At 53.0% G+C, this 43462-nt stretch carries 48 protein-coding genes and 1 tRNA gene; 18 read left to right on the forward strand and 31 right to left on the reverse strand.

The window, feature by feature from the left end; all coding sequences use genetic code 11:
* Positions 1 to 419 precede the first annotated feature (419 nt).
* The 11 genes from MOST_RS07235 to selA all read right to left on the reverse strand — a co-directional run bounded on the left by MOST_RS07235 (position 420) and on the right by selA (position 11088).
* Positions 420 to 713 carry a sulfurtransferase TusA family protein gene (locus tag MOST_RS07235; protein ID WP_054936855.1) on the reverse strand — a complete coding sequence of 98 codons (294 nt, stop codon included), beginning with the start codon at positions 711 to 713 and terminating at the stop codon, positions 420 to 422.
* Complete coding sequence (locus MOST_RS07240) at positions 700 to 1836, reverse strand: YeeE/YedE thiosulfate transporter family protein (protein ID WP_054936856.1); 1137 nt, start codon at positions 1834 to 1836, stop codon at positions 700 to 702. The genes MOST_RS07235 and MOST_RS07240 overlap by 14 nt, the downstream gene beginning before the upstream one ends.
* A gap of 517 nt (positions 1837 to 2353) precedes the next feature.
* Positions 2354 to 2674: an MTH1187 family thiamine-binding protein gene (locus MOST_RS07245; RefSeq protein WP_054936857.1), complete on the reverse strand. Its 321-nt coding sequence runs from the start codon at positions 2672 to 2674 to the stop codon at positions 2354 to 2356.
* Positions 2675 to 2775: 101 nt separating this feature from the next.
* Positions 2776 to 2875, reverse strand: a tRNA-Sec gene (locus MOST_RS17070).
* 55 nt (positions 2876 to 2930) lie between these two features.
* Positions 2931 to 3638 (reverse strand): ABC transporter ATP-binding protein, encoded by a 708-nt coding sequence (locus MOST_RS07250; RefSeq protein ID WP_054936858.1) that lies wholly within the window; start codon positions 3636 to 3638, stop codon positions 2931 to 2933.
* Positions 3613 to 4407: an ABC transporter ATP-binding protein gene (locus MOST_RS07255; RefSeq protein WP_054936859.1), complete on the reverse strand. Its 795-nt coding sequence runs from the start codon at positions 4405 to 4407 to the stop codon at positions 3613 to 3615. Before MOST_RS07255 ends, MOST_RS07250 begins: the two co-directional genes overlap by 26 nt.
* The gene (locus MOST_RS07260; RefSeq protein WP_244267035.1) at positions 4388 to 5350 is read right to left on the reverse strand and encodes a branched-chain amino acid ABC transporter permease; all 963 of its coding nucleotides are present in this window, start codon (positions 5348 to 5350) and stop codon (positions 4388 to 4390) included. Before MOST_RS07260 ends, MOST_RS07255 begins: the two co-directional genes overlap by 20 nt.
* A complete protein-coding gene (locus tag MOST_RS07265) occupies positions 5351 to 6244 on the reverse strand; it encodes a branched-chain amino acid ABC transporter permease (protein ID WP_054936860.1) in 894 nt (297 codons plus the stop codon). It abuts the gene before it with no gap.
* An 81-nt stretch (positions 6245 to 6325) separates the two neighbouring features.
* Complete coding sequence (locus tag MOST_RS07270; RefSeq protein WP_054936861.1) at positions 6326 to 7534, reverse strand: ABC transporter substrate-binding protein; 1209 nt, start codon at positions 7532 to 7534, stop codon at positions 6326 to 6328.
* A 77-nt stretch (positions 7535 to 7611) separates the two neighbouring features.
* Positions 7612 to 9516: a selenocysteine-specific translation elongation factor gene (gene selB, locus MOST_RS07275; RefSeq protein ID WP_054936960.1), complete on the reverse strand. Its 1905-nt coding sequence runs from the start codon at positions 9514 to 9516 to the stop codon at positions 7612 to 7614.
* A gap of 174 nt (positions 9517 to 9690) precedes the next feature.
* Positions 9691 to 11088 carry an L-seryl-tRNA(Sec) selenium transferase gene (gene selA / locus MOST_RS07280; RefSeq protein WP_054936862.1) on the reverse strand — a complete coding sequence of 466 codons (1398 nt, stop codon included), beginning with the start codon at positions 11086 to 11088 and terminating at the stop codon, positions 9691 to 9693.
* A gap of 194 nt (positions 11089 to 11282) precedes the next feature.
* Here selA and MOST_RS07285 point away from each other — a divergent pair, with 194 nt between their 5' ends.
* Entirely contained in the window at positions 11283 to 11699 is a 417-nt protein-coding gene (locus MOST_RS07285; RefSeq protein ID WP_054936863.1) for an Hsp20/alpha crystallin family protein, read from the forward strand.
* Here MOST_RS07285 and MOST_RS07290 read toward each other — a convergent pair.
* Complete coding sequence (locus MOST_RS07290; protein WP_054936864.1) at positions 11696 to 12718, reverse strand: GerMN domain-containing protein; 1023 nt, start codon at positions 12716 to 12718, stop codon at positions 11696 to 11698. The two genes, MOST_RS07285 and MOST_RS07290, sit on opposite strands and share 4 nt — an antisense overlap.
* 73 nt (positions 12719 to 12791) lie before the next feature.
* Positions 12792 to 13817 carry a YkvI family membrane protein gene (locus MOST_RS07295; protein WP_054936865.1) on the reverse strand — a complete coding sequence of 342 codons (1026 nt, stop codon included), beginning with the start codon at positions 13815 to 13817 and terminating at the stop codon, positions 12792 to 12794.
* Positions 13818 to 13923: 106 nt separating this feature from the next.
* Here MOST_RS07295 and yyaC point away from each other — a divergent pair, with 106 nt between their 5' ends.
* The gene (gene yyaC / locus MOST_RS07300) at positions 13924 to 14553 is read left to right on the forward strand and encodes a spore protease YyaC (RefSeq protein ID WP_054936866.1); all 630 of its coding nucleotides are present in this window, start codon (positions 13924 to 13926) and stop codon (positions 14551 to 14553) included.
* 2 nt (positions 14554 to 14555) lie between these two features.
* Here yyaC and MOST_RS07305 read toward each other — a convergent pair whose 3' ends face one another.
* The 4 genes from MOST_RS07305 to MOST_RS07320 form a co-directional block, all read right to left on the reverse strand.
* Entirely contained in the window at positions 14556 to 15197 is a 642-nt protein-coding gene (locus tag MOST_RS07305; RefSeq protein WP_054936867.1) for a phosphoribosyltransferase, read from the reverse strand.
* A 135-nt stretch (positions 15198 to 15332) separates the two neighbouring features.
* Positions 15333 to 15692 carry a bactofilin family protein gene (locus MOST_RS07310; protein ID WP_054936868.1) on the reverse strand — a complete coding sequence of 120 codons (360 nt, stop codon included), beginning with the start codon at positions 15690 to 15692 and terminating at the stop codon, positions 15333 to 15335.
* Complete coding sequence (locus MOST_RS07315) at positions 15673 to 16602, reverse strand: M23 family metallopeptidase (RefSeq protein WP_054936869.1); 930 nt, start codon at positions 16600 to 16602, stop codon at positions 15673 to 15675. Before MOST_RS07315 ends, MOST_RS07310 begins: the two co-directional genes overlap by 20 nt.
* A 12-nt stretch (positions 16603 to 16614) precedes the next feature.
* The gene (locus MOST_RS07320; RefSeq protein ID WP_054936870.1) at positions 16615 to 17133 is read right to left on the reverse strand and encodes a DUF4446 family protein; all 519 of its coding nucleotides are present in this window, start codon (positions 17131 to 17133) and stop codon (positions 16615 to 16617) included.
* 251 nt (positions 17134 to 17384) lie between these two features.
* Here MOST_RS07320 and larE point away from each other — a divergent pair, with 251 nt between their 5' ends.
* Both larE and larC read left to right on the forward strand, forming a co-directional pair.
* Positions 17385 to 18227, forward strand: coding sequence for an ATP-dependent sacrificial sulfur transferase LarE (larE, locus tag MOST_RS07325; RefSeq protein ID WP_054936871.1), 843 nt, complete (start codon positions 17385 to 17387; stop codon positions 18225 to 18227).
* Between the two features lie 22 nt (positions 18228 to 18249).
* A complete protein-coding gene (gene larC, locus MOST_RS07330) occupies positions 18250 to 19440 on the forward strand; it encodes a nickel pincer cofactor biosynthesis protein LarC (protein WP_054936872.1) in 1191 nt (396 codons plus the stop codon).
* A gap of 49 nt (positions 19441 to 19489) precedes the next feature.
* Here the strand turns inward: larC and MOST_RS07335 are convergent, their stop codons facing one another.
* The 12 genes from MOST_RS07335 to rpmH form a co-directional block, all read right to left on the reverse strand.
* Complete coding sequence (locus MOST_RS07335) at positions 19490 to 20179, reverse strand: DUF554 domain-containing protein (RefSeq protein WP_244267037.1); 690 nt, start codon at positions 20177 to 20179, stop codon at positions 19490 to 19492.
* A gap of 34 nt (positions 20180 to 20213) precedes the next feature.
* A complete protein-coding gene (locus tag MOST_RS07340) occupies positions 20214 to 20768 on the reverse strand; it encodes a pyruvate kinase alpha/beta domain-containing protein (protein ID WP_054936874.1) in 555 nt (184 codons plus the stop codon).
* A 404-nt stretch (positions 20769 to 21172) separates the two neighbouring features.
* A complete protein-coding gene (locus MOST_RS07345; RefSeq protein WP_054936875.1) occupies positions 21173 to 22057 on the reverse strand; it encodes a ParB/RepB/Spo0J family partition protein in 885 nt (294 codons plus the stop codon).
* A complete protein-coding gene (locus MOST_RS07350; protein WP_054936876.1) occupies positions 22050 to 22811 on the reverse strand; it encodes a ParA family protein in 762 nt (253 codons plus the stop codon). Before MOST_RS07350 ends, MOST_RS07345 begins: the two co-directional genes overlap by 8 nt.
* Before the next feature lie 79 nt (positions 22812 to 22890).
* The gene (gene rsmG, locus MOST_RS07355) at positions 22891 to 23613 is read right to left on the reverse strand and encodes a 16S rRNA (guanine(527)-N(7))-methyltransferase RsmG (RefSeq protein ID WP_054936877.1); all 723 of its coding nucleotides are present in this window, start codon (positions 23611 to 23613) and stop codon (positions 22891 to 22893) included.
* Positions 23603 to 25495: a tRNA uridine-5-carboxymethylaminomethyl(34) synthesis enzyme MnmG gene (gene mnmG / locus MOST_RS07360; protein ID WP_054936878.1), complete on the reverse strand. Its 1893-nt coding sequence runs from the start codon at positions 25493 to 25495 to the stop codon at positions 23603 to 23605. The genes rsmG and mnmG overlap by 11 nt, the downstream gene beginning before the upstream one ends.
* Before the next feature lie 147 nt (positions 25496 to 25642).
* Positions 25643 to 27019, reverse strand: a complete 1377-nt coding sequence (gene mnmE / locus MOST_RS07365; RefSeq protein ID WP_054936879.1) for a tRNA uridine-5-carboxymethylaminomethyl(34) synthesis GTPase MnmE — start codon at positions 27017 to 27019, stop codon at positions 25643 to 25645.
* A 94-nt stretch (positions 27020 to 27113) separates the two neighbouring features.
* Entirely contained in the window at positions 27114 to 27734 is a 621-nt protein-coding gene (gene jag / locus MOST_RS07370; protein WP_054936880.1) for an RNA-binding cell elongation regulator Jag/EloR, read from the reverse strand.
* On the reverse strand, positions 27731 to 28411 hold the full coding sequence (locus MOST_RS07375; protein WP_054936881.1) for a YidC/Oxa1 family membrane protein insertase: 681 nt from the start codon (positions 28409 to 28411) through the stop codon (positions 27731 to 27733). Before MOST_RS07375 ends, jag begins: the two co-directional genes overlap by 4 nt.
* A gap of 60 nt (positions 28412 to 28471) precedes the next feature.
* On the reverse strand, positions 28472 to 28693 hold the full coding sequence (gene yidD / locus MOST_RS07380) for a membrane protein insertion efficiency factor YidD (RefSeq protein ID WP_181950128.1): 222 nt from the start codon (positions 28691 to 28693) through the stop codon (positions 28472 to 28474).
* Positions 28677 to 29045 carry a ribonuclease P protein component gene (rnpA, locus tag MOST_RS07385; protein ID WP_083476640.1) on the reverse strand — a complete coding sequence of 123 codons (369 nt, stop codon included), beginning with the start codon at positions 29043 to 29045 and terminating at the stop codon, positions 28677 to 28679. The genes yidD and rnpA overlap by 17 nt, the downstream gene beginning before the upstream one ends.
* Positions 29046 to 29078: 33 nt before the next feature.
* Positions 29079 to 29213 carry a 50S ribosomal protein L34 gene (gene rpmH / locus MOST_RS07390; RefSeq protein WP_083476641.1) on the reverse strand — a complete coding sequence of 45 codons (135 nt, stop codon included), beginning with the start codon at positions 29211 to 29213 and terminating at the stop codon, positions 29079 to 29081.
* A 238-nt stretch (positions 29214 to 29451) separates the two neighbouring features.
* Here rpmH and dnaA point away from each other — a divergent pair, with 238 nt between their 5' ends.
* The 10 genes from dnaA to MOST_RS07440 all read left to right on the forward strand — a co-directional run bounded on the left by dnaA (position 29452) and on the right by MOST_RS07440 (position 41111).
* The gene (dnaA, locus tag MOST_RS07395; protein ID WP_054936883.1) at positions 29452 to 30780 is read left to right on the forward strand and encodes a chromosomal replication initiator protein DnaA; all 1329 of its coding nucleotides are present in this window, start codon (positions 29452 to 29454) and stop codon (positions 30778 to 30780) included.
* A gap of 111 nt (positions 30781 to 30891) precedes the next feature.
* Positions 30892 to 32043 carry a DNA polymerase III subunit beta gene (gene dnaN, locus MOST_RS07400; protein ID WP_054936884.1) on the forward strand — a complete coding sequence of 384 codons (1152 nt, stop codon included), beginning with the start codon at positions 30892 to 30894 and terminating at the stop codon, positions 32041 to 32043.
* 11 nt (positions 32044 to 32054) lie between these two features.
* The gene (locus MOST_RS07405) at positions 32055 to 32282 is read left to right on the forward strand and encodes an RNA-binding S4 domain-containing protein (protein WP_054936885.1); all 228 of its coding nucleotides are present in this window, start codon (positions 32055 to 32057) and stop codon (positions 32280 to 32282) included.
* A complete protein-coding gene (gene recF, locus MOST_RS07410) occupies positions 32245 to 33336 on the forward strand; it encodes a DNA replication/repair protein RecF (RefSeq protein WP_054936886.1) in 1092 nt (363 codons plus the stop codon). The genes MOST_RS07405 and recF overlap by 38 nt, the downstream gene beginning before the upstream one ends.
* Positions 33337 to 33457: 121 nt before the next feature.
* Positions 33458 to 33715 (forward strand): extracellular matrix regulator RemB, encoded by a 258-nt coding sequence (gene remB / locus MOST_RS07415; RefSeq protein ID WP_054936887.1) that lies wholly within the window; start codon positions 33458 to 33460, stop codon positions 33713 to 33715.
* 125 nt (positions 33716 to 33840) lie between these two features.
* On the forward strand, positions 33841 to 35745 hold the full coding sequence (gene gyrB / locus MOST_RS07420) for a DNA topoisomerase (ATP-hydrolyzing) subunit B (RefSeq protein ID WP_054936888.1): 1905 nt from the start codon (positions 33841 to 33843) through the stop codon (positions 35743 to 35745).
* A 105-nt stretch (positions 35746 to 35850) separates the two neighbouring features.
* The gene (gene gyrA / locus MOST_RS07425; RefSeq protein WP_083476643.1) at positions 35851 to 38271 is read left to right on the forward strand and encodes a DNA gyrase subunit A; all 2421 of its coding nucleotides are present in this window, start codon (positions 35851 to 35853) and stop codon (positions 38269 to 38271) included.
* A gap of 122 nt (positions 38272 to 38393) precedes the next feature.
* Positions 38394 to 39284, forward strand: a complete 891-nt coding sequence (pdxS, locus tag MOST_RS07430) for a pyridoxal 5'-phosphate synthase lyase subunit PdxS (protein WP_054936889.1) — start codon at positions 38394 to 38396, stop codon at positions 39282 to 39284.
* A gap of 56 nt (positions 39285 to 39340) precedes the next feature.
* The gene (gene pdxT / locus MOST_RS07435) at positions 39341 to 39907 is read left to right on the forward strand and encodes a pyridoxal 5'-phosphate synthase glutaminase subunit PdxT (protein WP_054936890.1); all 567 of its coding nucleotides are present in this window, start codon (positions 39341 to 39343) and stop codon (positions 39905 to 39907) included.
* A 67-nt stretch (positions 39908 to 39974) separates the two neighbouring features.
* Positions 39975 to 41111: a glycoside hydrolase family 15 protein gene (locus tag MOST_RS07440; protein ID WP_054936891.1), complete on the forward strand. Its 1137-nt coding sequence runs from the start codon at positions 39975 to 39977 to the stop codon at positions 41109 to 41111.
* Between the two features lie 190 nt (positions 41112 to 41301).
* Here the strand turns inward: MOST_RS07440 and MOST_RS16965 are convergent, their stop codons facing one another.
* Entirely contained in the window at positions 41302 to 41664 is a 363-nt protein-coding gene (locus MOST_RS16965) for a hypothetical protein (RefSeq protein ID WP_129588674.1), read from the reverse strand.
* Positions 41665 to 41769: 105 nt separating this feature from the next.
* Here MOST_RS16965 and MOST_RS17075 point away from each other — a divergent pair, with 105 nt between their 5' ends.
* The 3 genes from MOST_RS17075 to MOST_RS18505 are packed head-to-tail and all read left to right on the forward strand — an operon-like array spanning position 41770 to position 42602.
* A complete protein-coding gene (locus MOST_RS17075; protein ID WP_153060778.1) occupies positions 41770 to 41970 on the forward strand; it encodes a hypothetical protein in 201 nt (66 codons plus the stop codon).
* 40 nt (positions 41971 to 42010) lie between these two features.
* Entirely contained in the window at positions 42011 to 42283 is a 273-nt protein-coding gene (locus MOST_RS07450; RefSeq protein WP_054936893.1) for an MJ0235 family protein, read from the forward strand.
* The gene (locus tag MOST_RS18505) at positions 42258 to 42602 is read left to right on the forward strand and encodes a toxin-antitoxin system TumE family protein (protein ID WP_083476644.1); all 345 of its coding nucleotides are present in this window, start codon (positions 42258 to 42260) and stop codon (positions 42600 to 42602) included. Before MOST_RS07450 ends, MOST_RS18505 begins: the two co-directional genes overlap by 26 nt.
* Here the strand turns inward: MOST_RS18505 and MOST_RS17230 are convergent.
* On the reverse strand, positions 42575 to 42766 hold the full coding sequence (locus MOST_RS17230) for a hypothetical protein (RefSeq protein ID WP_054936894.1): 192 nt from the start codon (positions 42764 to 42766) through the stop codon (positions 42575 to 42577). The genes MOST_RS18505 and MOST_RS17230 overlap by 28 nt on opposite strands.
* A 176-nt stretch (positions 42767 to 42942) precedes the next feature.
* Between MOST_RS17230 and MOST_RS07460 the strand changes: the two genes are divergently transcribed.
* Positions 42943 to 43230 (forward strand): DeoR/GlpR family DNA-binding transcription regulator, encoded by a 288-nt coding sequence (locus tag MOST_RS07460; protein ID WP_245909663.1) that lies wholly within the window; start codon positions 42943 to 42945, stop codon positions 43228 to 43230.
* Positions 43231 to 43462: the final 232 nt, after the last annotated feature.

Raw genomic sequence — 43462 nt, forward strand, 5'->3', positions numbered from 1 at the left:
ATTTCTTTTGCACCTCATTCATTCGGTTTCTCGCCTCCTGGTTGGTTTGTTTGTTTTGGTCTATTATTTTTTTACCAGGAGGCTTTTTTATTGGCAACACCTACCTTACATCATTACAGGAATGCTCAAAAATAGGTGTGAGACTCCACCATGTTTATCATTATAAACGGTAAGAGGCCCTTTGTAAAGAAAATAGCATAAAGCCAATGGAATCCCGTCTTTTCTTTTTATGTCGTGGTCAATTTTCACTTTTCACTCTATACTATACCCATTCCTTGAAAACAGGTAATAGCAGAAGGGGGGAGGTCCTGCCGCAGCCAGTCCACCTCGAGCCAGAAACCAGTGAAGGTACCTGGATTGCCCAAGACCTCGATTATTTGGACCACGAAGAGGCAACGGTACCAAACATTACCGATTTGTCAATCTTGTTGCCCTCTTCCGGCAGTTTCCTCCTCAGTGCTCATTTTTATTCTAATCTGCCACTCCCCATTATTTATAGAAGTGACTTCCCAAACAGCATAGCCCTTGCTTTTAACCAGCTCAGGTACATCGTTTGTTGCAGCGGGACAGTCTACTATAAGGTCCATAAGGCTTCCTGGCGGTAGTTTTTCCAAAAGAAATTCTACCGCATATTTCGGATACGGGCACATCCATCCTCGCATATCAACTTGGTAATGATTATTATCGATTTTTACTGGCTTAAGCTCTTTCATACTTTCCTGCCTCCACCCAGAGGATAAACAAATAAAATACCAGTAAGAAGGCATAGACAAAAGCCAACGCCCCGCCCCAGCCGATGATATCAGGCAAAAATACCGGCTTCCCGTACAACCAGCCCTGGCCGACCTTCTGGCCATAAATGTGTACCCAGGCTCCAGAAGTTAACATACCACTTAAAATTGCCACCCAGGAACGTGTATAACCTTCACCGCTGCGTACCAAGATCCCCAGACCACAACCACCTGCGAGAACCATCCCCATTCCAAAGAGGAAGCCCCCTACAATGTTATGCCACCCTACCGGTCCGGCGTTGAAGCCCTGCCCTCTATGAAGGGCAAAGCCCAGGGCGCCAACAACCATGCTCAACAAAACCCACTTCATGACCTTCCCGTCACGGCTGATCAAGATTTCCCGAAAAGCAGCAGTAAAACACAGGCGCGAGCGCTGAATGATCACTCCAACAAGTACACCAAACAAAAAGAGGCCTCCGTGCTTAGGCATTCCCAGGAAATAATAAACTAGAAAAACGGCGAATATAAAACCAAACACCATAAGCCCTCGCATTGGTTGCCGGGAAGCTGTTTGCGATATAGTAGGTTTCCCCGTAAACGCTCTGGTAAAATCCACATTTTGCAGGGCTTTACGCATCTGGTACTGTAGAATTTTACCTCCTGCAAAAGCGCCCAACAGAAGACCTATAGCAGCCAGTGGCCCGCGTAATGAAAAAGTCATGGTAGCCACCCAAAATCCACCTAAATTACATGACGGCAACAGGACGGTGCCGAAACCCATCAAGATGCCACCAACAGCTCCCAAAAGGTAACCCTGCCAGTCTTCTTTCCGGATTTTAAATTCACGGGCTAATAGGGCCGTACCCAGCGTGCCGAGGATAATGCCTATATTAAGCAAACTGGGCATGTCTCGGTAAATAGGGTTTAACGGGGCAAATGGGCTTTCAGTCTTGAGCCCTAGCAAATTGTAAATCCAGCTTCCCCACATGGCCATTGTAGGAAAGGTACCCAGTGTGCGGGCGGCATACATAAACATAAAAAAATTGGTAAGGGACAGGGCAAGGGCTCCTACTCCTAAAGGCCAGGGTTCAGTAAATAACCGCAACCAGACCTCCTTTAAAGAATCCCTCATGTACACCTGTCTACCCATAGGCCGGGTAATTGCTCTTCTTTCCAAGAAACTTTTCCCTCCACCAGTTGTGATATTGTACCTGCGTTATATACTTTGTTGTTATTTGATAAAATCCTGCTATATTTTGTATTCCATTTTGTAATGTCGCTGTCCAACGTCAGTGATTTTGTTATGCGGACCGACCGTGGCAACAAAAACTGGTTGCTATAGATACATTAGTACGTGAAAGTTTGAGTCGTTATTTGCGCTCAATGTTTAATTTCACCGGCTAAAGTTTTTTGCCTGGCTAGAATGTCATTTACCACATTTTATAAGACAGGCCAATAGTACAATTCACTTAATGCTGAAGTAAGGTCCCTCAGGTAACAAAACATGCTGCCCAGAAGGGGGGATACTGGGATAAATCTGCTTAATGCACACAGGTTAGCAACAATATAAAACCCCATCGGGGGGTTCCTCGCATTTTTCGCCCACCCGGTGGGGTTTAAGTTCATCGTAGCTGCTTTATGGTTTCCAGTTTTTCCTCTACCGATTTAACTTTTCCTTCCATGGTCAATACCTTATCGCGCCTGTCGTCAATGCGGATAATAGTCATAGACCGCCGGGCGCCCTTTTCAAAAGGTATCTCATGCAGTCGCTGCAGCAGGGGAAATAATACTTCCAGTTCCCCTTCGATAATGGTACCCATAGGTGTTAATTGGTACTTGATTCCCGGTGTTTCCTGGAGTACCCTGTGGGCATCGGCCACATACTGGCTGATGCTGGTGCTCCCTGTTCCCAGAGGGGCAATCACTACTTCCAGGACAGCCATGGCTTGAACCTCCTTTCCTGCTTTTGAGCAAAACCTGGCACAACACATAAAAGGTCGTTCCATTCTCTCGAATGGTACGACCCTGGTCAGCACTATACTTCTGGCGGGAGTGTGTGGGAATCGAACCCACCGCGCCCGGGGCTCACCCACGCGCCGGCTGGATTTGAAGTCCAGGCAGGCCACCAGGCCCGATCCACTCCCATGCCATTATACGACCGCCCGCAGGCCAAGTCAAGACAACGGCCCGGCCTGCAGATTACCCGCCCAGGTAGGCCTTTTTGACGGCTTCGCTGTTGGCCAGATCGGCGGCTCTGCCTGCCAGGGTAATCCGTCCCGTCTCTAAGACATAACCGCGGTGGGCCACGCTCAAGGCCATGTTGGCGTTTTGCTCTACCAGTAAAATCGTCGTCCCCTGTTCGTTGATCTCCCTGATGATATTAAAAATTTCCTGCACCAGGATAGGTGCCAGGCCCATGGACGGCTCGTCCAGCAGCATGAGCTTTGGCCTGGACATCAGCGCCCGGCCGATGGCCAGCATCTGCTGTTCGCCGCCGCTTAAGGTACCGGCCATCTGTTTCTGGCGTTCCTTGAGGCGCGGAAAGCGCCGGAAAACCTCCTGCATACTTTTATTTATTCCTTCCCGGTCCCGGCGCAGGTAGGCACCCAGCTCCAGGTTTTCGCGCACCGTGAGATTGGGGAAAATCCGCCGGCCTTCCGGTACCTGGGAAATGCCCATCTTTACTATGGCCTGGGCTGGCAAGCCGTTAATGTTCTGCCCCTGGTAGGTGATGGTGCCGCTCTGGGGCCGTAAAAGACCAGAAATGGTTTTCAAGGTAGTACTTTTACCGGCCCCGTTGGCCCCGATAAGGGTTACAATTTCGCCTTCATTTACCTCCAGGGAAATACCCTTCAGGGCATGGATGGCGCCGTAATAGACATTAAGATTTTCTACCTTGAGGAGCAACACCGTTCACCTCCCGCCCCAGGTAAGCCTCTATAACCCTTTCGTTGTTGCGAATGGCCTGGGGTGGTCCCTCGGCAATAACCTGGCCGTAATCCAGGACATAAATGCGCTCGCAAATGCCCATTACCAGGGACATGTCGTGCTCGATTAATAAAATCGTCAGGTCAAACTCCTGCCTTACCCAGTTAATCAAGGCCATTAATTCCTTTGTTTCCTGGGGGTTCATCCCGGCTGCCGGCTCGTCCAGCAAGAGGAGTTTAGGTCGGGCCGCCAGGGCACGGGCAATCTCCAGCCGGCGCTGTTCGCCGTAAGGCAAATTTTTGGCTTTTTCATGCTGGTATGTTTCCAGCTTAAATATCCGCAGCAGTTCTTGACTCCGTGCCAGTATCGCCGCCTCGCCCTGGTGAAAGGAGGGCAGGCGTAAAATGGCGTTGAGTATGCCGTAACGGCTGTGCCAGTGGTAGGCAATGCGGACATTATCCAGGACACTCAGATCGCCAAAGAGGCGGATATTCTGAAAGGTCCTGGCAATCCCCCGCTGGGTAATCTGGTAGGGCTTCAGGCCCACCAGGCTCTGGCCGTTAAAAATAATCTCACCCCTGGTGGGACGGTAGACACCGGTCAACAGGTTAAAAATCGTCGTTTTCCCCGCACCGTTGGGACCAATAAGGCCTACCAGTTCTCCCTGCTGTAAACACAGGTCCACATTGGCTACCGCCATCAGGCCGCCAAAGGAAATTGTCAAATCCCTAGTTTCCAGCAGAGCCACTGGCTTCACCTCGTTTCGGCACCCAGCGGTCCAGGGTAAATTCCTTGTTGCCCATTAAACCCTGGGGGCGGAAAACCATAATGACAATCAATAGTACGGCGTAGATAACCATCCTTAAAACGGCCAGGTCCTGGAGGGCGGCATTAATAAGGGTAATGGCCGCCGCGGCAATGATGGATCCGGTGATGCTTCCCAGGCCGCCAAAGACTACCATGACCAGGATGTCAAAGGAGCGGAAAAAGGTAAAAGTGGTCGGCTGGATTAGATAAAAATAATGGGCATAGAGGGCACCGGCAATCCCGGCAAAAAAGGCGCCTATGGCAAAGGCCAGGACTTTATAGTAAGTGGTATTGATACCCATGGTTTCGGCGGCAATCTCATTTTCCCGGATGGCCACACAGGCCCGGCCGTGGGTAGAATTAAGAAAATTGACTATAACCAGGATGGTCAGGACCATCATCAGGTAGAGCCAGGTCCAGCTGGTCAGGCGCGGGATACCAATCATCCCGGCGGCGCCGCCAATGTAGTTGATATTATTGGCCACCCCCTTGATAATTTCACCAAAGCCAAGGGTGGCGATGGCCAGGTAATCGCCCTTCAGGCGTAAAGTTGGCAGGCCTATAATTATCCCCGCTATAGCCGCCGCCAGGGCTCCGGCTATAATGGCCAGCAAAAAAGGCTGGTGCAGCTTCATGGTTAGGATGGCAGCCACATAGGCACCGACGGCCATAAAGCCGGCATGCCCCAGGGCCAGCTGGCCGGTGAAGCCGACGATGAGGTTTAAGCTTACCGCCAGGATGATGTTGATCCCCAGCATCATCAAGTTAATTTCCTGGAACTTGCTGATCATACCCAGGGACTGAAGGCTAAAGAAGAGGAAGTACACCAGTAGCGCACCGGCCAGGGTAAGAAAATTTTTCTTGCTAAACCACACCTCGGTCACCTACACCTTCTCTGTGTTGTTCTTGCCCAGTAGACCGGCTGGCTTGAGCAGCAGGATTAAAATCAAAAGGATAAAGACGATAGGGTCCCTCATTTTACTGCTCCAGTAACCGCTGACCATGGTTTCAAAGACCCCTAAGGCAAAGCCCCCCAGCATGGCGCCGGGGATCAGGCCAATGCCCCCGATAACAGCCGCCACAAAGGCCTTTAAACCCGGCATAATGCCCATTAATGGCTGGATGGTATTGTAATAGAGACCCAGGAGAATACCGGCCACAGCGGCAAAGGCCGAACCCAGGGCAAAGGTGACAGAAATGGTATTATCAACGTTGATGCCCATGAGCCTGGCAGCATCCGGGTCATGAGAAACGGCCCGCATGGCTTTACCGGTCCTCGTATAATGGACAATATACTGCAGGACAACCATCATCACCACAGTAATGGCCAGAATCAACAGCTGGAGGGTAGTGGCCGTTAGCTGCATGCCCAGGATTGATAGGGGTAGCTGCCTATTGGTGATTAAGCCACCGGGATAGGAGCGAAGATCGGTCCCCAGGACCATCAGGCCCCCGTTTTCCAGTAACAGGGACATGCCAATGGCCGTGATTAGGGCCGCCAGGCGGGGGGCGTTGCGGAGCGGCTTATAGGCCACCCGTTCAATAATGACACCGAAGAGGCTTGAGCCGGCCATGGCGATGATAAAGGCCCACCAGATGTTGAGCTTTAAATAGACCACTGCAAAAAAGCCAATATAAGCTCCCACCATCAAAATGTCGCCGTGGGCAAAATTAATCAGTTGAATAATGCCGTAAACCATGGTATAGCCCAGGGCGATCAAGGCATAAATACTACCTAGGGATAAGCCGTTAATTACCTGCTGGAAAAATCCGGCCACAGTTGCCAACTCCTGTCCCAGGCCAAAATAAAGTCCAATGAGGGGGTAATCGCCCCCCCATTGGCTTTGTTTATCCAGGTTTTATTCTTGCGGTTTGATTTTAGCCTTTAAGGTTTGCTTGCCATCCACCAGGGCAATAATGGCGATTTCCTTAACCGGGTTGTGGTTGGCATCAAAACTCAGTTTACCGGTAACGCCCTCAAAGTTCTTGGTATCAGCCAGGGCCTGCCTGATGGCTTCCGGATCGGCTTTGCCGGCCCTGTTGATGGCATCGGCCAGGAGATATGCGGCGTCGTAACCCAGGGCGGCAAAGGCATCAGGCTCGCTACCGTATTTTTCTTTATACGCCTTGACAAAGGCCTGGACCTTGGGGTTGGGGTCGCTGGCCGAGTAATGGTTGGTGAAATAGGTTTCCTTCAAGTTGGCCGCCCCGCCGGCAAATTCAGCCAGTTTGGGGGAATCCCAGCCGTCGGCACCCAGCATGGGTACGGTGATTCCCAGTTCCCGGGCCTGGCTGATAATTTTACCGACCTGTTCATAATAGGCGGGCACGTAGATCAGGTCGGCGCCGGCGCTCTTAAAGCGAGTCAAGGCCGGGCGGAAATCCTGGTCGCCCTGGTTAAAGCTTTCTTCGGCTACCACCTGACCGCCTCTTTTGGTGAATTCCTCTTTAAAGACCTGGTACAACCCCTTGCTGTAGTCGTTGGTATTGTCATAAAGGATGGCTGCCTTTTTAGCCCCTAAATCTTTCGCCGCAAATTCAGCCCCGACAATAGCCTGGGGTGGATCGGTAAAGCAGATGCGGAAGATATAGTCGCGAACCTTTTTGGTTTGGGGGTCAACGGTAACATCAGGGTTAGTTGCCGAAGTGGTAAGTAAAGGTACTTTATTGTCGGTAGCAACCGGTACAGCGGCCAGGGTATTGCCCGTGGTGGCTGGCCCAAGGAGGGCAACTACCTTATTTTCAGTTACCAGCTTGGCAGCGACACTCATGGACTCTTCCTTCTTGCTGCCGTTGTCCAGGACAATGGGGTTAATCTTTTTGCCCCCCAGGACGCCTCCCTTACTGTTGATCTCCTCGAAGGCCAGCAGGATGGCATTCTTGGTGTTGGTACCGTAGGTGGCCACGTCGCCGGACAGTTCGTAGTTGACGCCAATGTTAATCTCGTTGCTACCAGCAGCAGTTTCCTGCTTGCCGCTACCCGACTTGCTCTGGCCGCAACCGGCGATTAAAGCTGCCGCCAGGAGCAAAACCAGGGTAACCAGGGCTACTTTTTTAATCCTCCCCACTTTAAAGGACCTCCTCCGAATTTTTTGCCGTTGACAGGCACACTTGCATTTATTATAAACCTGCCCTTTAAGAGCTGTCAATTGGCAATAACCACCCGCCTGTCCCCCTGGCGGCGGGTCAATTTTATCCGGTCCAGGTACTCTAAAAAGGGCAGGATATATTTGCGGGAACTGCCCAGGGCGTCCCTTACTTCAGCCAGGCCGAAGGGGCCAGCGAGGCCTAATTTTTTCACTACCGCCAGGGCCTCTTCAAAGGCCTCCCGGTGCCAGTAAAATTCATCGTTGATTTTAACAAGCACTCCTTCCCGCGTCAGGTAATGAAGGAGCTCTTCCATCTCTGCCGGGGCCAGGTTGTAAGCAGCTGCTACTTCATTAAAACCCGGCGGCTGCCAGCGGGCCGACCGGTAACGTTCTTCCAGGGCTTGTAAAAGTTCTTTTTGCCGGGAGCTAACCTCAGGCTTAAAATCAGCCAGGGCCACGTTACTTGCCGTCAGCTGAATACGGCCTTCCTGGGACCATCGTTCCAGCAGGACCTGGAAGGCCCGCGCCGGCAGGCGGGAGAAATAACGGGAACGCAATTCTTCCCTCGCCAGGCCGGGGCGCAGGGGATACTGGCGGTGAAAATCAGCCAGGGCCCGGGCTGCCTCCTGCCACCAGGCAACCATGCGTTCATTGCTCACTGCATACAAGTCGTTATCGGCAGCAAGCAAGGTGAGCTGTCCCGCGGCAGCCATATCCTGCAACAATTTCCTGGTTTCTTGCGGCGTTAACGCCGCCCTGGCTGCCGCTTCCTGCCAGTCCAGGCCATCCCGGTGCTCCCGGACAACCTGGGCCAGGATTTCTTGGGGCGAACCTTCCAGGCGCTTCTTTAAAGAAGCCAGGACGGATGGCTCAAAACGGCGGTGCCGGGGTGGCGCCGGGTCAATGACCAGCCCGCCGCCAATGGTTTCCATGGGCGAATAGCTGCGCAAGATAAAACGGTCTGCCCGGGTAGCCACCACCGCCTCCTCCATGAGCAGCTGGACCAGGGCCTTTTCCCCGCCCTTTAATTCGTCACGATCAAGAAGGATAATCCTCCCCAGGGCCTCGGCCGTGCCCAGGTAAAAACGGACGCGGCTGCGGTTGGCCAGGGTACGGGCGCCTGCCAGAAGCTTAAAACTGGCATCCAGGCGATAGGTAGGCCGTAAAAAGCCCGGAGTCAGAAGGGAACTGCCCCGGCTGATGGCTTCCTTTTCTATCCCAGCTAAATTTACGGCTACTCGCTGGCCGGCCAGGGCTTCTTTAACATTCTTACCATGAACCTGGAGGTTGCGAACCTTGGTCTTTATACCTTCCGGCTGGACCTCCAGGTCGTCTCCTACCCGGATGGTTCCTGACCAGAGGGTGCCGGTAACTACCGTGCCAAAACCAGTAATGGAAAAAACCCTGTCGATGGGGAGCCTTACCCCGCCTTTTGCCAGCCGGGGCGGAGTTGTTGCCGCCAGGGCATCCAGCCGGGCCAGGAGCTCGGGTATCCCTTCTCCGGTCAGGGCAGACACAGGTATGATAGGGGCATCTGCCAGCACTGTTCCCCGGACAGCCTGGCGCACCTCTTCCCGGACCAGTTCCAGCCACTCGGCATCCACCAGGTCGATTTTTGTGAGTACGATGATACCCTGCTTAATCTGCAGCAGGTCAATGATGGCCAGGTGTTCCCTGGTCTGGGGCATCACGCCTTCGTCGGCCGCCACCACCAGCATGACCAGGTCCATACCGCCGACACCGGCCAGCATCTGGCGAATAAAGCGTTCATGGCCGGGTACATCCACCAGGCCTAACTGGCGCCCGCTGGGTAAAATCAGGGGAGCAAAGCCCAGCTCAATGGATATGCCGCGTTCCTTTTCTTCTTTGAGCCGGTCTGTATCAACGCCGGTTAAGGCCTTGACCAGCACCGTCTTGCCGTGGTCGACATGACCGGCAGTCCCGACAATAATATAGTCCACCAAACATACGCTCCTCTAAAATACGACTTTGCTGGCTTTGTTCTCGCTCGCTTCTTTGACCCTCGCTGAGCGGCTTACGGCTCAGCCATGGGCTTAAGCGGGGGTTCTCTGGTAGGCCCATTAACCCCCGGAAGGATTGCTCCAAAAATAAAGTTCTGCGCCCTTTGTTTCTCTTTATTTCAGGTCTAAAGCCTCTACCAGGACCCGGGCCAGCTCTTCGCCCTCACCAGGCAGGAGGGTACGGACGTCGAGGATTAAGGTATCATCCTGGACCCGCGCCACTACCGGGGGATCGGTATGGCGCAGGCGCCGGCCCAGCTCTTCTACCGTAATCTGCTCCGGCTTGATGGTTACCCCCCAGGAAGGCAATTCAGTTAACGGTAGGGAACCGCCTCCGGCCTGGGACGTAATCTCTTTTATGCCTACCTGCGCTCCTAAACCTAGCACTCCTGCCAGCAAACCCTGCAGCTGTTCCGCCTGCCGGCGTAAGGCCTCCGGTCCGGCTACCAGGGCTGCCAGGGTGGGGATCTCCTGGACGGCCCGGTCCGGGTTGCGATAAGCCCGCAGGGTTGCCTCGAGGGCGGCCAGGGTCATTTTATCAACCCGCAGGGCCCGGGTTAAAGGGTGGCGGGCAATGGCGGCCACCAGATCCCGTCGGCCGAGGATAATCCCGGCCTGGGGCCCGCCCAGCAGTTTATCCCCGCTGAAGGTTAAGAGGTCTACCCCCTGTTTAATTTCTGCCAGGACAGTTGGTTCCCCGGTAATACCGTAGCTTTCCAGGTCCACCAGAAAACCGCTGCCCAGATCTTCCATGACAGGTACCTGCCGGCGCCGGCCCAGGTCAACCAGTTCAGCTGTGGTCACCTCATGGGTAAAGCCCTGGATGCGATAATTGCTGGGGTGAACTTTAAGGAGCAGGGCTGTATCCGGCCCCATGGCAGCCTCGTAGTCCCGCAGGTAAGTCTTATTAGTAGTACCCACTTCTACCAGCCTGGTGCCACTCTGAGCCATAACCTCAGGTACCCGGAAAGAGCCGCCGATTTCCACCAGCTGGCCCCGGGAAATAATGGTTTCCCTACCGGCGGCCAGGGCAGTCAGGCTTAGGAAGACGGCAGCAGCGTTATTGTTAACCACCAGGGCTGCTTCGGCACCGGTCAGCTCCTGGAGCAGGCCGGCCACATGTTCATAACGGCTACCCCGCTCACCCCTTGCCAGGTCAAACTCCAGGTTGGTATAGCGCCGGGCCGCCATCAGGGCTGCTTCCGTGGCGGCCTGACTTAAAATAGCCCGGCCCAGGTTGGTATGTAAAACAATACCGGTAGCATTAATTACCGCTCGCAAGCTGCTACGGCCGCTAACTTTGTACCTGTTGCTTATTTCCCGCGCCAGTTCTTCCGGATCCGGCGGCTCAATTCCTGCAGCCAGTATTTTCTCCCGCCAGCCAGCCAGGACCTGACGCGTACAGGCTACCACCAGGTTATGATCTTTTTGGGATAATTCCTGGAGCAGGGGGTGCCGTAGTAGCTGGTCTACCGCCGGTAGTTGCCGCAAAAGGTTTTTTGGCTGTTCCATGGTTGCCTCCAAAAATTAAAATAGGAAAACTGCGGTCTTGCAAAAACTAACTACCGTTATTATAACCATGAGCTAAAAAATGTGGAACCGGTACAGGTACCAGTTCCGCGTAAAGTTTTCCCCCGCCGGGTTATAAACTCCGGCTGCTGGTTAGAAAATATAGCTTAAGAAGACTTGCCAAAGGAGGTTTTCCCATGAGTATTGGTCCCTGGCGCCCCTGGCGCGAACTGGCCGATATCCGCGAGGCCATGTTCCGTAACCTCATGACCGGCCTCTGGGAAGTCGGCCCCCGCTTTGACATCTACCAGACCGACAGGGAAGTGGTAGCCACGGCAGAATTACCGGGCCTGACTTCCAAGGACGATGTGGAGATCACCGCCACCGAAGATACCCTTGCCATTCGCGGTGAAATTCGCCGCAGCGAAGAAACAGAGGAACAGAATTACCACCGCGCCGAGCGCTTTTATGGTACCTTTGCCCGGACCGTCAGCCTGCCGGCCAGGGTAGAACCGGAAAAAGCGACGGCTACTTATAAAAACGGTATCCTGGAGGTCCGCATACCCAAGGCAGAAAACCAGCGGCAGCGGCGCATCCCCATTAATCTCCACTAGTGTTTAAGAAAATTTAATTGCTCCGGCCGGGACAGGGGTTTGTCAATAGCTGAGCCCTCGGGTAAATATTCGCGTTTTTGCCCCTCAATCAACAGCTGTACCCTGTTTATCTCCGGGAACTGGGTTAAGGTAAAGAGGAGGGAATTAAGGAGGGCTGTTTCGGCCGCACTACCACCACCATAGCCTGTTACCTCGCGACTGAAATTCACAGTGGCCAGGCCGTGCTCAATTTTTAGATCCAGGAGCCTGGTCCCGGGCCAAATGGTCCGTACCAGCCTGCTGTCCGGCGGCGGCCCGGCCAGCAAGGCCAGGATAGCCGCCCGGGGTAGATCACTTCCCGTGGCTCCGGGCGGCAGCGCCACTGTAACCGGTACCAGAAAGTTGGCGCTGGCGTCATTAAAGTAGACCTGGACACCTTGCTGGTTATCTTTTTTTAAGAGGCTGTTAATTGTGGCCGGCCGGGCAAGGGGTGTATCAAGTTTTACCCCGCCAATCTCCGGTACAGCCTGCCCCTCGACCAAAACTTGCACATAGCGGGCATTATCCAGGCTGGTCAAAGTTAAAACCATGGCTTTAATAGCCCTTTCTGCCTGCCCATTATCCTTCATCTGCAATAATTCTTTTGTTAAATCAACATATACAGTCTGCTGGTTATCTAAAAGATAAACATCCCTCAGCTTAACGCCGTCCGGCATTACTCCCTTTAAACCATCCACCTGGGGACCGGCGAGGAGTTTTTCCACCGCTACTTTAGCTACTTCGCGGGTCGGGTTAAAGGTAACCGTTACCGGTACCAGATAAGCTCCATCCTGGGTCAGGTAATACACTAAAACCTGGCTCAATTCCCTGTCATATAACAACGGGCGTCTCCCTTTGGCAGTTTTGCCGGGCAAATCCTGGGTAGCAGGTTTGGGTTTGCTGAAACAACCGCCGCTAAGCATAACCAGTACCAGTAGCAATAATACCAGTACTACTCGCGACCACCCCCAGCGCCAGTTTCCCGGGTGGTCTGCCTTCATATCCTTCACTCCCTCCCAGGTTTTTAGAGATTTTTTCGACAAACAAGAGCTAAAATCCTGCCTGTTCTGCATCTTAAAGACGGCGTATTAAGGAGAGGATTAACAAGCACAGGCCCAGGTAACCGAAAAGGGGGTAAATCCAGCTTACCAGGTTGATAAAACCACAGGTAGCCACCGGCAAAGCCAGGATGAGAATTACTACCGCTGCCCGCCAGGGTGGAAGGGCGGGAATTTGCCCCAGCCTTGTCGCCAGCCCGTAAAGATCACTTGCCGCCGTCGTCACTATAGCCAGCCAGAGGGCCAGGGCATAAAGGTGAAGAAGCCCGGGTTGCAGGTCGGACACCAGGTACAATAAAGGTAGTTCTGCCCGCAGGCCCGCAGGACTTAAAACCGCCAGGGCCGTCACCAGCAAGTACGCCAGGGCTCCCAGCAAAAGTCCGCCCAGGCCGGCCCCCAGGACCCCCTTGCGGGATGCCGGCAGGGAGGTGAGTAAAACCGCAACACCAGCCATATTATAAGTAACGTAGAGGCAGGCGTTGAGGACCCAGTTGCTGCTGATGAGCCCCCCTGGTGGTGCAGGCGGGGCAGCAGCAAATGGCCCTGGCCGGGACATGATGGCAACTACAGCGGTTACAGTCATAATTACCAGCATAACCGGTACCAGAAGGGCATTTAAAAGCAGCAGGCCGCGGCCCTGGCCCAGGCTGGCCAGGAAAGCCAGAACAACGCAGGCCAGAATTCCGGTAATAGGCGCGAAACCAAAATACTGCCTGGCCACGGCGCCGGACCCGGCCAGCATAATAGCCAGGCCACCAAACAGGAAGGCGCCTGTAGCCAGGTCGGCCGGTTTCTCCCAGCTGCCCAGGAGTACCACCAGGAAATCATGGTAAGAGTTAGTACGCCACTTCAGGGCCAGGTGGCGTACCTGGCTGGTAGCCAGGATTAAAAGGGTCCCCATTAAAATTATGGCCGCCGGGGCCTCCGGCCCCAGGGTCACGAAAAACTGGACCAGTTCCTGGCCGGAAGCAAAGCCAGCCCCGGCCATGGTTCCCACTACAGCTATGGCTACAGCCAGTTCGGCCCTAAGGATCAGGACCACCCTCCCTCAATCTTTGTACATTAATATGCCAGGAGGGCCGTCCAATAGTATAAAAAAGCTGATTCCGGCATATACTCTAGGCACAAGGTTTCTCAGGAGGTAAGGTATGGCACTGTTACCTTTTTTCACCTCTAATCAACCTGAGGCAGCCCTGCCTCCTAAGATTAAATATTACTACCAGGACCCCCTGGCAGTGGAAAAATTAAGCCAGACCCTGGCCGGGCACCTGCAGGAGCTTAACCCTCAGGGTAAACAACCCATTGTAGTAGTATGCATTGGTACTGATCGTTCAACGGGTGACTGCCTGGGACCACTGGTGGGCACCAATCTTTTACACATGCCCAGTTTGCCCTTTGCGGTATATGGTACCCTGGACGAGCCAGTTCACGCCAGCAACCTGACGGAAAAACTGGCCTATATTAAGACCCACCATCCTGATCCCATAATCATCGCCGTTGATGCCTGCCTGGGACAGGCGGAAAATGTCGGCGCCATTACCCTGGCCCCGGGGGCTTTAAGACCCGGCGCCGGGGTGAATAAAAATCTCCCGGCTGTGGGAGACATTCACTTCACTGGCATCGTCAACGTTGGCGGCTATATGGAATATTTTGTCCTCCAGAATACCCGCCTGTCCATTGTCATGCGCATGGCCCAGCAAATTGCCAGCGCCATTTACCAGGGCGTGTGCATAGTTTACAAGCATCGCAGTATTGCCGTTGCCCAGGGCCTGCAGTAGGATCAGGAAGCACGTTTGAACTTCGCTAAAATATTCTCCACCTCGTCATCTGAAACCTGGCTGAAATCTTCATAGAACTGGCCCACGGCGTAAAAGAACGCCGGAGTTGCCAGGCAGATTAAGTCTTCTACTAGAGGCCGCAGGCGTTCCACGGTCTCCGGCGGGGCCACCGGCACGGCCAGGACCAGCCGCCCGGGGTTGGCCTGCTTTACCGACTGCAGGGCCGCCTCTATAGTCAGGCCGGTAGCAATACCGTCATCTACTACAATAACAACCCTTCCTGTGATTTCCGGTTCACTATCATGACCCCGGTAAACCTTCAGCCGCCGTTTGATTTCTGCCACTTCCAGCTCGATGAGGGCTTTAAGATCGGCCGGTACCAGCTTAAAAGATCGCATAACGGGTTCGTTATATAAAACTGTATTATCTGGCGCCACGGCGGCTACAGCCAGTTCCGGATTGCCCGGCAGGCCCACTTTGCGGGGGATAATCAAATCCAGTTCCCCTGCCAGGGCCACGACGATGGGCTCGGCGACTACAACCCCGCCCCTAGGCACGGCCAGCACCAGGGGTTGCTGGCCCCGGTAAACCTGCAGGACCCTGGCCAGCTGGCAACCGGCATCGTGGCGATCTTTAAAGAGCATGTGGGTCTAACCCCCCGGGAAAAGAGAAGTAGTAATAGCTTTTCCCTTATTTACATGGCTATGTATTCTCCCGGCTGGAGGCGCAGCAGGTCCAACGGGCCTGCCCGGCAGAGCCTGGTATAAGCTCATTCCAGGCTAGGAATCGGCCGGTAAGGGCATCTGGCAGTGGCCCTGGAGCAAACCGCCGGGTTCGACAATCAGCCGCACCGTCTGAACATCGCCCTCCACCTTGCCCGTCGGGGCAATTTCCAGTTGACCTGTGGTTACCACATCGCCTTTGATGGCTCCCACCACCAGCAGGTTGCGGGCCCTGACCGTGGCTATCACCTGGCCGCTTTCCCCGACCACCAGGTCACCCTCGGTACTTACCTCGCCTTCAAAATTACCGTCGATGCGGACGGCGCCTTCCGCCACCAGTTTGCCGGTTATTTTAGCTCCCTTACCAATGACCGTATCTATCGTTGCCGCAACGGCGTCATTCTTTTTCCCCAGCACTGCCGGCGACCTCTCCTCCCGTAAGATATTTTAATGGATCCTGTAGCTGGTCATTTAATTTCACTTGAAAGTGCAAATGGGGACCGGTACTGCGGCCGCTGCTGCCCACCCTAGCAATAGGCTGGCCCCGCACCACCTGTTCCCCCGTTTTAACTAAGAGTTCAGAATTATGACCATACATACTTGTTAAACCATAGCCGTGATCAATGATAATGGCACGTCCATAAACCGGCATCCAGCCGGCAAAAACCACCCGTCCGTTGCCAGCAGCCTGGACCTCTGCACCATAGGCAGCGGCAATATCAATGCCTTCATGAAATTCTTCCCGCCGGCCAAAGGGGGAATCCCGGTAGCCAAAGGGGGAAGAAATCGGCCCCCTCACCGGCCAGTGGGAGGGCAGGGCTGCCAGGTAAGCCAGGTGCTGTTCCATTTCCCGGGCCAGTTCTTTGAGTTTGACCTCCTGGCGAGGAGTGTCGCGGGCTACACTGTTGAGGATAGAACGTACCTGGTTTAAAGTTTGTTCCTGTTCCCGTGGTCTTAAACGGCCACCCCGGGAAGCTTCGCTGGGGCGTCCACCGCCCCCCTGGCCCAGGCCCAGCAAGGACCTTACCCGGGCATCCAGTTCGTCGATGCCATGGATTTTTTCCTGCAAAGCCCTGGCCTGTTCCTCCAGTTGCATAATCTGGGCGGCCTGGGTAGCATTGATCTGGTCAATAACTCTAAGCTCGGCAACCCTTTTGTGCAGGTAATATACTGCTCCTGCGGCTGTAATTAAGGCTATAATAAGCAGTATGGCCATTACGACCGCGACCTGGAAAAACCATGCCGGGAGTAAATAGCGATAAACTTCCCGGCGCCCTTCCGGGACAAGCATCAGCGTAAAGTAACGATCACGCCGGCTACCCTTCAAACCCGGATCCCCCTAACTGGCTGCCTTTTCCGGCGTCAGCAAGCCGAGGGCCATGGCCAGGGCCTTTTCTTCCTCTTCGCTCAGGCGGTAAGTCGAACGCCCACCGTGAACGGGTTTAATAAAGACGCGGGTCTCGTCCCGGGCATAAAGGCTGGTGAGGATAAAACCGTGCCCTTCCCTGTTAAGGAGGGCCAGGGCAAAGCTCAAATCGCTACCGGTATCGGGAAAGGCATTAAAGCGGATCAAGCCCATGCGGCTGAAACTTTTTTCCAGGCCCACCTGGAGGTCGGCTGCCTTTTCCTGCACCTGTTCAAGGGCTTTCTTTATCTCCCCGAGGTCATGAAAGCGCGCCAGGACGGCAGTCAGGTCGTGGCCTTCGCCAGTTTCAGCTAAACGCCTGATGCGTCCTTCCAGGCGCCTTACCTCAGCATGGTTATACCAGAGAAAAAGGATGATAAGCAATTGCAAGCCGGCCAGCCCCAGGAGGATAGGGATATAATAAGGTGCCAGTAAAGAAGTAAGTGCCGCCAAGGTAAAATCCTCCCAACTAAATTACAGCAAAGGATTTATTTCCACATGAAATGCCATTTTCCTGTTATTTAAACTTACATTTCACAAAAATAAACTGGTTAACTACCGCTAATATCTTGCTATCCTGAGAGAACCTGTATCTGCAAGTATGCAAATTCTATCATCCCGAAAAAAATAAATCCAGCAGGATTTATTAAGGTAGAAGAAGAAAGTCTATATGCCCATAAATAAATTAAAGCGTGGTGATATTAATGATAACTGCTGATCTAGCTGCCAAGCTGGAACTCCTGCAAAATAATTTAGCAGGCATGGAAGCCATCCTGGTGGCTTATTCCGGTGGTGTTGACAGCAGCCTTTTACTCAAGGTAGCCAGTATGACGCCGGCCAGGGTCCTGGCGGTAACGGCCGCTTCACCCACTTATCCCCAGGTGGAAATAGAAGCCGCTACCCGGCTGGCGCGGGAACTCGGTATCCAACATTTGGTAATAAATACCAACGAAATGGCAGACCCCGCCTTTACTGCCAACCCGCTGGAACGCTGCTACCATTGCAAAAAGGAACTTTTTGCTACATTGCAGGAACTGGCCCGGAAACACGGACTGAAAGTAATAGTCGATGGCGCCAATGCCGATGACAGCGACGATTTCCGCCCTGGCAGCCGGGCGGCCAGAGAGTTCAGCGTCCGCAGCCCCCTGCAGGAAGCAGGTCTGACCAAAGAAGAGATCCGCCAGCTGGCAAGATACTTAAACCTGCCCAACTGGGATAAACCTTCTATGGCCTGCCTTTCCTCCCGCATCCCCTACGGACAGGCCATTACCCCGGAAAAACTGGAGCAAGTGGCTGCTGCCGAAGCTTTCTTACGCCAGCTGGGTCTAAGGGAAATCCGGGTACGCCACCATGGACCCATTGCCCGCCTGGAGGTAAACCCGGCCGCCTTTGGCCTCCTTATTGATACAAATGTCAGGGAAAAGCTGGTTAACCATCTCCATGAGATTGGGTTCACTTATATAACTTTAGATTTAGAAGGCTTCCGCAGTGGCAGCATGAATGCCGTCCTTAGCCCGGAGGAACGGGCAATAAGCAGCAAGATATAGAGTTTAAGGCAGGTGGATAAAGATGAAAGTCGCCTACTTTGACTGCTTTTCCGGTATCAGCGGTGATATGTGCCTGGGGGCCCTGCTGGCCAACGGCCTTTCCCGGGATGAACTAGTGGCAGGCTTAAAAGGTCTGGCCCTGGAGGGATGGGAATTAAAGGTCAGGGAAGTCAAGCAGCAGGGTATTGCGGCCATAGATGTAGAGGTGCAGGTGGCCGGTCACCAGCCCCACCGCCACCTGGAAGATATCCTGGAACTGATCAATAACAGCCCGCTGCCTGCACCGGTACGGGAAAAAGCAACCGCTGTCTTCCAGCACCTGGCCCGGGCTGAGGGCCAGGTGCACGGCATCAGTCCCGAAAAAGTCCACTTCCATGAAGTTGGGGCCGTCGATGCCATTATCGATATTGTGGGCACTGTCCTGGGCCTGCACCTCCTGGGTATTGAGCGGGTTATAGCATCACCCCTGCCCCTGGGATCCGGCTGGGTCGAATGCCATCACGGCAAACTGCCTGTACCGGCACCGGCGACCCTTTACCTGCTCCAGGGTTACCCTGTTTACGGCACTGAAGATAAAGCCGAGCTGGTAACCCCCACCGGCGCGGCCCTCATCACTACCCTGGCTGGTAGTTTCGGCCCTTTCCCGGCCATGAATTTGACCAGCGTTGGCTTTGGCGCCGGGAAAACCCTTCTTACGCATCCCAACCTCCTGCGCCTGGCCCTGGGAGAAATAGCCGGCACGCAGCCAGAAGGAGAAGAGAGCAGCCTGGTCCTGGAGACGACCATTGATGACATGAACCCCGAGTTTTTCCCTGCCCTCATGGAGCAGGTCCTGGCTGCCGGGGCCGTGGATGCCTACTTTACACCGGTGCAAATGAAAAAAGGCCGGCCCGGCGTCCTCTTTACAGCCATCTGCCCGGAAAACCGTCTTGCCGCGGTAGCGGCGGCCATCTTCCGCCATTCCAGCACCCTGGGCCTGCGCTTTCGCCGCGACCGGCGCCTGGTCTGCCAGCGGCGGAGTACTGAAGTGCTGACGCCTTACGGGCCGGTCACCGTCAAATGGGGGCTTTACCATGATCCCGAGGGCCGGGCAATCACCAACGTCGCCCCGGAGTATGAATCCTGTCGCCAGGCCGCCCTGGCCGCCGGCGTGCCCGTGAAGGAAGTCTATGCCGCCGCCCTAGCTGCCGCCCGGGCCGTAAAGGTATGGTAACCTAAGAAAAACCCCTTACCTGCCAGCGACAGGTCAAGGGGTTAGTTTTTTAATGCCACCATAAGGACAGCAGGGCAGCAAAGAAAAGGGCTGGTAAAAGGTTACCGGCGGGAATCTCCTTTATCTTCAGTACTCCAAGGGCAATGGCGATAATGAGCAGGCCCCCGCTGGCAGTAATTTCGGTTACTACTGCCGGCGTCAGGTAGTTCTGCAGCCAGGCGGCCAGGAAGGTCAAGCTACCCTGGTAAACAAGCACCGGAAGGGCCGCCAGGGCCACTCCCCAGCCCAGGGTGGTGCTCATGGTAACAGCCAGGATACCATCCAGCAGAGCCTTGGCATAAAGGGTATCGTAATTGCCACGTAAACCAGCCTCCAGGGAACCCATAATGGCCATAGCGCCGACGCAATAGAGCAGGCTGGCGCTGACAAAGGCCCGGGTAAGCTCTCCGCTGCCGCCCCGGGTAAGAAGTAGCTCCAGGCGCCGCCCCAGGCCTGTCAAACGCCCTTCAATATCCAGGAGTTCCCCGCTAATACCCCCGGCTACCAGGCTGACAATCACCAGCACGATATTTTTGCTCTGGGCGGCCATGGCCAGCCCCACCAGTAATATACCCAGGCCAGTGGCCTGGGTAACTGTTGTCAGCAGGCGCCGTGGCAGGCGCTGGCCAATTAAGGATCCTAAAAGGGAACCGGCCAGGATGGCCAGGACATTAACCCATGTCCCCCACAAGTTCTTCACCCCGATTTCAGGCGCCAGCCGGCGCCTTTTTCCCTTAAAACTCCCTGGGTTTGCAAATTATCTCTTTGATTTTGGTAGCGAAAAAGTCCTGGGAATGGGCCGGGCGTAAAACCAGGGCCGTATCAACACCTTCGTTGCTGCCGCCCAGGGCAATGACATCCACCCCCGCCGGTATGAGCCCAGCGTCCAGGGCCATGCCGGCAACCTCGACGGCCACCTTGGTGCCCTGGCCGAAGAGACGCAGGGTATTGGCGATAATTTCGGCCGGGTAAACGCCCTGGAAGCTGAAACGCAGGGCGCGGTCCAGGCCGGCCAGCAGGTGGGTGGTGGTCAGGACTTTAATCCCCCCGTCCTCCAGGCGCCGGCGTGTGGCGGCATCCATTTCTATTTCCCCCGGATTTTTAAACCCGGCCTGGTGGGTGACGCAAACGATATTTAAGTCGTTATTCCCCAGGCACAGTGAGGCGCTGTAGCCGGTGGCCGAGGCAACGACCACATCCTTTAACCCCAGCTGCCTGGCCCGTTCCAGGGCCAACTTCACCGTCCCTTCTGTATTTATCTTTCCTTTTGCTTGCCAGTATGTTGTCATGTATGGATTCCTCCTTCGAAAATAACTTTATAGCAGGCTGGCATTGTCTCGCTCGCTCCAGGGCCCTTGTGGAGCGCCCAGCACTCACTAAACTCAGGTACCTCCAAAGGTAGTGCGACTGCATAAACCGAAGAACTGGTTACTGTAACTTGGTTACTGTGAGTGCTGGGCGGCCTATTCGGCATCCTTGCCTTTAGAATCCGGCCAAAGGCCTCGCTGTCCTCGGCCCCGCTTATCATCCCTCGGCTACGCCTGAGCCGCTTCGCCACTCGGTAGAAGCTAGCTCGCTTCCGACAAATGCCAGCCAGGCATTTTCATACCCCCGCTGGTGGCGATTCATCGCCATGGGAGGCTCTTAGCAAAATAAATATCTTTCGAGGGCTAACTTTAATTTGAAGCGAACTTTAAAATGTTTCACGTGAAACATTTTCCCTGGTTAATACGGTTATAATCCTTTCTAAATCCTCGGTACCAAAATAATAGATTTCTATTTTACCTTTATTTTTCCCGTAAGTCAGCTTAACCTTTGTGCTTAGAATGTGCTGTAGTCTATCTTCTAGTTGCTTGACTTCTAAATTAACTTTTTCGTTCTTGGTTTCCTTTTTTGAGGGGTGATCAATCGTGGCCAGCATCTTTTTAGCAATTAATTCTGTCTCCCTTACCGCCAGCCCTTCTTCTTTAACTTTTCTTGCCAGCATTAGCTGTTGTTCTCTATCCTTTAAGGCCAGGATTATCCTTGCATGGCCAGGGGATATTTCATTCTTCCGGAGCATCTCCTGGATTTCCTCCGGTAACTGTAACAGGCGCAGGGCATTGGCGATTACTGGCCGGCTTTTACCTACGCGCTGGGCGATTTCTTCCTGGGTAAGATTATGTTCGTTTATTAGTGCCTGGTAAGCTTCAGCTTCCTCGATGGGATTTAGATCTTCCCGTTGCAGGTTCTCTATCAAGGCTATTTCAGCTGTTTCCCTGGCATCCAGGTCCTTGATGATAGCAGGTATTTCCTTTAATCCGGCCAATTTTGAGGCGCGCCAGCGGCGTTCGCCGGCAATCAGTTCGTACCTGTCATCGCCAACGGGTTTAATCACTATCGGCTGGATAACGCCGTGGCTTTTGATTGACCGGGCCAATTCCTCTAATTTCCCGGCATCGAAATCTCGTCTTGGCTGGTGCCGCCCGGCTACAATCCGGTCAATTGCTACGCTGGTTACTTTCCCGGCTATAACTTCTTTTTCGTCATTTGGTGGCAATAAAGCTCCCAGGCCCCGGCCCAGCCCCCTTTTAACCATTGTTCATCACCTCCCTTGCCAGTTCTTGATATGCTTCGGCTCCACGGGAACGAGGGTCATAAAGGCTGATTGGCTGTCCATAGCTTGGTGCTTCACTCAGCCTCACATTACGCGGGATAATGCTTTTAAATACTTTTTCAGGGAAGTGATTTTTCACTTCATCAACTACCTGCATGGATAAATTGGTCCGCGGGTCATACATTGTTAAGACAACCCCTTCTACTTTCAAGCGGGGGTTCAAGTGACGCGTAACCAGCTGGATGGTGTTCATCAACTGGCCCAAACCTTCCAGGGCATAATATTCACACTGGATGGGTATTAAGACGCCATCGGCCGCTGTCAGGGCATTGATGGTGAGCAAACCAAGGGAGGGCGGACAATCGATTATTATGTAGTCATAGTTATCTTTGACTTCTTTCAGGGCTTTCTTTAATTTCTGCTCCCTGGCAATGGCAGTCACCAGTTCAACTTCAGCGCCTGCCAGTTCAATGGTCGCCGGCGCCAGGTCTAGAAGGGGCACTCCTGTGGCGATAATTACACCGGCTATGGGTACGCCGTTAATAATGACATCATAGATACAGTGCTCGATGCGCAGGCGATCAATGCCCAGACCGCTGGTGGCGTTACCCTGGGGATCAATATCTACCAGGAGTACTTGCTTTCCCGCCTGGGCTAAAAAGGCACTCAAATTGACGGCAGTGGTGGTTTTACCAACCCCTCCCTTTTGATTGGCAATGGCCATAACCTTGCCCATGGGATTGACCTCTCCCTTAACTTTTTTTCTTTATTTCGGCATGCTTGTTCGTGTTCCTGCCGGCCTTGATTATTTTCCCTCACTTTAGCGGCCGTTTGGTTGGCACTCCCACCCGGCGCGGGTAAGCTGGCGGTGTAGTCTTTTCCTTTTTGATTATAACCAAAATGCGCTTTTCTTCTCCCTCTGAAAGTTTATGCTGCCATATTTTTGTCTCACCACCTCCCAAAAGGTTTATTGCCTTTTTAGCTGCTGCTAATTCTTGCTCTCCTGCCGGCCCCTTATAGGCTACCATAAAACCTTCTACCTGTACCAGGGGCAGGCTGTATTCCACCAGGGTATTTAAAGGCGCTACAGCCCGGGCTACGGCCAGGTTATATTTTTCCCGGTAATTTTTGTTTTGACCTACCTCCTCGGCCCGGCCCCACAGGCAATCAACCCCGTCTAACCCCAGCCTGGCAACTACCTTTTCCAGGAATTTAACCTTTTTTTGCTGGGCTTCCAGCAGTGTAAGCTGCAGGTCCGGCCGGCATATTTTAAGGATAAAGCCCGGTATCCCTGCGCCGGTACCTACATCGATAACCCTGGCACCTGCCGGGATTGCCAGGGCACAAAAAATGAGGAGGGAATCCAGGACGTGTTTCCGCCAGATTTCCCCCTCCTCAACAATGGCCGTTAAGTTTATTTGCTTATTAGCCTCTATAAGGAGATTGATATATTCGTTTATGGCAGCAATTTGTTCTACCGTTATATCCAGGCCGGCGTTCCGGATCAAGCTGGTAATTATGCTATTATTAACCGGCACAGGCATTAACCCCTTCCCGCCTTTTTTGTTCTAGATAGACCAGCAGGATACTGATATCTGCCGGGGTGACACCTGGTATGCGCAGGGCCTGCCCCAGGGAACGGGGTCTTACCCTTTCCAGGTGATCGATACTCTCCCGGGATAAGCCACGGATTTCCCGGTAATTGAGATTTTCGGGTAAACGCCTTCCTTCCAGTTTCAACATCCGCTCTACTTGGGCTTTTTCTTTGGCAATATAGCCTTCGTATTTGAGGATCATTTCTATTTCCCCGGCAATATCGGCCGTTAGCGGTGGTACCAGGCCGGCTTCTACTATATCCTGGTATTTTAATCCCGGTCTTTTCAGCAGATCGGCCAGGCTGGCCGTTCCCTTCAGGGGCGTCTCCTGGTGACGTTGCAGTATCTCCTGTATGGCCTCATTGTTACTGCCTACATGCTGCTTTTGCAGCATCTCTATTCCTTCTTTGATGGCTTTTTCTTTGGCCTCCAACTTCTTGTAGCGCTCCCCATCCAGGAGCCCTATTTCATAACCAATGGCCGCCAGGCGCAGGTCGGCGTTATCTTCCCGCAGGAGCAAGCGGTGTTCAGCCCTGGCCGTCAGCATGCGGTAGGGCTCGGTGACACCCCTGGTGACCAGGTCATCAATAAGGACGCCGATATAGGCCTGGTCGCGCCTTAAAATAATTGGTTCCTTTCCCTGCACCAGACGGGCGGCGTTGATACCCGCTATTAACCCCTGGGCCGCAGCTTCTTCGTAACCAGAGGTACCGTTGATCTGCCCGGCCGTGAATAAACCACCAATGGTTTTGCATTCCAGCGTTGCCTTGAGCTGGGTCGGTTCCAGGTAATCATATTCAATGGCATAGCCAGGACGCATCATTTCCGCCTTTTCCAGACCAGGGATACTGTGCAGGACAGCTAACTGGACGTCTTCCGGCAGGCTGGTGGACAAACCCTGGACGTACCATTCTTCCGTACTTAAGCCTTCCGGTTCCAGGAAAACCTGGTGCCCGGGCTTATCGGCAAAGCGGACCACTTTGTCTTCTATTGACGGGCAGTACCGCGGTCCCTTACCTTCAATCATGCCGCTGAAGAGGGGCGCCCGGTCCAGGTTATCCCTGATAATCCGGTGGGTCGTCTCATTGGTATGGGTCAGCCAGCAGGAAACATTGGGCCGGTGGCTGTTGTCCTCCCAGAAGGAGAAATTTAATGGCTCTTTATCCCCGGGCTGTTCAATTAATTTCTCCCAGTTTATGGAACGCCCACTTATCCTGGGCGGCGTACCGGTCTTAAAGCGGCCCATGGCGAGACCCAGGTCCTTTAAGCTCGCCGCCAGATCAATGGCCGGGAACTGACCGTTGGGCCCGCCGGAATAGGCAACATCACCAATGATAATCCGGCCCCTAAGATAAGTTCCGGTAGTTAAAACAACAGCCCGGCAGTTAAAGAAGGCTCCCGTTCTGGTCAGGACACCCTTTACCCGGCCATTTTCCACCACCAGCCTGGTAACCTCACCCTGCTTGACCTCGAGATTATCCTGCCGTTCTAGGGTAAGGGTCATGAGCTGCTGGTAAAGCTTTTTATCGGCCTGAGCCCGCAAGGCCCTGACTGCCGGACCTTTGCCGCCGTTGAGGCGCCGGATCTGGATGCGACTGCGGTCGGTATTTAAGCCCATGGCGCCGCCCAGGGCGTCAATCTCCCTTACCAGGTGACCCTTGGCCGGCCCACCCACAGAAGGGTTGCAGGGCATCATGGCAATACTCTCCAGGCTGATGGTCAGCACCAGGGTACGACAGCCGAGCTTGGCTGCCGCCAGGGCGGCTTCACTGCCAGCATGACCGGCGCCAATGACAATGACATCGTAATTCCCGGCGTTGTACATTTTGTTCACCTTCTTTCTACTTAACTTTCTAACCTGAAAATAACTTTGCTCCAGGATGGCATTGTTTTTGCTCGCTCCAAACAAATGCCAGCCCGTTATTTTCATCCTTATGCTGGTGCCGTGTTAGCGGTATCAGGGTCTTGTCATTTATTTACCAATACAGAAGTCGCTAAAGATCCGGTCCAGGAGATCCTCCCGGGCGGTAGCTCCGGTGATTTCGCCCAGGAAATCGCGGGCCGCCCAGAGGTCAACGGCGATTAGATCGCCGGGCATACCCTCTTCCCAGGCGGCTATGGCGGCGTTCAGGTGTTCCAGGCATTTTTCCAGGGCGTCACGGTGGCGGGCCCGGGTGAGGAGGGGATCTCCCCGCTTCCTTACTGCCTTCCCGCCAAGGACGACCTCCTTTACCCTTTGGGCCAGTTCATCCAGGCCCCTGCCTTCCCGGGCGGAAATGGCCACCCGGGGGTAAAGGCTTGCAAAGGCCTCAAGCCCGGTTTTCTTTTCGCCTACCAGGTCAACTTTATTGCCTACGACAATCAGGGTTTTACCCGCCACTTCCTCCAGAATACGCTCATCTTCCGGTAAGATCCCGGTACTTAGATCAACGACCATCAGGACCAGGTCGGCTTCCTTTACTGCCTGCCTTGTCCGCGCCACACCGATACTCTCCAGGGTATCGGCCGTTTCCCGCAAACCCGCAGTATCGATAAGGCGACAGGCAAAACCACCCAGCAGCAAAGTTTCTTCTATGGTATCCCTGGTGGTACCCGGAATCTGGCTGACAATAGCCCTTTCCTGGCGCAATAATGCATTTAACAGGCTGGACTTGCCCACATTGGGCCGGCCGACAATGGCAATTTTCAGGCCTTCATTTAGGAGCCGTCCTTCTTCCCAGGTGCCCAGTAGTTTTTTTACCTCTTCCCGGGCCTGGCGCAGATTATCCAGCTCGCTAGCACTTACTTCGCCAACTTCGTCGGGAAAATCCAGACTGGCTTCAATGGCTGCCAGCACGCCGGTAAGAAAATCGTTTATCTCCGTTATTTTTTGGGACAGTTTACCCTGCAGCTGGCCTACGGCAGCTGCCAGTCCCTGGCTGCTCCTGGCCCGGATAACATCCAGCACTGCCTCAGCCTGAGCCAGGTCCAGGCGCCCGTTTAAAAAGGCGCGCCTGGTAAATTCTCCCGGCTCTGCCAGCCTGGCACCGTGGCGCAGAGCCAGTTGTAAAACCCTAGCTACTGCCAGGGGACCACCATGGCAGTTGATTTCCACTACATCTTCGGCCGTATAGCTGTGGGGAGCCCGCATTATACAGGCCAGGACCTCATCGACGGTTTCTCCCGTCGCGGGATCGACAATCACTCCCAGACGCAGGGTATGGCTGCGGCTGGCAGCAAATTCCAGTCCCCGGCGGGGCTGAAATATTTTACTGGCGATGGCTACAGCTTCACTGCCGCTCAGGCGAATAATGCCGATGCCGCCTTCACCCGGCGGTGTGGCTACTGCGGCTATGGTGTCGGCCAGCATAGCCTGCCCTCCCCACATAATAAAACCCAGTAATACTTAAGGTATCACTGGGCCACAGAAACATACCAGGTAATCTTATTTTAGCGCAAAAATGTTAATGACGCAAGGCAATAACAACCTTACGGTTTGGTTCCTGCCCTTCACTGAAGGTCAAGATCTCACTGTCGTTTTGTAAAGCAGTATGGATAACGCGCCTTTCCTGGGGGTTCATGGGTTCCAGGACGACCCTTTTACCAGTTTCTTTTACCCGGGCCGACAAACGGCGGGCGAGATTGATTAAAGTTTGCTCCCGGCGCTTGCGGTACCCCTCTACATCCAGGACGATCTTGACTTTGTTCTTTAATACCCGGTTTACTGCCAGGTTGCATAAATACTGCAGGGCATCTAGGTTGTCGCCCCGCCGGCCAATTAAGATACCTAGGTCTTTGCCGTGAAAACTGACAAAATAGTACCCTTCCCGCTGCCGGATTTCGATGCCAGCTGCAACATGCATGGCTTTTAATACCTTTGTTAAAAAGTCATTAATTACTTCTTCTGGGCTATCGGGCAGGACAACCTTTACCCGGGCCTGGCGCGAGCCCAGTAAACCTAAAAAACCCTTACTACCTTCTTCTAAAATATAAATTTCTACTTCTTCCCTTTTGGCCCCCAAACTTCTCAGCGCTGCCTCAATGGCTTCCTCAACAGTCTTGCCGCTGGTTTCAATCTCCTTCATTTGGCGCTGATTTCCTCCTTCACCAGGTGCGGCTGCCGGCGTACCAGCCACTGTTCTAAAATGCCCATTAAACTAAAGGTTACCCAGTAGAGAGATAGGCCAGCCGAAAAGCTCCGGCTCATCCAGCCAATTACCAGTGGCATGACTACAAGCATCGTCCTCTGGGTTTGATCTTGATTACCGCTGACCATACTTACCTTTTGCTGGAAAAAAGTACCCAGAGCAACTAAGATAGGTAAGATATAAGGATCCGGTTGCCCTAGATTGCTGACCCATAAAAAGTTGGCGTGGGCCAGTTCCACATAGGCCGGGTGGTGAACAGGATCAAAGAAGGTACGCAGGGCACTGAATAAAGCAAAAAGAATGGGCATTTGCACCAGCAAAGGTAAACATCCCCCCAGGGGATTAACACCTTCCTTCTGGTACAGTTCCATCATGGCCTGCTGAGCCTTCTGCGGGTTGCCCTTATACTTTTTTTGCAATTCCTGGATCTTGGGTTGAATTTCTTGCATTCGTTTCATGGAACGAAGCTGCCTGTAGGTTAAAGGGAAAAGGATTACCTTAACGAGAATGGTAAATAAAATTATAGCCAGGCCATAATTGGGTATACCCATCATCCTGGTAATATTATATAAAAATTGTATTGATTGTGACAGGAAATCTACTAATATATTCAACTAGCACCCTGCCTTCTTCCCCACTTTAAGGAAAAGGCAGCCTTCACCTCCATTCTGGCTTTAACGAACCGGGTCATAACCTCCAGGATGCCAAGGGTGACAGCGCCCTAATCTTTTTACTGCTAGGATACTTCCCCTGAACACTCCATATCTGCCTATTGCTTCCAGAGTATACTGGGAACAAGTGGGATAGAAACGGCAATTTTTTCCCAGAATAGGGGAAATAAATAACTGGTATAAACGAATAAATAAGATAATACTCCTTTTAATCACCTGGGTCACTGCTTTCCTCTTTAACCAAAATTTTCCCCCAGCGCCCTAAATTTAATACTTCTTGCTCCAGTTCATTAAAATTACTTTGCACGGCACTCTCCCTGGCTACCAGCACCACATCCAAACCCGGCTGGAAAGAATTTATATGTTTACGACAGATTTCCCGCAGGCGGCGTTTTAATAAATTACGCTTTACAGCTTTGCCCACTTTTTTGGAAATGGAAAAACCAAAACGGGTAAGGTCATATTTATTGGGCAGATAATATAGTTTTAACATTTTGCCGCTTACTTTACGGCCCTGGCGGTAAACCCGGCGAAAATCCTTTGCTTTGACAATACGCCGCCCCGCATTTAACAACATCCTGCCCCCATGGAAAAAGGGATTGGGCCTGCCTTAAGCAGACAGGCGTTTACGACCTTTCCGGCGCCGCCGCTTAATGACTTCCTGTCCGGCTCGAGTACGCATCCGCTTTAAAAAACCATGAACTCTTTGATGGCGTCTCCTTTTAGGTTGATAAGTCCTTTTCAAACTTACTTTTCCCTCCTACCAAAGTTATCTTTTATCTTTTTCCAGCCGTATCATTCAAATTATAGCTGAGTCTTTTTCCATCTGTCAAGGAAAAGGAATTTTTGTTGCCTGTTGATAGTTATCCCCAAAGCTGGTAAGATAAAAATGCGTGATTTCCCTTTATCCCCCTCATTTATCCCCGATATTCATTTTATAGACATCTGATTTTATTAACATCTTCCTCAGGGAGGTCTCCTTTTTGTCACCAAATCAACTCGATCTAGCCTGGCAACAGGTATTATCTATTTTAGAAAAACAAATTAGTTTCTCCGCCCTGGAAGCATGGTTTTTTGATACCCGACCGGTAACCATGCAAGGTAACACTCTGGTCCTGGCCGCAGCCAACGAATTTGCCCGCGATTACATCCAGAGCCGTTATTATCCTTTGGTTCAGGAAGCCCTGCAAAAAGTCCTGGCCCGGGAACCAATTAATATCCAGGTCATTTGCTTTTCTCCGGCCGGAGACCTGGCCACAGCAACCCCTGAAGCAGCAGACGACGACCTGCCCCGGCTTAACCCCAGGTACACTTTTGATACCTTTGTGGTGGGCAACAGTAACCGCTTCGCCCATGCTGCCTGCCTGGCAGTAGCCGAAACGCCGGCCAATTCTTATAATCCTTTATTTATTTATGGTGGTGTTGGCCTGGGGAAAACCCACCTCATGCAGGCTATCGGCCATCACGTCCGCCAGCACTTACCCAATTTCCGGGTCCTGTACATTTCCTCGGAAAGGTTTACCAACGACCTGATTAACGCCATCCGTGATGAGCAGACGGAAGAATTCCGGGCTAAATACCGTAACATTGACGTCCTCCTTATTGATGATATTCAGTTCTTGGCAAAAAAAGAAAGTACCCAGGTAGAATTTTTCCATACCTTCAACCACCTGTATGAAGCCAACAAACAGATAGTAATCTCCAGTGACCGGCCGCCTAAAGAAATACCTACTTTAGAAGACCGCTTACGATCGCGTTTTGAGTGGGGACTCATTACCGATATCCAGCCGCCCGACTTGGAAACCAGGATGGCTATCTTACGTAAGAAAGCAGCTGCCGAAAATATTATTCTCCCGGATGATGTCATGTTTTTTATGGCCCAAAAAATAGATTCGAATATCCGGGAACTGGAAGGGGCTTTGATCCGGGTAGCAGCCTATGCTGCCTTTACGAAAGAAGAAGTTACCATCGAGTTAGCGGAAAAAGTTCTCAAGGATGCCTTAAACCTAGCCAGGCCGAAGCCAATCACCATCAACCTGATCCAGGAAGTGGTGGCTCGCTATTTCAACTTGAAGCCTGAAGATTTAAAGGCTAAAAAGCGGAACCGCTCGGTAGCCTTTCCCCGGCAAATAGCCATGTACCTGGCCAGGGAGATGATCGATGCCTCTTTACCCCAGATCGGTGAGGCCTTTGGCGGCAGGGATCATACAACTGTCCTTCATGCCTACAACAAGATACGCGATGATTTAATAAGCGATCCTTCCCTGCCCCAGATGATATCCCAGCTTATGCAGGAAATTAGAAACCAGTAATCCACATATCTTAAATCCCGTCCTGGCTGCATTTACGGCTGCTATTAACATATCCACAGGCCCTACTACTACTACTATTCATCTTTATGATGATGATGGAGGAACCATGTTATGCATATTTCCTGTTCACAACCCCAGCTTTTACAGGCCGTCCAAAAGGTTTACCGGGCGGTAGCCACCACCACTACTCTACCAGCCCTTACAGGTATTCTATTCCAGGCACAAGATAATATGCTAACTTTACAGGGAACCGATCTTGATCTAGGCATTGTTTACAGTTTCCCTGTGGAAGTACTAACTCCCGGCGAACTACTCCTGCCGGCGCGCATTTTTTCAGAAATGGTGCGGCGTTTACCCCCGACTAACCTCTCTTTACTAGCCCTGCCGGATAATACCGTTGAAATAACCTACATGCAGTCTAGGGTCCAGTTAAATAGCTTCGATCCCAACCAGTTTCCTTCCCTGCCAGACCTGGAAGGCAATGTGTCCCTGGAGGTAAATATAAACACTATTAAAGATGCCGTCCGCAAAGTAAGTATAGCTACTAGCAGTGAGGATTTGCGAAGTATTTTTAGCGGGATACTACTGGAAATAGAACCCGGTGGGAATCAATTTAACCTGGTGGCTACCGATACCCACCGGCTGGCCGTCTACCATGGCCAGCTGGCGGGAGTTACCAGCCAGGAGCCGGTAAACGCCCTCATTGGCAGCCGTTCCTTAAATGAACTGGCCCGCCTGCTGCCAAGTGAAGAAGGCCAGGTGCAAATAAGCATTGGTTCCAGCCAGATTTTTGCCCGGTATGAAAACTTAAAGTTGTATGCCCGGCTTCTTGACGGAAAATTTCCCCATTACCGCCAGGTTATTCCTCAATCCCATGTTACCACAGTAAAGGTGACTACCAGGGACTTACTGGAAACAACAGAACGAGCTACCTTGCTGGCCCGGGATGAAATAAAATCCCGTTCCCATATTATCTTCCTGCAGGTTGGTGAAACTTTAAAGATTACCAGCGAGGCTGCCGAAGTTGGCCACCTGGAGGAAGAATTGGTGGCGCAGGTTGAAGGCGAGCCTTTAACCCTGGCCCTGAACGGCCGTTATTTACTGGAAACGTTACGTATAATAGACACGGAAGAGGTTATCCTGGAGATGCTGGCACCTTTAAAACCAGTAGTTGTGAAACCGGCAGGTGAGGATAATTATTTTTGCCTCATCCTGCCAGTAAGGATCAATACCGCACCGGAAAGCAACCCGCCAAGTGTCTAACGGGGGTAATTATGCCTAGCAAAAACGTTCCTATTACCACTCCATCTATCCGGCTTGACCAGTTCTTAAAATGGGCTGGCATAGCAGCAACCGGCGGCCAGGCTAAAGAAATGATTGCCGGCGGCCTGGTACGGGTTAACGGTCAAACAGAGAAACGCCGCAGCCATACTTTAGGGCCTGGCGATGAGGTGGAAGTTAAGGGTGCCAGTTATAAGCTTACGGCAGCTCCAGTTGACTAATTTTCGCAGTTACCGCGAGTTAACCTGGCACTGCCAGCCGGGCCTGAACATTATCCAGGGTCCCAACGCGGCCGGCAAGACCAATCTCCTGGAAGCTGTTGGCTATTTAAGTTTTGCCCGATCTTTACGCCAGCAGCAAGACCAGCAAGTGGTAAGCTGGGGGGAAAACTCTTTCCAGGTAAAAGGCTTCTGTAATGCCAGCCAGGAAAACCTGGAACTAGCTATTATTTACCAGCAAAATCACAAAGAGTTAACAATTAACGGCCAGCAACACCGCTTAGTTGATCTCCTGGGTATTTTGCCGGTTATCTATTTTGGACCCGATGATCTGCTCCTGCTTAAAGGTGCGCCTGTCTACCGGCGCCAGTTCCTGGACCGGGAGATAAGCATCCTTGACCGGCTCTATTGCCACAGCCTCCAGTCTTATCGTCGCCTCCTTTTACAGCGCAACCGTTTACTGCGGGAGATCAAGGCAGGCCGGGGAAAAGGTCAGGACCTTGAACCCTGGAATATTCAGTTAGTATCTACCGGATTGGCCATTATCCAGAGAAGAAGGGCCTTTCTCCAGGCCCTGGAACCCCTGGCAGCAGCCATCTACCAGAGTATGGATGCCAGGGAACAGCTAACCCTTACCTACCGGCCCAGCGTCAGCGACGGCGAGGAATGGCTGGCAAAAATAAATGCGGGCCAGGAAAGGGAAATCCAAGCGGGCTTAAGTCTCTGGGGACCCCATCGTGATGATTTCTCCTTTTTTATTGGCGACTATGAAGCGCGCTTCTTTGCTTCCCAGGGCCAGCAAAGGTCAGCCGTGCTGGCCCTCAAAATAGCTGAAGCCAGGATCTTTATGCAGGTCCTGGGAAAGAGGCCTATTTTGCTTCTGGATGACGTTTTCTCCGAGCTGGATAGCAAACGCCAGCAGGCCTTGCTGGAACTCCTGGCCACCGCCGGCCAGACCTTTTTAACGACCACGGAATTGACCAGACTACCGGCCAGCCTCCTGGAGCAGGCCACCCTTTGGCAATTATCAGGGGAAAGAAGGTTAGTGACAGGGTAGGGATATGTCCCGGAACCTATGAGGCGTGGAGCAAAGGTCAAAAGGACAGGCGAGGTGAGGCAACCGCTGCCGGAGCCGAGGACGCCTGAGAGTAGCAGAACCTTATTCGGAGGTGGTTATTATGTACCTGCACATAGGTAACGAGATGGTTGTCCCCTGCAAGGAGATTATCGCTATCCTCAACTTGAGTACAACCGGCCGGGCTGGGGTTAACAGTGAATTTTTAAATAAGGCCAACCTTAAAGTCAAAAAAGATCCCCGGACCGAAGGTTGCAAATCCTGCATTATTACCGATAAGGAGATATATTATTCGAGCATTTCTTCCGGTACCCTGATGAAGAGAGCCAGTTGTATCTTCAGCAACCTGGAACAGGAATAAGGCCCTCCCTGCCGGGATCAAGGGCCTGCTTTAGCAAGATATGGTCAAGTACCGGGAAGCCTGCTTGAAGAAAGCCCAGCTTTTGTGCTATATTTGTCAGGGAAAGTTTAACCTGGGAGGAAAAGATGGAACAGGTACACACGGAATATGATGCCAGTCAAATCCAGGTACTGGAGGGCCTGGAAGCCGTGCGCCGGCGTCCCGGCATGTACATCGGTACCACCGGAGTCCGGGGCCTGCACCAGTTGGTCTTTGAACTGGTGGACAACAGTATTGACGAAGCCCTGGCCGGCTTTTGCGATCGTATTGAAGTAACTATTCATCAGGACGGCAGCCTGACGGTTACTGATAACGGCCGGGGCATCCCGGTGGATATTCATGAGAAAACAGGCCTGCCGGCCGTGGAAGTAGCCCTGACCATGTTGCACGCCGGGGGCAAGTTCGGAGGCAATGGCTACAAGGTGGCTGGCGGCCTCCACGGTGTGGGCCTTTCGGTGGTCAATGCCCTATCGGAGTGGCTAGAGGTCAAGGTAAAACGTGATGGGAAAATATACCAGCAAGAGTATCGCCGGGGCGATAAAGTAACGGATTTAAAGGTTGTCGGCAAAGCCAAGGGTACGGGCACCAGCGTAACCTTTTTCCCGGACAGGGAGATCTTTGAAGATATAGTTTTCCAGGATGAAATAATCGGCCGGCGCTTGCAGGAACTATCCTTCTTAAACCGGGGCGTCAAAATAATCTTTCACGATGAAAGAAACGACACAGAAACCACCTATTACCACACCGGCGGGTTGATTGATTTCGTCCGCCATTTAAACAAAAACAAGGGGGTCCTCTTCAACAAGCCCCTCTACTTCAGCGGGGAAAAGGATGACGTCCAAGTTGAAATAGCCCTGCAATATAACGACGGTTATAACGAGCTGATCCTTTCTTATGCCAACAATATCAATACCACCGAAGGCGGCAGCCACGAAATAGGTTTTAAAACGGCCCTGACCAGGGTTATCAACGATTACGCCCGTAAATTTAACATCCTGAAGGAAAACGACAGCAACCTGGCCGGAGAGGATATCCGGGAAGGCCTGACGGCTGTCATCAGCGTCAAGGTGCTGGAACCGCAATTTGAAGGCCAGACCAAGACCAGACTGGGCAACACGGAAGTACGGGGCATTGTCGACGCCCTGGTGGCGGAACATTTAAGCGCCTACCTAGAAGAAAACCCCACCATTGCCCGGCGGATTGTCGATAAAGCTTTGAATGCCTTCCGGGCCCGGGAGGCGGCCCGTAAAGCGCGGGAGCTGACCAGGCGCAAAAATGCCCTGGAGATAACTTCTTTGCCCGGTAAGCTGGCCGACTGTACCCACAAGGACCCGGCCGTGGCTGAACTTTTCCTGGTGGAGGGTGATTCCGCCGGCGGTTCGGCCAAGCAGGGCCGTGACCGGCGTTTCCAGGCCATCCTGCCTTTGCGGGGTAAAATCTTAAATGTCGAGAAGGCGCGGCTGGATAAGATTTTAAATAACGAAGAGATCCGGACCATCATCACCGCCCTGGGGACAGGCATCGGCGATGATTTTAACATCAACAAGGCCCGCTACCATAAGACTATCCTTATGGCCGATGCCGATGTGGACGGTTCCCATATCCGGACGCTGTTGCTTACCTTTTTTTACCGCTACATGCGGCCTTTAATCACCGAAGGTTATATCTATATCGCCCAGCCGCCCCTTTATAAAGTTTCCCGGGGTAAAACAGAGCACTACCTGTATAATGACGCCGAACTGGAAAGGTTTTTACAAAACCATGCCGGCGAAAAATGGGAAGTTCAGCGCTATAAAGGCCTGGGTGAAATGAATGCCGACCAGCTCTGGGAAACGACTATGAACCCGGAAACCCGAACCCTGCTCCGGGTCAACCTTGAGGATGCTGCAGAAGCCGATGCCATCTTTAACATCCTCATGGGTGACCGGGTGGAGCCACGGCGGGAATTTATCCAGCAGCACGCCCACGAAGTCAGAAACCTGGATATTTAGTTGGAGGGGGCCTGACCCCCGTTTTTTCTTTAGAACTGTTTGGCGAAAGGACACTGTGAGGTTATAATTAGATAAAGAGTCACTGCGAAAGAAGGTGGAAAATACTTGGCCTTAAGAGAGGGCGGTAAGATTTTAGAAGTCAACCTGGAAGAGGAAATGAAGCGTTCCTACATTGACTATGCCATGAGCGTCATTGTGGGCCGCGCTTTACCTGATGTCCGCGATGGCTTGAAACCTGTCCACCGACGGATCCTTTATGCCATGTATGAAGAGGGGCTAACGCCGGATAAGCCCCATAAAAAGTCGGCCGTCGTCGTGGGTACGGTGCTGGCCCGTTACCACCCCCACGGCGATGCTGCCGTCTATGAAACCATGGTTCGCCTGGCCCAGGATTTTGCCTGCCGCTATCCCCTGGTGGACGGCCACGGTAACTTCGGTTCCGTCGACGGCGACTCCCCGGCGGCCATGCGCTATACCGAAGCCCGGCTCGCGAAAATTGCCCTGGCCATGCTGGCCGATATTGATAAAGAGACCGTCGACTTCATCGATAACTATGACGGCAGCCTGAAGGAACCGCTGGTGCTGCCAGCGCGGATTCCCCAGCTTTTAGTCAACGGGTCGGCCGGGATTGCCGTGGGCATGGCCACCAACATCCCGCCCCATAACCTGGGGGAAGTTATCGATGCCCTGGTCTACCTGATTGATCACCCGGAGGCCGATCTCAAAGATCTTACCAGGTTTATCAAAGGACCTGACTTTCCTTCCGGAGGCTTGATTATCGGCCGGGAAGGGATTAGAAATGCCTATCGCACCGGGCGGGGCAGCATTAAGATTCGCGCCAAAGCCCAGGTGGAAACCTTAAACAACGGCAAGAGCCAGATTGTGGTAACGGAAATCCCCTACCAGGTCAACAAGGCCCGCCTGGTAGAAACCATTGGCGAGCTGGTGCGGGAAAAAAAGATTGACGGCATTGTTGAGCTGCGGGACGAGTCCGACCGGACGGGGATGCGCATTGTCATCGAGCTGCGCCGGGATGTCCAGCCCAGGGTGATCCTTAACCAGCTCTATAAACACACCCAGATGCAGGAGAATTTTGGGGTCATTATGCTGGCCCTGGTAGATGGAAGGCCGCGGGTCCTTAATTTACGAGAAATGTTGACCCTCTACCTGGATCACCAGAAGGAGGTTATCACCCGTCGCACCCGCTACCTCCTGGCCCAGGCCGAAGCCTGGGCCCATATCGTGGCGGGCCTGCGCATTGCCATCCAGTTTCTCGATGAAGTAATCAAGATTATCCGCCAGTCGCCCAATGAACCCGAAGCCTGCCGAGGCCTGATGGAGCGTTTTGCTTTAAGCGACAGGCAGGCCAAAGCCATTGTCGACATGCGCCTGGGGCGCCTCACGGCCCTGGAAAGGGAAAAGCTAGAAGAAGAATGGGAGGAACTGCAAAAGCGCATTGCTTACCTGAAGGAAGTCCTGGGTAGCGAGGCCATGGTCTACGGCATTGTCAGGGAGGAACTCCTCGAGTATAAAAATAAATTTGCTGATCCCCGCCGGACGCAAATTGTCATGGAAGAAGAAAACCTTGAGGTAGAAGACCTGATTGCCCGGGAAGATATCGTCGTCACCCTGACCCGCCGCGGCTATATCAAGCGTCAGCCGGTAGACGCCTACCGCAGCCAGAAGCGGGGCGGCCGCGGTATCCAAGCTATGGGTACCAGGGAAGAAGATTTTGTCCAGGATATCTTTGTTACTACCACCCATCACTACCTCCTTTTCTTTACCAATAAGGGGCGGGTCTTCCGCCTGCGGGGCCATGAAGTACCGGAGGCCAGCCGCCAAGCCAGGGGGACGCCGCTGGTCAATTTAATTTATCTCAATAAGGAAGAAGCCATTACCGCTGTTATTCCCATCCGCGACCCGGGTGAAGATGCTTACCTCTTCATGGCTACCAGAAGGGGTACGGTGAAAAAGACCCCCCTGGCTGAATATCATACTTCCCGGCGGGACGGCCTCATTGCCATCAACCTGGAAGATGGCGATGAACTTATCGGTGTCCTGCGTACGGAAGGGGATAATGAAGTTATCCTGGTGACGCGCCAGGGCAAGGCCATCCGTTTTGCCGAAGATGAAGTCCGGCCCATGGGCCGGGCCGCCCACGGCGTAAAAGGCCTCGCCCTGGAAGACGGGGACGAGGTCATTGGCCTGGTCCGGGTTAAAGAAGGGGCCGAGCTGGTCGTTGTTTCTGAGAAAGGTTTTGGCAAGCGGACACCTTTGAGCGAGTACCGGCCCCAGAGCCGGGGCGGTAAGGGGATTATAACCATGAACGTTACTGAACGTACAGGTCCGGTGGCTGCTGTAGCTATAGTTACCCAGGATGATGAACTAATGTTGATCTCAGCCGACGGGATTCTCATCCGCCTTGGTGTGGAGGACATCTCCCGCCAGGGACGCAATACCCAGGGAGTTACCCTGATGCGCCTAGATCCCAGCGACCGCGTGGTAGCCATGGCTCGCGTACAGTAAGACTTAAATTTCATGGTGACGAACAGGTTATATTGAAAGGTTATTGCTTAAGAGGGTACCCTGTAGTAGAATGAAACTGTGCAGCCAGAACGGTCGAAGAGTGAACAATGGGGGGAACAAAAATGGCAGCAGCAGAAAAGGGAACCTGGACGGTAAAAAAGGGCCTGGCGGAGATGCTCAAGGGTGGCGTCATCATGGATGTCACCACCCCGGAACAGGCTAAAATTGCTGAAGAGGCCGGGGCCTGCGCCGTCATGGCCCTGGAACGGGTGCCGGCCGATATTCGCGCTGCCGGCGGGGTGGCCCGCATGGCCGACCCGACGGTTATCTTACGGATTATGGACGCCGTATCCATTCCGGTGATGGCCAAGGCCCGGATCGGCCATTTCGTGGAGGCGCAGATTTTAGAAGCCCTGGGCGTTGACTATATCGATGAAAGCGAAGTTCTCACCCCGGCCGATGAAGAGTTCCATATCAATAAACATGAATTCAAAGTGCCCTTTGTCTGCGGCGCCCGCAATCTCGGCGAGGCTTTAAGGCGCATCGGCGAAGGGGCGGCCATGATCCGCACCAAGGGCGAGCCCGGTACCGGCAATGTCGTGGAAGCCGTTCGTCATATGCGCCGGGTTATGAGCGAGATCCGGCGGGTACAGAACCTGCCCGATGAGGAATTGATGACCTTTGCCAAAGAAATTCAGGCTCCCTATGAACTGGTCAAGCAGGTGAAGGAACTGGGGCGCTTACCGGTGGTCAACTTTGCCGCCGGTGGTATTGCCACGCCGGCGGATGCCGCTCTAATGATGCAGCTGGGCGCTGATGGCATCTTCGTCGGCTCCGGTATCTTTAAATCCAGTGACCCCGTGAAACGGGCGCGGGCCATTGTGGCCGCCACCACCCACTTCCGGGAACCGGAAGTCCTGGCCGAGGTATCTAAAGACCTGGGCGAAGCCATGCCCGGGTTGGACATTGCCACCATCAGGCAGGAAGAAAGAATGCAGGAACGCGGCTGGTAGGGCAGCATTGCAATCGTTACAATTTAATGTACTCAGGGGATAAAGAGGCGAGTAAAATGAAAATCGGTGTGCTGGCCATGCAGGGCGCCTTCCGGGAGCATATTGCCTCCCTAGCGGCCCTGGGTGTGGAAGGTATAGAGATCCGGCGGGAAAGGCAACTGGAAGGTATTGCCGGGCTGATCATACCGGGCGGCGAGAGTACAACCATCGGCAAGCTAATGGGAGAGTTCAACCTTCTGGAACCTGTACGGTCACTGGCGGCAGCCGGTATGCCGGTCTTCGGCACCTGCGCCGGGATGGTGCTCCTGGCCAAAGATATAATCGGCAGCGACCAGCCCCGCCTGGGGCTGATGCACGTCAGCGTCCGGCGTAACGCCTATGGCCGCCAGGTGGACAGCTTTGAGGTCGACCTGGAGATCCCCGTCCTGGGAGAGGAGCCCTTCCATGCCGTCTTTATCCGCGCTCCCTACCTGGAGAGGGTAGAGCCCCCGGCGGAATCCCTGGCCACTTTTATGGGTAAGACCGTCATGGCCCGCCAGGGGAACCTCCTGGCGACGGCCTTCCACCCGGAACTTACTAAAGATTTACGAGTACACCGCTATTTTCTGGCGATGATAAAATAAGAGGGCTGGCGACAGCCCTTCTCTTTCTTTCACTCAGCCAATTATCAAGAACTACCGGGGAGACTTTATGGAAGCAGGTCAACTTTTTGCCCGCAGCATAGATATATTGAAAGCCTACCAGTCACCTACGGGTGCTTTTCCTGCGGCTCCTGATTACCCGCCCTATAATTACGCCTGGCTGCGGGATGGGACCTTTAGCGCCCGCGCCCTGGACCTGGTCGGGGAAAGGGAAGCAGCCGCTGGATTTTACCGCTTTGGAGCCCGCACCATTATCGCCCATGGCTACAAGGTAGAGAGAGCCATGGCGGCCGTAACCCGGGGCCAGCCCATAGGGGATGCCACCTGCCTCCATACCCGCTATACCCTGGCCGGGGAAGAAGGCCGGGAGCCCTGGGGCAATTTCCAGCTGGACGGCTACGGCACCTACCTCTGGGGCCTGGCCGCCCACCTGCGGGCCGGCGGCCCCTGGGAAGATATTTACCGCCGTGCCGTTGACCTGGTGGTGCCTTACCTCACCGGCCTCTGGCAGCACCCCTGCCTGGACTGCTGGGAGGAATACGGTGATTACCGCCACCCCTCCACCCTGGCGGCCATATATGGCGGCTTGCAGGCCATTTTACCCTGGCTGGAGGACGAAAACCGGAAAACAGGATTCCACGACGCCGGCAGGGAACCAGAAAGGGAGCAAAATCCGGGACGGCTAGTTTTAAAGGTAGAAGATGTACTGGAACGGCTGCCTGAACTGGCCAGCAGTGAGTTTATCCGGGACGGTCACTGGGTAAAGTTTGCCGGGCAGGATGCCGTTGATGCCAACCTCCTCTGGCTGGGAGTGCCCTTCGGCCTCTGCAGCCTGGATGATCCCGTCTTCCGGGAGACGGTGGCCAGGATCGCAACCGAACTTTGTTCCGGTGGCGTCAAGCGCTATGCTGCCGATACCTACTACGGCGGCGGTCAGTGGCTGCTCCTCACCGCCTGGCTGGCCTGGTACTACCGCCTGAAGGGAGAAGAAGCCCCGGCCCGGGAACTCCTGGCCTGGGTGGAAGCCCGGGCCGATACCAACGGCTTCCTGCCGGAGCAGGTGCCGGAAAACCTTACTTCCGAGGCCCACTACCACTACTGGCTGGAGCGCTGGGGGCCCATCGCCAACCCCCTCCTCTGGTCTCACGCCATGTATATCATTGCCTTTAAAGGGATAGCAATTTGATTTTAGGCATACTTTATGCTCCATATGTCCATAAAACGGAGAGAAAGCGGTGAGAAAGCGGTGAAGGTCCAGGATACGGCGTTAAGTATAGTTTAACCTATATTGGCTTTGCGGGGGCCTCATAACTTTAATATTTTTGCGGATTACGAAAAAGACACCCCGGTGGCCGGGCCGGTAACCACCTGATTTTTTATCCCTTCTGCCGGCAACGAGAAAAGACGGCCCGGCCCCGGAAGGTTACGCAATTAGCCATCACCTCAATACCATGAACCAGAAGAAAGTCCGCGGCTATTTCTCCCGCGCGGTGGCCGCCTGGCACGGCGAGAACAGCGAGGTTAAAACGGCATGGAACACGGCCGCCGGCAGCAGGGCTATGACAGGGTTTAATTACTACGTGGCCCAGTACATCAAGTACCTTCACTCCCATAACGGCGAGGACCCTATCGCCCCCTACCAGCCGCCCGGACAACCGTGATTGCTGCACCCCGGGAGAAGCGGCAAGACTAAAGGCCTTGCCGCTTCTGGCATCCTGCCCATGAAGCCTCGGTGCCATCCTCCCTTTGCCGCATAACTACTTTCATTGATTTGCCTCCGGATACCCCGGGCCATATATTATTTCATCATGCCTTTCGCTGGCTGTAAAAGGACTTGCTTCACCTTGTTGATGATATGGCCGCCGGCCTGGACGGCCTGCGTCCCCTGGATGCCACCTCGGGTATGGACATGGCGTTCGTTAAAGCTCGCTGGTCTTAACCTGCAGCAAGCCGTGGATAAACTCCAGGCTGACCTGCTGGGTACCAGCTTACGGGAACGCTACGGCATCTACTTTAGGCAGGTATACACTAATGGCTTTTTATGATAGGATATAATTAAGCTTTTTATAAAAGAAGGTGATATCTATGAGTGCCCTGGAGGTTTTTAAAGATGAGATTAAAGAATACGCCAGGCTAAAAATTATTTCAGAAATGGTCCTAATCAAGGAGCATATAAAGCTAATCGAGCAGAAGTATGGTTGCAACCTCAAAGAGATGGAGCAAAGAATAGCGGCGGGAAAAGAAAACTTCGACTTGTGGGATGATTATATGGAGATGAAGGCTTATCAACGTAGTTTAGATGAACTAAAGAATAAAATCAAGGAACTGGACCATGTTAAAGACATTAAAATTACTTAATCGTTGTCCGGCTGTAGTTTCCTATGAAATCCAGGATTATAAACAGGGGACGGATTTTTATTACCTTAAGGTTCGGTGCGAACTTAAAAATGATACCCTCCTGTATATAAGACAATATGTTTCTGCTGAAGAATATAATTATTCCTACCACTGGCAAAACAGGAATGGAGAGCTTATCGTTAGATGGGATAATGCGCCCCACCATGAAACTATCATAACTTTCCCTCACCATAAACATATTGGTGGGAAAGTAACGATTTCATACGAGATCAGTATCGAAGATGTATTAAACTATATTACGAAAGTATTTTCGCTATAGCCTTTTTCTAAGTAAATAGCCGGTAAGGATGTTGATGCTAACCTCTCTGGCTGGGAATGTCCTTCGGCCTCTGCAGTCTGGCTAATGCCGTCTTCCGGGAGACAGAGGTCAGGAACGCAATCGAACTTTTTTCCGGTGGCGTCAAACGCAACAACTACTTTCATTGATTTGCCTCCGGATACCCCGGGCCCATAAAGATTGATTAAGGCAGCCGGTAATGGTTGCTTTTTAACTATTAAGTTACGATTTTTTTCGTTAAAATGATCTTGACATTAAAAGTAAATAATCGTAAACTATAAGCAAAGCAAAAGAAAATATATGAAAGGTATATAGCTAATATATGTTCGCAAGCGAACGCAAACAAAAGATAATAGAAATCCTGGAACAAACACCGGCGGTTAGAGTAGCGGAATTAAGCGATCTCTTTCAAGTTTCCGAGGTAACCATCCGCCGTGATCTCCAGGAATTAGAAGCAGCCGGCCTCTTGAAACGTACCCATGGCGGTGCCGTGAGCATTGCCACTGCTTCCTTTGAACCAACCCTGACAGAGAAAGAAGAAGAACACCTGGCAGAGAAAAAGGCCATTGCAAGGGCCGCCCTGGATTTGATTGCTGACGGTGATCACTAGCGTTGCATAAAAATCTTTAACCCATTGCAAGGCAATATATGGTAGTTGATTAAATGTAATACAACAACAATAATGGTGTATACAACCATGTTCTTTCCCCTTCTTTGGTTAAAGGACTTAGGGTATCAGGGGTAGTCCTTATCCACATATTGCCATATTAAGCTGCTTAAAGAACTAAGGGGTCATAGGTTACGTCATTAAGATAATCAGCTTCGCCAGCCAGTACTTGCCT

Source organism: Neomoorella stamsii (assembly GCF_002995805.1).
Taxonomy (GTDB): domain Bacteria; phylum Bacillota; class DSM-521; order Neomoorellales; family Neomoorellaceae; genus Neomoorella; species Neomoorella stamsii.

Bases quoted from the DNA above. Each gene is read 5' to 3' on its own strand.
- larE (WP_054936871.1), top strand. From the start codon at position 17,385: ATGATAACTGCTGATCTAGCTGCCAAGCTGGAACTCCTGCAAAATAAT.
- MOST_RS07450 (WP_054936893.1), top strand. From the start codon at position 42,011: ATGAGTGCCCTGGAGGTTTTTAAAGATGAGATTAAAGAATACGCCAGG.
- MOST_RS07245 (WP_054936857.1), bottom strand. From the start codon at position 2,674: ATGGCTGTCCTGGAAGTAGTGATTGCCCCTCTGGGAACAGGGAGCACC.
- dnaN (WP_054936884.1), top strand. From the start codon at position 30,892: ATGCATATTTCCTGTTCACAACCCCAGCTTTTACAGGCCGTCCAAAAG.
- larC (WP_054936872.1), top strand. From the start codon at position 18,250: ATGAAAGTCGCCTACTTTGACTGCTTTTCCGGTATCAGCGGTGATATG.
- MOST_RS16965 (WP_129588674.1), bottom strand. From the start codon at position 41,664: ATGGCACCGAGGCTTCATGGGCAGGATGCCAGAAGCGGCAAGGCCTTT.
- gyrB (WP_054936888.1), top strand. From the start codon at position 33,841: ATGGAACAGGTACACACGGAATATGATGCCAGTCAAATCCAGGTACTG.
- mnmG (WP_054936878.1), bottom strand. From the start codon at position 25,495: ATGTACAACGCCGGGAATTACGATGTCATTGTCATTGGCGCCGGTCAT.
- yyaC (WP_054936866.1), top strand. From the start codon at position 13,924: ATGGCACTGTTACCTTTTTTCACCTCTAATCAACCTGAGGCAGCCCTG.
- MOST_RS07460 (WP_245909663.1), top strand. From the start codon at position 42,943: ATGTTCGCAAGCGAACGCAAACAAAAGATAATAGAAATCCTGGAACAA.
- jag (WP_054936880.1), bottom strand. From the start codon at position 27,734: ATGAAGGAGATTGAAACCAGCGGCAAGACTGTTGAGGAAGCCATTGAG.
- MOST_RS07440 (WP_054936891.1), top strand. From the start codon at position 39,975: ATGGAAGCAGGTCAACTTTTTGCCCGCAGCATAGATATATTGAAAGCC.
- MOST_RS07350 (WP_054936876.1), bottom strand. From the start codon at position 22,811: ATGGGCAAGGTTATGGCCATTGCCAATCAAAAGGGAGGGGTTGGTAAA.
- pdxT (WP_054936890.1), top strand. From the start codon at position 39,341: ATGAAAATCGGTGTGCTGGCCATGCAGGGCGCCTTCCGGGAGCATATT.
- pdxS (WP_054936889.1), top strand. From the start codon at position 38,394: ATGGCAGCAGCAGAAAAGGGAACCTGGACGGTAAAAAAGGGCCTGGCG.
- selA (WP_054936862.1), bottom strand. From the start codon at position 11,088: ATGGAACAGCCAAAAAACCTTTTGCGGCAACTACCGGCGGTAGACCAG.
- MOST_RS07340 (WP_054936874.1), bottom strand. From the start codon at position 20,768: ATGACAACATACTGGCAAGCAAAAGGAAAGATAAATACAGAAGGGACG.
- remB (WP_054936887.1), top strand. From the start codon at position 33,458: ATGTACCTGCACATAGGTAACGAGATGGTTGTCCCCTGCAAGGAGATT.
- MOST_RS17230 (WP_054936894.1), bottom strand. From the start codon at position 42,766: ATGAAAGTAGTTGTTGCGTTTGACGCCACCGGAAAAAAGTTCGATTGC.
- MOST_RS07285 (WP_054936863.1), top strand. From the start codon at position 11,283: ATGAGTATTGGTCCCTGGCGCCCCTGGCGCGAACTGGCCGATATCCGC.
- MOST_RS07290 (WP_054936864.1), bottom strand. From the start codon at position 12,718: ATGAAGGCAGACCACCCGGGAAACTGGCGCTGGGGGTGGTCGCGAGTA.
- MOST_RS18505 (WP_083476644.1), top strand. From the start codon at position 42,258: ATGTTAAAGACATTAAAATTACTTAATCGTTGTCCGGCTGTAGTTTCC.
- mnmE (WP_054936879.1), bottom strand. From the start codon at position 27,019: ATGCTGGCCGACACCATAGCCGCAGTAGCCACACCGCCGGGTGAAGGC.
- MOST_RS07405 (WP_054936885.1), top strand. From the start codon at position 32,055: ATGCCTAGCAAAAACGTTCCTATTACCACTCCATCTATCCGGCTTGAC.
- MOST_RS07235 (WP_054936855.1), bottom strand. From the start codon at position 713: ATGAAAGAGCTTAAGCCAGTAAAAATCGATAATAATCATTACCAAGTT.
- MOST_RS07305 (WP_054936867.1), bottom strand. From the start codon at position 15,197: ATGCTCTTTAAAGATCGCCACGATGCCGGTTGCCAGCTGGCCAGGGTC.
- rnpA (WP_083476640.1), bottom strand. From the start codon at position 29,045: ATGTTGTTAAATGCGGGGCGGCGTATTGTCAAAGCAAAGGATTTTCGC.
- MOST_RS07345 (WP_054936875.1), bottom strand. From the start codon at position 22,057: ATGGTTAAAAGGGGGCTGGGCCGGGGCCTGGGAGCTTTATTGCCACCA.